Consider the following 57,671-nt stretch of genomic DNA (forward strand, 5'->3'; position numbering starts at 1 on the left):
CCTATGCGGTCACCCAGGCGATGATCGATGCGGGCGCGGATATCGTGAACACCGCCACTTTCGACGCGGCCGAGGTGACGCCGCTGTCGGATGACGCGACGACCACGATCAGCCGCACGCCCTCGTTTACCATCGTTAAGGACGTGGACCTGGCGAGCCTCTCGGCCCCCGGCACGCTGACCTATACGATCACGGTGACCAATACCGGCAATGTGACGCTGACGGGCGGGGCGATCACCGACGATCTGCCGGTCGATTTCGGCGGCGCGGCGGTGAGCGGTCTGTCGATCCCGGTGGGCGGCTCGGTCACCCGGACGGCGACCTATGCGGTCACCCAGGCGATGATCGATGCGGGCGCGGATATCGTGAACACCGCGACCTTTGTTGCCGAAGGCCAGGAGCCGGAAAGCGATGACGCGGTGACCACGCTGAACGGCACGCGCAGCTTTACCATCACCAAGACGGTGGATCAGGCAGAGCTGACGGCGCCGGGCACGCTGACCTATACGATCACCGTGGTTAATACCGGCACGCGGTCGCTGACCAATCCGGTCATGACCGACGATCTGCCGGTGACCATCACCGTGCCGCCCACCGATACGGGCGCGGCGGGGGTGCTGGATGCGGGCGAGACCTGGGTCTGGACCGCGACGCTGGATGTGACGCAGGCGATGATCGACCAGGGCGATGATGTGGTGAATACCGCCACCTTCACCGCCGACGGGGTGGAACCGGGCACCGCCACGGCCACCACGACGCTGGCCGGCACGCTGTCCTATACCTTCGTCAAGACGGTGGACGTCACCAGCCTCTCGGCGCCGGGCACGCTGACCTATACGCTGACGGCGACCAATACCGGCACGCGGGCGCTGACCAACCCGGTCCTGACCGAAACGCTGCCGGTGACCTTTACCCAGCAGCCCGACGATACCGGCACCAAAGGCGTGCTGGATGCGGGCGAGACCTGGGTCTGGGTGGCCACGCTGGAGGTGACGCAGGCGATGATCGACGCGGGTGAGCCGATCGCGAATGCGGCGACCTTCTCGACCGACGACACGCCGCCGACCACCGACAAGGTGACGACGGAGGTCGATTACAAACCCTCCTTCACCATCGTGAAGGATGCCGACAAGGACAAGGTGGATGAGGCCGGGCAGGTGATCAACTACACGATCACCGTGACCAATACCGGCAATGTGTCGCTGACCGATGTGAAGCTGACCGATCGTCTGACCCAGGGCAGCAGCGACGGGCGGGTGGCGCTTGACTTCACCAAGGCGCCGGCGCTGGCCTCGGGCGATGCCGATGGCGATGACGTTCTGGATGTGGACGAGGTCTGGGTCTATGAGGCCAGCACCACGGTGAAGACCGAGATGCTGCAACAGGGCCGCCGCGATATCCGCAACCTGGCGACCATCGACACGGCAGAGCTGGATCCGCAATCGGATGACGCGCTGACCTCGGTCGTGATCGACACCACGAACCCGGATGAGGAGCCCGAGTTCAAGATCGAGAAGACCGCCCTGCGGACCCATGTCAAACAGGGCGAGCTGGTGACCTGGCAGATCGACGTGACCAACGAGAACGAGTTCACCGACCGCACGCTGGCCGTGGTGGATCGCCTGCCCGCGGGCTTTGTGTTCCGCGAAGGCTCGGCCACGCTGGACGGGCGCAAGGTGACCCCGGATGAGCAGGGCTCGCGGCTGGTGTTCCGCAAGGTGCGCGTGGCGGCGGGGCAGACCGTGCAGATCCGGCTCAGCACGCTGGTGACGGGCGGGGTGAAACCGGGCGTCTATACCAACTATGCCAATATCGTGCGGCCCTTCCTTGAAGCCTCGGCCTCGGTCACGGTGGATGCGGAGCCGGTCTTCGATTGCGGCACGGTCATCGGCAAGGTGTTCCATGACAAGAACCGCGACGGGTATCAGAACCCGGGCGAGGGCGGCATTGCCGGGGCGCGGGTCGTCACGGTGCGGGGCCAGCTGATCACCACGGACGAACATGGCCGGTTCCATGTCGCCTGTGCCGATCTGCCGCGCGATATCGGGTCGAACTTCGCGATGAAGCTGGACACGCGGTCGCTGCCGAAAGGGCACCGCGTTACCACCGAAAACCCGCGCGTCGTGCGGCTGACCGCCGGCAAGATGACCGAGGTGAACTTCGGCGTCGCGGTGACCCGTGTGGCCCGGATCGAGGTCGCGGCCAATGCCTTCCAGGCGGGCACGACCAAGCCGAAGGACGAATTCGTGATGGCGCTGCGCCGGACGGTGACGCGCATAAAAGACACACCCGTGACCATCCGTATCAGCTACCAGCTAGCCGGAGAGTCGCGTGCTGTGGCACAATCGCGGATGAGAGCCGTTGAGGCGGTGTTGCGCACCTACTGGCCGGGGAATGGCGCGTTCCGTCTCGTGATTGAAAAGACGATAAAGCAATAAAACACAGGCGTATTGAGCATCGGGGAGGTTCGCATGTCGAACTGGGTTCGGAAAGGTGATCGGGTTCACCCTGCGCGGGGTCGCGCATCGGTGGCGGTGTTGATGGCAAGTGTGGCGGTGGTGGCGCTGATGCCCTGGCATCTGGAGGCGCAGGTCACCCCGGTCGAAGGGTGTCAGCTGGTCGATGGGCGCCTGCCCGAAGGCTGCGTGCATTCCGATGCGAATACCGTCGTGACGATGCCGGTTGCCGAAAGTGCCAAGGAGGATGTCGCGATCAGCCCGCTGGGCGAGACCGGCTATTCCATCATCATCGACGGTGTGGAGCCCGGTGCCGCGCCGCAGGTGGTGGAAGGCACCAGGGTCAAGGTGCAGGATCTGCGCCAGGTCGATCAGCAACTGACCGCCGCCGGCGTGGAGGTGAAGTTCGACCGGCTCGGTGCCCGCACCCGGCTCGCGGTTTCGACCGACGATCTGCGCCGCAGCTATGCGGCGGGCGATCAGGTGACCTTCCGCGCCTCGTCGAACTACCCGGCCTATATCGCCAAATCCGAGGTGCGCATCCTTGATCGGCAGCAGCCCGGCCGCGTGGTCGCGGTGCTGCCGGTGCGCCCCAACGGCACGGTGAACTGGGTGATGCCCGCCGAGGGCAGCGAGGACATGGTCTATGCGCTGCGCGTCTATGACAGCGCCGGCCGCTATGACGAAACCCGCACCCTGCCGATTTCACGCTCGGCCGTGCGCTTTGCCGATCCGGTGCTGGACGGGCCGATCACCGCCGCGGGCGAGGGCGAGGACATGACGCGCCGCCGCTCCATCCCGGTGGCGGGCGGTTCGGTTCTGGTCACCTCGGATCAGGCCACGCCCGGCACCAGCGTCATGGTGATGGGCGAGGCGGTGCCGGTCGATCCTTCGGGGCGTTTCGTGGTGGAACGCATCCTGCCGCCCGGCATGCAGGACGTGCGCGTGGGCGTCGGCGGGCGCGAGATCTCGCGCAAGGTCGAGATCCCGAAAGAGGACTGGTTCTATTTCGGCATGGTCGATCTGACCGTGCAGGATGAGGGCGGCGATACGACGACGCTGGGCCGCGTGGCGGGCTATGCCAAGGGCACACTGGCCAATGGCGTGACGATCACCGGCTCCATCGACACGCGCGAGGATGAGCTGGACCGCATCTTCAACGATCTGGGCGCCAAGGAGGCCGACCACGTCCTGCGCCGCATCCGCGACGAGGATGTCTATCCGACCTTCGGCGACGATTCGACCTCGTTCGAGGATGCGCCGACCTCGGGCAAGCTGTATCTCAAGGTCCAGAAAGACAATTCCTACGTCATGTGGGGCGATTTCCAGACCGCCGAGGATGGGCCTCAGCTGGTGCGCAGCGACCGCACGCTTTATGGTCTGAACGCCGTGCATGAAAGCGCGCAGCAGACCAGCCATGGCGAACCGCGTCTGCGCTTTTCGGCCTATGCGGCGCAGCCCGACCGGCTGGCACAGCGCGATGTGCTGCGCGGCACCGGCGGCAGTACCTATTTCCTGAAACGTCAGGATATCCTGACCGGCACCGCCACGGTCTATGTGCAATGGCGCGATCCGGTCACCGGGCTGGTGGTGCGTCAGCAGCGCCTGATCGAGGGCGAGGATTACGAGGTCAATTATTTCCAGGGGCTGATCCTGCTCAAGCGGCCCTTGCCGGAATCGGGTGCGGGTGGCGGTCTGGTGGTGGACCGTCCGCTGGGCCAGTATGACGTCAATCTGGTGGCGCAATACGAATATGTGCCGACCACCGGCAATGTCGATGGCATGTCCACCGGCGCCCGGGTCGAAGCCTGGGTGACCGACAATCTGCGCATCGGCGCCAGCGCGCTGCGTGAAACCACGGGCCTGGCCGAGAATGATCTGGTCGGCATCGACATGCTGCTGCGCCATAGCGAACGCACCTATCTGTCGGCCGAATATGCCCGCAGCGAGGGGCCGGGCTTCGGCTCGTCGCTGTCGCTCAATGGCGGGCTCGATTTCGGCGATGAGCTGACCGTGGGCGCCAAGGGCCGCCCGGCGGAATCGATCCGGCTGGAGGCGCAAGGCGATCTGGCCGAATTGTCGAATGGCCGGATGCAGGGCACGGTCTCGGCCTATTACGACAAGAAGGAGGCGGGCTTTGTCTCCTCCGACTACGATATCGACATCGGGCAAGAGGCCTATGGCCTGGCGGGCGATGTGAAGCTCAGCGCGCGCAGTTCGTTGACCTTTGGCTATGAAAAGCTCAAGCGCGACAATGGCGAACGGCGCGAGGATGCGCGGATCGGCACGGTCTATCAGATCGACGACCGCTGGAAGGCCGAGGCCGAAATCGCCCATACCGACCGCTTTGACCCGACTGCGGTCGCGGCGCGCAACGGCACCCGCACCGATGCCGCGGTGCGCCTGACCTGGACCCGCGACGCGGATCTGAGCGCCTGGTTCTTTGGCCAGTCCACCCTGCATCGCAGCGGCGGCCTGCCGCGCAATGACCGGGTCGGCATCGGCGCCAAGGCCCGCGTGTCGGAGAAACTGTCCTTCGAGGCCGAGATCTCCGACGGGTCGCTGGGCAGCGCCGGGCATGCGATGGCGATCTATGAACCGAATGCCGGCAGCCAGTTCACCGTCGGCTATCGCCTTGATCCGATGCGGCAATATGATGAGGCCGGCTTCTCGGGCACCGATGGCGGGGTCTGGGTCGTAGGGGCGCAAAGCCGCATCTCCGACGCGCTGACCATGCGCGCCGAAAACACCTATGACCGGCTGGGCGACCGGCCGTCGCTGTCCAGTTCCTACGGCGTGACCTATACGCCGAATGACCAATGGGCGATCGACGGCGCGATCATCTATGGCACTTCTGAGGATCCGACCTCCGGCACGCTCAAGCGGCGCGGCATCTCCATGGGGGTGCGCTATGCCGAGGGTGAGCGTCTGCAAGCCGGCCTCTCGGGCGAGTTCCGCCGCGAAGACGGGTCGGACAACCGGCGCGACCGTAAGACCTGGGGCATCTCGGGCTATGCCCGCTATCGCATCAACGAGGATCTGCGGCTGCTGGCCAATATCGACGCGCTGGTGTCGGAATCCGATCAGTCCTCGTTGCGCGACGGTAAATATGTCGAGGCCAATCTGGGCCTGGCCTACCGCCCGGTCAACCACGACCGCTTCAACGCGCTGCTGCGCTACACCTATCTTTATGACCTTCCGGGGCCGGATCAGGTGAATTTCGAGGGCAATCTGAATGGCCCGCGGCAGAAATCGCATATCTTCAGCGCCGATGTGAATTACGATATCACGCAAGAGGTGACGGTCGGGGCCAAGCTCGGCTATCGCAAATCCAAGGTCGAGGATCGCGGCAGCACCGTCTTTACCGACAGCACCGCCACCCTGGGCATCCTGCGCTTTGACTACCATGTGACCCATAGCTGGGACATCATGGCCGAAGCCCGCGCGATGAAGTTCAAGGAAACCGGCGTGACCGAAACCGGCGCGGTGCTGGGGGTCTGGCGGCACTTCGGCAACAACCTGAAGGCCGGGATCGGCTATCAGTGGGGCGATGTGTCCAGCGATCTGCGCGAGATCGAGGGCCGCAAGGAAGGCGCGTTCTTCAACATCGTCGCCACATTCTGAATGTGAAAACCGCCGTAATCCCAATGGATTGCGGCGGTTTTTTCATGTCTTGCGCTAAGATCAGATGATGTCGATGGCGTCCAGGATGCCTGCGGCGCTGTGATGCCCCGTCAGGGTGATGCTGTCGCCGCTGTCAAAGCTGATCACACTGCGCCCGGCGCGGATGGTCAGATCCAGCCCCTCCAGCCCGGCATCGCCCAGAAGATCGGCGCTGATCGCCAGCCGGTCGCTGCCCTCGCGGAAGCCGAAGATGGTGTCGCGGCCGTCGCCTGAGGCAAACAGAAAGGTATCGGCGCCGGCACCGCCATACAGCCGGTCATCGCCCGCGCCGCCATTCAGCGTGTCGCTCCCGGCGCCGCCGATCAGCGTATCGGCGCCACCCGCACCGCGCAGCAGGTCATCGCCGGCATTGCCGATCAGCTTGTTGCGGAAATCATTGCCGGTCAGGCTGTCATCGGCGGCCGAGCCCTTGATATTCTCGATCCCTTGCAGACGGTCGCCGGCGGCATCGCCGAACCGCCCGCGCCCGGCGGTCAGGTTGACGCGCACGCCATCCTCCGACCCGGAATAATCCGCCAGATCGCGCCCGCGGCCGCCCAGCAGCCGATCCGCACCGGCGCCGCCCGTCAGCCGGTCATCGCCGGCGCCGCCCGACAATTCGTTGCGCCCGGCATTGCCGGTCAGCCGGTTGTCGCGCTGATTGCCGGCCAGATCGAGGTGATCGACCCCCAGCAAGGTGCCATGACGCAGGCCGCTGATCAGTTTCAGATCGGTCGAGGCCGCGACCTCGGACGTGCCGATGAAGTCGAGCTTCACATTCTCGTCGCTCAGCGTCAGTTGCAGCCGGGCGAAATGCGTGCCCAGCGTGGCGCGGACGGTGATCTGGCCGCCATCGTCCAGGGCCAGCGCATAGCCGCCCGCGCTGGCGCTGGCGGTATGCTGCCCCTCGGCGCGGATCGTGACGCCGCCGCGGCCTTCGCCGACGGAATAGAAATCATCGCCGTCGCGATCGCGATAGGCGACGCCGGTGATAAAGACCTTGTTGCCGTTATAGGCGTAATCCTGCGTCACCAGCGAGGCGCTGTAGCCATCGAAATTGCCGGTCACCTGACCCACGCCCACCTCGCGCGAGGCGCTGCGATACATGTTCAGCCGGTGCAGCGGGCTTTCCAGCAGGCTTTCATGCTGTTTCAGGATCGCTTCCTCGCGGTCGAGGCTGCCGCTGGAGGCGCGAAAGGCGATATTCTCGCTCCAGCTTGAATTGCTGCCCAGATGATAACCGGCGGCGGTGATCCGGTCGCCGGCATCGGATTTGTTGGCGCCGCTATGGCCGACGGTCTCATTCTCCAGCATCCAGCGGCTGTGCCGGTCCGTGGCGGTGCCCAGATCCTCGTTCACCGCAAGGGGCTGATAGGATTGCGTGGTGATGCGCCGCCCCGACAGGCCATCGTTCAACTCGATCCCGATCCGCGCCGCCTCGCCCGCCGGATCCAGCCGGGCGCGATTGATCAGTTCGATCATCAGTTGTTCATAGGCATTGATGCTCATCGGCTGCTCCGCGGACTGGGCAAGTCCGACTAAAGCAGCCGATCAGTTAGGCCCGGGTAAGGAAGGCCCGTGGCAAGGCTTGGGAAAATAAGGAAAATTCAAGCCAATTTCGCGGCAATTGTGGCGGGGCGCGGCGGTCAGCCGCGCCCGAACAGCCGCCGCACGCCGACAAAGAAGGCCGGCACCATGAAGATGCCGAGGGCGACCGAGGCCAGCATCCCGCCGGAAACCCCGATGCCGATCGCGCGCTGCGCCGCCGCGCCAGCGCCTGTCGCCGTGGCCAGCGGCAGCACGCCCAGCAGGAAGGCGAACGAGGTCATCAGGATCGGGCGCAGGCGCTGCCGCGCGGCCTGCACGGCGGCGTCGATCAGCGTCGCCCCCTGCGCCACAAGGCTTTGGGCGAATTCCACGATCAGGATCGCGTTGCGCGCGGCAAGACCGATCGTGGTCAGCAGGCCGACCTTGAAATAGACATCGTTGGACTGGCCGAAGGCCAGCGCCGCCACCATCGCCCCCAGCACGCCCACCGGCACCGAAAGCATGACGGCAAAGGGCACCGTCCAGCTTTCGTAAAGCGCGGCAAGGCACAGGAATACCACCAGTGCCGACAGCGCGAACAGCATCGGCGCCTGATTGCCCGACAGCCTTTCCTGATAGGAAATGCCGGTCCAGGCCAGGCCATAGCCGCCGGGCAGGGCGCTGACCTGGGCCTCCATCTCGTCCATGGCGGCGCCGGTGGTCACGCCCTCCAGCGGCGCGCCGGAAATTTCCTGCGCGCGCGACCCGGCATAGCGGTCAAGCGAGGGCGAGGCCTCGTCCCAGCTCTGGGTGATGAAGGCCGCAAAGGGCACCATTTCGCCCGATTTGTTGCGCGCGAACCAGCCGTCGATATCGGCGGGCTGCATGCGATATTCGGCGGCGCCCTGCACGATCACCGGCTTCAATTCGGTGCCCAGCGGGAAATCGTTGACCTCACGCCCCGAGAAGATCACCGACAACATGCCGTTCACCTCGGAAAGGGTCAGGCCCATGGCGCGGGCCTTCTGCTGGTCGATATCCAGCCGCAGCGCCGGGCGGAAGGTCGTCTCATGTCCGCGGAATGACCCGGTCTTGCCCGCGCCTTCAGCCGCCGCGACCAGATCGACCGCCGCCTGTTGCAGTGCGGCAGGCCCATTGCCGGCCTGATCCAGCAGGTAGAAGCTGAAGCCCGAAGAATTGCCGAGGCCCTGGATGGCGGGCGGCTGGTTGAACACGATCCGCCCGGCGCGATGACCGGAAAACCGGCGCGAGGCCTCTTGCGCAAAGGCGGCGGCGCTGGTGTCGGGGCGGTCGGCAAAGGGTTTCAGCTTGATGAACAGCATGGCGGTATTCTGCCCGCCGCCGCCAAAGGAAAAGCCAAGCGCCCCATAGGTGCTTTCGACCACGGCGCCGCGCTCTTGCAACAGCCAGTGTTCCACCTCCTCCAGCACGGCTTCGGTCTGGGCGGTGGTCGATCCTTCGGACAGGCGCACCTGCGCCATCAGCACGCCCTGATCCTCTTGCGGCAGAAAGGACGAGGGCAGGTGGTCATAGAGCCAGAACGCCCCGCCGCTGAGGGCGGCCAGCAGCACCGCCATGCGCAGCGGCCGCCGCGCCGTCCAGCCCGAGGCGCCGGCATAGCCGCGGGTGGTGCGGTCGAGGCCGCGGTTGAACCAGCGCGCCGGGGCGATGCCGCCATCATGGCGGCGGGGCCGCAACAGGCTTGCGCACATCGCTGGCGTCAGGATCAGCGCGACCGCCAGCGACAGCATCATGGCCGAGATGATGGTGACGCTGAACTGCCGGTAGATCACGCCGGTCGAACCCGACATGAAAGCCATGGGCAGGAATACCGCCGACAGCACCAGCGCGATGCCGACCAGCGCGGGGGTGATCTGGCGCATGGATTTCGAGGTGGCGGCATGGGCCTCCAGCCCTTCTTCCTCCATCACGCGCTCCACGTTTTCCACCACCACGATGGCGTCATCGACCAGCAGGCCGATGGCCAGCACCAGCGCGAACATGGTCAGCGTGTTGATGGTCAGCCCCGCCGCCGCCAGGATGCCAAAGGTGCCCAGCAGCACGACCGGCACCGCGATGGTGGGGATGATCGTCGCGCGCCAGCTTTGCAGGAAGACGAGGATGACAAGGAAGACCAGCGCCACCGCCTCGGCCAGGGTGTGATAGACGCGCTCGATGGAATCCTCGACAAAGGGCGAGGTGTCATAGGGATATTCGATGCTGACGCCCTGGGGCAGGGCGGCGGCGACGCGGGCGAGGGTGGCGCGCACGGCCTCGGCCGTGTCCACCGCATTGGCGCCGGTCGCAAGGTTGATGCCAAAGCCCGCCGCCGGCTTGCCGTTGAAGCGCGAGGCGGCGCCATAGCTTTCCTGGCCGATCTCCACCTTGGCGACATCGCCCAGAAACACGGTCGATCCGTCCGGGTCGGTGCGCAGGATGATCCGCTCGAACGCCTCGACCGAGGCAAGCTGCGTCTGGGCCGACAGTGCCACCGACAGCTGCTGGCCCGGCACCACGGGCTGCGCGCCCAGGCTGCCCACCGTGACGGTTGTATTCTGCTCCGACACGGCCGAGGTGATGTCGGCCGTCGTCACCTGATATTGCGCCATCTTCAGCGGATCGAGCCAGATGCGCATCGCATAGCCCGAGCCAAAGCTGTTGATCGACCCGACGCCGGGGGTGCGCAGCACCGGGCCCTCGACGATGCGGCCCATCAGATCGCCCAGTTGCAACGAATTATAGGCCCCGTCCTCGGAGACCAGCGCCCCCACCATCAGGATCGACGAGGTGGAGCGCGTGACGCTGACCCCGCGCTGCTGCACGGTTTCGGGCAGGCCCGACTGGATCAGTTGCAATTTGTTCTGCACCTGGATCTGCGCCATGTCGGGGTCCACGCTGTCATCAAAGACCAGCGTGACCGATGCCCGCCCCGTCGCCGAGGAGGAGGACGACATATAGAGCAAGCCATCCAGCCCGGTCAGCCCGTCCTCGATCACCGTGGTCACCGAATTCTCGGTCGTCTCGGCCGAGGCGCCGGGATAGCTGGTGGAGATGCGGATCGTGGTCGGCGCGATGTCGGGATATTGCGAGATGGGCAGCGTGGTCAGGCCCCAGGCGCCGGCCAGCATGGTGATCAGCGCCAGCACCCAGGCAAAGACCGGGCGGTGAATGAAAAACTCTGCCATGGGTCAGTTCCCGGCCGGGGCGGTGTCGCGCACCACGCCGGTCTCGTCGATGGTGACGGGCACCGTCTCCACCTGGGCGCCGTCGCGCAGGTTGGTCAGCCCGTCCACGATCAGCAGCGCGCCCGGCTCCAGACCTTCGGTGATGAGCCAGTCATTGCCGTCGCTGCCGGCCGCGCTGACCTGCACCCTGGCGGCCTTGCCGTCGCGGGCCAGAAACAGCGACAGCACCCCGTTCTGCCCGATGGTGGCCGCGCGTTGCGGCACGCGGATCGCCTGCATCCGGCCCAGCACCACCTCGCCGCGCAGGAACATGCCGGGCAGGATCAGCCGGTCGGGATTGTCAAAACGAAAGCGCACATCCTGCGTGCCGGTGGTGGTGGAGACGCTGATCGAGGGCGCCACCAATTGCCCGGTGCCGGCATGGACCTGACCGTTTTCCAGCGTCAGCCGCACCTCCAGCTTTTCTTCGGGCGTCAGCGCCCCCCGCGCGATCTGGTCGCGGATCGACAGGATGCGCGCGGCGGGTTCGTAAAGATCGACATAGATCGGATCCAGCGTCGTCACCGTTGCCAGCGCGTCGCCCTGGCCATTGGTCACCAGATCGCCCACCGAAACGGCGGGAAAGCCCGCAATGCCGCGGATCGGGCTGGTGATTTCGGTCCAGCCAAGCTGCTGTTCGGCCACGCGCAGCGCGGCCTCGGCGCTTTGCACGGCGGCGCGGGCGCGGGCGGCCTCGGCCTCGGCGCTTTCGACCGTGACCCGGGTGGAGCCCGACCCCTCCAGCGCGCGGGCGCGCTGCGCCGCCGCCTCGGCCAGGTTGCGCGCGGCCTCGGCCTGGGCGACGGTGGCGCGGGCGCTTTCGACCTCGGCCTCGTAGCTCGCCTTGTCGAGCCGGAACATCGGCGCGCCGCTCTCGATCGGCTGGCCGGGAGTATAGAGGATATCGGTCACCATGCCGGTGACGCGGGGGCGGATATTGGCCTCCTGAAAGGCGACGGCGCGCCCCGGCAGGGTGGACCGGCGTGGCACCGCCAGACGCGCCAGTTCCATCACGCCAACCTTGGTCGGCCCCCGCGCCGCGCCCCCGGGCGGGCCGGATTGCGCCCAGGCCATCGGCGCGGCCACAAGGCAAAGGGCAAGAACAAGCAGGCGGGGGGCAAAGGTCATGGGGTCTTCCTGTTCCGGCGAAAATCCGTCCCTTGCGCGCAGGCTAGACCGGCGGGCGGGGGCGGACAACCGCAGTTGCGCCGGGATGATACGCCGTGCGCCCGCGCTTCCGTCGCTCAGAACCCCAGAAGGCTGCGAATATCTTGCGGCGTCGCCCCCTCGGCGCGGTATTTCGCCAGTGCGCGCGCATCGTCACGCTTGGCCAGCCGCTTGCCCTGATCGTCGCGGATCAGGCGGTGATGGTGATAGGCCGGGGTCGGCAGGCCCAGCAGGCGTTGCAGCAGGACATGGATCGCCGTCGCCGCGAACAGATCTTCGCCGCGCGTCACCTCGGTCACGCCCTGCGCGGCATCGTCAATGACGACCGAAAGGTGATAAGAGGTGCCGAAATCGCGCCGTGACAGCACGATATCGCCAACGGTTTCAATCATTTCCGCCGCTCTCCTCAGGTGGGTTCCGCCGTGGCGCGGCCCGGTCTCGTCAAAGCGGAGCGGGCCGGTGCGCGCCATGGCCGCGCGCATGTCCAACCGGATCGCGGCCTGTGCGGGATCATGGCCCCGGCCGCGACAGGTGCCGGGATAGACCGGCCCATCCGGCCCGATCGCCGGATCACCCTCTTGTGGCGCCGACAGGGCAGCCCGTATATCGCCCCGGGTGCAGACACAGGCATAGGCGAGGCCAGATTCTAACAATTTATCAGTGGCTTGTGCGTAGATGTTCAGGCGATCAGACTGACGCAATACCGGCTCTGGCCAGCGCAGGCCCAGCCAATGCAGGTCGTCGCGGATCGCCTGCTCATATTCCGCCCGACAGCGCGCGCGGTCGATATCCTCGATCCGCAAGAGAAAACGGCCATCGCCGGCGCGTTGCTGCGCCACCAGCGCGGCATAGGCATGGCCCAGATGCAGGGGCCCGGTCGGCGATGGGGCAAAGCGGGTTACTGCGCCGCCAGCCATTGCGTGAACGCATCCTTGGCGCGGTCGGTATAGGCCTTGTAGCGATCCTTGCGGCCACGACGGCCGCCCTTGGCGTCGATCGGCGGGAACAGCCCGAAATTGACATTCATCGGCTGAAAGGTCTTGGCCTCGGCCCCGCCGGTGATATGGGTCACCAGCGCGCCCATGGCGGTTTCGGGCGGCGGCGGCGGCAGGGTTTCGCCCTTGATTTCCGCCGCGGCCATGCGACCCGCGAGCAGGCCCATGGCCGCACTTTCGACATAGCCTTCAACCCCGGTGACCTGCCCGGCAAAGCGGATATTGGGCCGCGATTTCAGCCGCATCTGCGCGTCCAGCAGGCTGGGCGAATGGATGAAGGTGTTACGGTGAATGCCGCCCAAACGGGCGAAACTGGCGTTCTCCAGCCCCGGAATCATTTTGAAAACAGCGGTTTGCGCGCCGTATTTCATCTTGGTCTGGAAGCCCACGATATTATAGAGCGTGCCGAGCTTGTTGTCGCGGCGCAGCTGCACCACGGCATAGGCCTTTTCCTCGGGCTTGTGCGCATTGGTCAGGCCCACCGGCTTCATCGGGCCGTGGCGGAGCGTTTCGCGCCCGCGTTCGGCCATCACCTCGATCGGCAGGCAGCCGTCGAAATAACCGGCGGTTTCGCCGGCATGGAACTCGGTCTTGTCGGCGGCCAGCAGCGCGTCGATGAAGGCCTCGTATTGCGGCTTGGTCATCGGGCAGTTGATATAGGCCGTGCGTTCAGCCTCGGTTTCGCCCTTGTCATAGCGGCTTTGCAGCCAGGCCACGGACATGTCGATGCTTTCGGCATAGACGATCGGCGCGATGGCGTCGAAAAAGGCGAGACTGTCGGCCCCGGTCTCGGCCCGGATGCTTTCGGCCAGGGCGCCGCTGGTCAGCGGGCCGGTCGCGATGATCCACTGACCGTCGCGCGGCAATTCGGTGATCTCGCCCGCGGTTACGGTGATCAGCGGATGCTCCTTGATCCGGGCGGTCACGGCCTCGGCAAAGGGATCGCGGTCCACTGCCAGCGCGCCGCCGGCCGGCAGACGATGCGCCCGTGCCATTTCCATGATCAGCCCGTTGGCCGCCCCCATTTCCCAATGCAGCAGACCGACCGCATTGCGTTCGTCATCGTCCGAACGGAAGGAGTTGGAGCAGACCATCTCTGCCAGGCTGCCGGTCCGGTGGGCAAAGGTGCCGATGGCGGGCCGCATTTCGTGCAGAACGACCGGAACCCCGGCCTGAGCCGCCTGCCAGGCCGCCTCGGACCCGGCCATCCCGCCGCCTATGATGTGAAGTGTCTCGCGCATGGGCCGTGGGATAGACCCATGCGCGGTTCAGATCAAGGCAATGCGTTCCCGCTGCGCCGGATCGGGATAGGGACGGTATAGCCCCACCTCTACCTGGGCGATCATCTGGTGCATCTGGTCATAGAGCCGGCTGGCGCGGTCATCCCCGGCGCCCAATGTGGTAAAGGCGGCGTCGAGGCTGGCGAGATCGGCAAGGTCGATCTCCAGCAGGAAATCGGGATGGGCGCCGGCGGCCAGCCCGAACTTGCGCCGCATCAGGCGCCAGCCCTGCACCAGACCCAGGCCTTGCATATGCGCCATCCAGGCCTGCACCGCACTGGCAAAGGCCAGGGCGCGGGCTTCGGATTTCAGTTCGATCAGGCAGTGATAGAGGTTCATCGCGGCTCTCCCTTTCGGGTAGCAGAGCGCGATTCGCCTTGCCAAAAGATAAAGGCCGGGGCGCAACCCCGGCCTTTTTCAGCATTTCCTAGGCAATCAGGCCGCGTCGCCCTCATCGCCCTGATCGGCGACACGGGCCACCGACACGACCTCTTCGTCGCCGCCGGTGTTGAAGACCTTGACCCCGCCGGCTGAGCGCGAGCGGAAGCTGATCTGATCGACCGGCACGCGGATCGACTGCCCGGTCGAGGTCGCCAGCATGATCTGATCGGCCATATCCACCGGGAAGGAGGCAACCAGCGGCCCGCCGCGCATGGATTTTTCAAAGGCGGTGACGCCCTGGCCGCCCCGCCCGCGCACAGGATAATCGTGGCTGGATGACAGCTTGCCCAGACCTTTTGAGGTAATCGTCAGGATCAGATCCTCGGCCGCCGACATCTCGGCATAACGCTCGGGCGAGAGCTGGCCCTCGGCCACCACTTCCTCGTCATCGACTTCGGATTCGTCCTCAAGATTGCCGGCCATCAGCCTGCGCTGCTTGAGATAAGCCGCGCGTTCGGCGGGGTCGGCCTCGAAATGGCGGATGATCGACATCGACACGACGCGATCGCCCTCGGCCAGACGCACGCCACGCACCCCGGTCGAGCCACGCGACTTGAACACCCGGATCTCCGTGGTGGAGAAGCGGATCGCCCGGCCGCCGGCGGTCACCAGCATCACGTCGTCATTCTCGTCCGCGATGGCGGCATTCACCAGCGAGACGCCTTCGGGCAGGTTCATCGCGATCTTGCCGTTGCGCTTCACATTGGTGAAATCGCTCAGGTCGTTCTGCCTCACGTCGCCATCCGAGGTGGCAAAGACGATTTGCAGGCTGTCCCATTCGGGCTCTGGCACATCGACCGGCATCAGGGCGGCGATGGACACGCCCGCCTCGATCGGCAGGATATTGACGATGGCCTTGCCGCGCGAGGTGCGACCGGCCAGCGGCAGGCGCCAGCACTTCAGCTTGTAAACCATTCCATCCGTTGTGAAAAACAGCAGATGCGTATGGGTGTTCGCCACGAAAAGCGTGGTGACGACATCGTCTTCCTTGGTGGCCATGGAAGCCAGACCCTTGCCGCCGCGATTCTGGCTGCGGAATTCGGCCAGCGGCGTGCGCTTGATATAGCCGCCCGAGGTGATGGTGACGACCATATCCTCGCGCTCGATCAGATCCTCGTCATCCATGTCGCCGGCCCAATCGACGATCTCGGTGCGGCGGGGAATGGCGAACAGTTCCTTCACCTCGGTCAGTTCGGCCGAGATGATGCCCATGATCCTTTCGCGCGATGACAGGATTTCCAAGTAATCCTTGATCTTTGCGGCCAGTTCTTCAAGTTCGTCCGTCACTTCCTTGACGCCAAGCGCTGTCAGGCGTTGCAGGCGCAGGTCCAGAATGGCGCGGGCCTGGATTTCGGACAGGTTATAGGTGCCGTCCGCGTTGATCGTATGGGTCGGATCGTCGATCAGGCGGATATAGGCGGCAATGTCATGCGCGGGCCAACGGCGGGTCATCAGCTTTTCCCGCGCTTCGGCCGGGTCGGCAGAGGAACGGATGGTCGCGACCACCTCATCCACATTCGACACGGCCACGGCCAGACCACAGAGGATATGGCTACGCTCGCGTGCCTTGCGCAGTTCAAACGCCGTGCGTCGCGCCACAACTTCTTCGCGGAAGGTGATGAAATGGCTGATGAAATCGCGCAGCGCCAGGGTTTCGGGCCGGCCCCCGTTCAGCGCCAGCATGTTGCAGCCGAACGAGGTTTGCAGCGGCGAGAAGCGGAAGAGCTGGTTCAGCACCACATCCGGCGTCGCGTCGCGCTTCAGTTCGATCACCACCCGCACGCCGACGCGATCGGATTCGTCGGCGATATTGGCGATGCCTTCCAACCTTTTCTCGCGCACGAGGTCGGCGATCTTTTCGATCATCGCCGCCTTGTTCACCTGATAGGGGATTTCATCGACGACGATGGCCCAGCGATCCTTGCGCAGCTCCTCGATCCGGGTCTTGGCCCGCATGATGACCGAGCCGCGCCCCTCCAGATAGGCCTTGCGGATGCCGCCGCGGCCGAGGATCTGCCCGCCGGTCGGGAAATCCGGGCCGGGGATGATCTCCATCAGCCGCTCCGAGGACAGGTCGGGGTTCTCGATCATGGCCAGGCAGCCGTCGATCACCTCGCCCAGATTGTGCGGCGGGATATTGGTCGCCATGCCGACGGCGATGCCGCCCGCGCCATTGACCAGCATGTTGGGAAAGCGTGCGGGCAGGACGGTCGGCTCGCGGTCCTTGCCGTCATAATTGTCCTGGAAATCGACGGTATCCTTGTCGATATCGGCCAGCAGAAAAGCGGCGGGCTTGTCCATCCGCACTTCGGTATAGCGCATGGCGGCGGCGTTATCGCCATCCATGGAGCCGAAATTCCCTTGGCCATCAAGCAGTTTCAGCGACATGCTGAAGGGCTGCGCCATCCGCACCAGCGCGTCATAGATCGCGCTGTCGCCATGGGGGTGGTATTTCCCCATCACGTCGCCGACCGGACGCGCCGATTTGCGATAGGCCTTGTCATGGGTATTGCCGGTTTCGTGCATCGCATAAAGAATGCGCCGATGCACAGGTTTCAGGCCGTCGCGCAGATCGGGGATGGCACGGCTCACGATCACGCTCATCGCGTAATCGAGATAGGCCGTCTTCATCTCCTGCTCGATGGCGACCTGCGGCCCATGTGCGGGGCTGCGCGGAATTTCTTCCATGTTTTCCGTATCTTCCGGCTGATCGCTCACCCCGGCCCGCCTTTTCTGCTGCGAGGGCGCGCGCCCTCAAGATTTAGTTGGGCGCAGTATAGACCATCGCGGATATGGGGTGCAACCGCGCATCTGCCCGCAGGCGCGCCACGCGGGCAGCAATCTGTTTTCATTGAAAAAACACGATTCTGGCGCATGCTGGACTGGCTGACGTAACGCAAGAGGTCTGGTATGGATCATCAGGAGACGGAGCTGATGCTGCGCGGCTATGGGCTGACGACGGCAGAGCTTTATTACCGGATGCCGGATTTCCGGCATGTGCTGAACAGCTTCATCTGGCAGGATTACGATCTGGCGCCCGATTACCCGCGGCTGTTCCGCTTCATCGAGTTCTGGCAGGAAAAGATCGACGGCCCGCTGCATTCGGTGCGCTTCACCCATCGCAAGCTGATCGGGCCGGGGGAATGGCGCAATGTGGTGGCGGAACTGCCGCTGCCGCCGACGCGCCACTAGATCCGCGCGACAAAGGCCCGGGCCAGTGTCAGGCCGATCGCATCGGCCTCCGCCCCCTCGCGCGCTGCCCGCAGCGGGTGTTCCGCCTGCCAGCCGGGGCGCATCGCCTCGGTCAGATCGGGGAAGGTGCGGCTCCAGTCCGCCACCACGGCGCGGTTCGCCTCGAAATGGAACTGCGTGCCATAGGTCGCGCGGCCCAGCCGAAAGGCCTGATGCGCCACGCCGGGCGCCGTGGCCAGATGCACCGCGCCTTCGGGCAGGTCGAATGTGTCGGAATGCCACTGGAAGACCGGAAATTCCGCCGGCAATGCGGCAAAGACCGGATCCGCCGCCGCCGCAACGGTGGGCCGCACGCCACACCAGCCGAATTCCGGGTGCTGGCCGATATGGTTCGCCGCGCCAAAGCCGCGGGCAAGGATCTGGCTGCCCAGGCAGATGCCCAGCACCGCGCGATCTGCCTCGGAAAACGCCCGCATTCGCGTGGCCAGTTCCGCCAGATAGGGGTGGCGCGCATCGTCAAGCGCGTTCTGCTCGCCGCCAAACACCACCAGCGCGTCATGATCGGCCAGATCGGGCAGGCCGCCATCGGCAAAAGGGCGGAACTGGGTGATCCGCGCGCCGGCCTCGTGCAGCGCGACGCCGACCTGCCCGTGATGGGTGATGGCGGTGTTTTCCACGATGGCAACGCGCATGAAACCTCTCTCGCTCCGGCGTCTGCATCCTGCATGGGCCAGGCCGCGCCGCAAGCCCGGGCGTGACCCGACCTTGCCGCCTTTCTTCTTTTTCCAACTATCCGCAGGCGGGAAGCCTGCGCCGCAAGAGGGGGGGCAGACCGCCCCCCGGCGCCTGTCGAGGCGGCGATTCCGCTTGCACTCCGCGCCGCCCCGTGAAAAGGGGAACCGCCAAACGATCCCATCCCATGACCCGTGCAGGAGGCTCCCATGGAGATTCGCGAGGCGCTCACCTTTGACGATGTTCTGCTGGTTCCGGCGGCAAGCAATGTGCTGCCCTCCGATGCCGATACCTCGACCTTCGTGACGAAGGCGATCCGCATGAACATTCCGCTGCTCTCCTCGGCGATGGATACGGTGACCGAGGGGCGGATGGCGATCGCCATGGCGCAATCGGGCGGGATCGGGGTGATCCACCGCAATCTCGATATCGAGGCGCAGGCGCGTGAGGTGCGGCGCGTCAAGCGGTTCGAATCCGGTGTGGTCTACGCGCCGATCACCCTGCGCGCCGATCAGACCATGGCCGATGCCCGCGAATTGCAGGAACGCTACAATGTGACCGGCTTTCCGGTGGTCGATGCCGAGGGCCGCGTCGTCGGCATCGTGACCAATCGCGACATGCGTTTCGCCACCGATGACAAGACGCCGGTTTCGGTCATGATGACCTCTGACAATCTGGCGATTCTGCGCGAGCCGGTGGACCGTGATCAGGCGATCAGCCTGATGAAGGCGCGGCGGATCGAAAAGCTGCTGGTGACCGATGGCGCGGGCAAGCTGACCGGGCTTCTGACCCTGAAGGATACCGAGAAATCGGTCCTCAACCCCCATGCCTGCAAGGATGATCTGGGCCGGCTGCGCGTGGCCGCAGCCTCCACCGTGGGCGATGCCGGGTTTGAACGCAGCCAGGCGCTGATCGAGGCGGGCGTGGATCTGGTGGTGATCGACACCGCGCATGGCCATTCCGAAGGCGTGGCCCGCGCGGTAGAGCGGATCAAGAGATTGTCGAATACCGTGCAGGTCATCGCCGGCAACGTCGCCACCGCCGAGGCCACGCGCGCCCTGATCGGCGCGGGGGCGGATGCGGTGAAGGTGGGCATCGGCCCGGGCTCGATCTGCACCACGCGGATCGTGGCGGGGGTGGGCGTGCCGCAACTGACCGCGATCATGGACAGCGCCGGCGCGGCCGGGGACATCCCGGTGATCGCCGATGGCGGCATCAAGTTCTCGGGCGATTTCGCCAAGGCCATTGCGGGCGGCGCCTCTTGCGCCATGGTCGGCTCTGCCATTGCCGGCACCGATGAAAGCCCGGGCGAGGTGATCCTGTGGAACGGCCGCAGCTACAAATCCTATCGCGGCATGGGCAGCCTGGGCGCCATGGCGCGCGGCAGTGCGGACCGCTATTTCCAGAAGGACGCCGCCTCGGACAAGCTGGTGCCGGAAGGGATCGAGGGGCAGGTGCCCTACAAGGGGCCGGTTTCCACCGTCATTCACCAGATGGTCGGCGGTCTGCGTGCCGCCATGGGCTATACCGGCAATCGCACCGTGGCCGAGATGCGGCAGGGCTGCAATTTCGTGCGCATCACCGGGGCGGGTCTGAAGGAAAGCCATGTCCATGATGTGCAGATCACCCGCGAAAGCCCGAATTACCGGGTGGGCTGAGGCCCGCGCAGGAGGCTCCGCATGACCCCCGCCGCGCGACTTTCGGCCGCGATGACGATCCTTGACCGGGTTCTGGCCGGTATCCCGGCGGAACAGGCGCTGGTGAACTGGGCGCGCGCCAGCCGCTTTGCCGGTTCGGGTGATCGGCACGCGATCCGCGATCTGGTCTTTGACGCGCTGCGCTGCCGGCGCAGTTTCGCGGCACTCGGCGGGGCCGAGACGGGCAGGGGTCTGGTGCTGGGCGGCTTGCGGGCCGCCGGGATCGACCCCGCGCCGCTGTTCACGGGCGAAGGGCACGCCCCCGCGCCCCTGACCCCGGCCGATGACGGCGCGCCGCCCCAGGGGTTTGCCGCGCAGGATCTGCCCGATTGGCTCGGGCCCCGGTTGGCCGATGATCTAGGCGCCGATTTCGCCGCCGTGGCCGAGGTCTTGCGCCATCGCGCGCCGGTCTTTCTGCGGGTCAATCTGGCGCGCGGAACCTTGGCCGATGCCCAGGGCGCGCTGGCGGCCGAGGGCATCGCGACTGAGCCGCATCCGCTTTCGCCGACGGCCTTGCAGGTGACCGAGGGCGCGCGCAAGATCGCGGCCTCGGGCGTCTATGCCGATGGCCGGGTGGAGTTGCAGGATGCCGCCTCGCAGGCGGTGGTCGATCTTCTGCCGCTCAACGAGGGCGCGCGCGTGCTGGATTACTGCGCCGGCGGCGGGGGCAAGGTGCTGGCCATGGCGGCGCGGGCGCGGATCCGGGCCGAGGCGCATGACGCCAACCCCGCGCGGATGCGCGACCTGCCTGCCCGCGCCGCCCGTGCCGGGGTCAAGGTGACGCTGAGCGCCGCGCCGAAGGGGCCTTATGATATGGTGCTGACCGATGTGCCATGTTCGGGGTCTGGCAGTTGGCGCCGGGCGCCCGAGGGCAAGTGGCTGCTGACGCCCGAGCGTCTGGCGGGTCTTTGCGCGACCCAGGCCGGGATCCTCGATCAGGTCGTGCCGCTGGTGGCGCCGGGCGGGCATCTGGCTTATGCGACCTGTTCGCTGCTGGAGGCCGAGAATGGCGCGCAGGTCGCGGCCTTTCTCGACCGCCATCCCGGCTGGCAGCTGCGGCAGGCGCGGCGCTTCACCCCGCTGGAAGGGGGCGACGGTTTCTATGTCGCGGTTCTGCGCAATTCGCCTAAAGGTTGAAATCTCCGCGACCTTCGGCGCATGATGCGGTTAAGGGCGAGTTAACCTTTTGCGTGCCGAATGAACCCTGTGATTCTCGGAGGCGGAAATGGCGGGCGACCCCGTGGCAGGGCAATCGGGCAAAGGGCCGGACTGGGCGGCGCTTGTCGGCGCGGCACGCGGGCTCAGCCGCAATGTGTGGTTGCTGCTGGTCGCGGCGATTGCCTGCGCCATCGGGGTTCTGCTGGCGCCCGAGGCGGCGATCCGTGAAACGGCGGGCACGATCGGCATCACGCTGTGCATGGTGGTGCTGGTGGTGCGCGGCATCGTGTTTCTCGATGGTTTCGCCGGAAGGCGACAGGAACGCAGCCTTCTGCGGCTCATGGGTCATGACAGCGCGCCCTGTTTCGCCACCGATGGCAGCGGGCTGATCGGCTTTCAGAACGCTGCCGCCTGCGCGCGTTTCGGCGATCATGACGGCGCGACGCTGATCGCGGCGCTGCAAGATCATTTCGCCAGCCCCGCCTCGGTGCTGTATCGCCTGCAAAGCCGCGCCATGGCGCAGGGCTTCGCGCGCGAGGATGTCGTGACGCGCCGTGGCCATACCAGGCTGTCGGTCCATCGCATCGCCGCCACCCGTTTCCTCTGGCGGCTGGAGGAGTTTCTGGACAGATCCGGGGCAGGGCGCGGCGCCGATGCGCTCAGCCTGCCGATGCTGGTGTCGAACAAGTCGGGCGTGGTGCTTTTCTCGAATGAATCAATGCGCCGGCTCCTGGGGGTGCGGCCCAAGCGGCTCGACCGCGTTTTCGCGGCGCAGACCCTGCGCTCGGGCGAGGAGGTGGAGGTCAGCGCCGCTACCGGCCCCGTGCGCGCCATCCTGGCCGAGATCGAGGGGCCGGGTGAGCGGCGCGAGATTTACCTGCTGCCGGTGCCGGCCAGCACGGTGCAGCCCGCGCCCGCCGATTTTGACGCCTTTCCGGTGGCCTTGTTGAAATTCGCCCCCGACGGCACGCTGCGCGCCGCGAACCGCGCCGCACGCGAGGCGCTGCATCTGGCGGCGACCGATAGCCCGGCCTTCCATGACCTTTTCGAGGGGCTGGGGCGCCCGGTCTCCGACTGGCTTGCCGATATCGCGGCCGAACGCATCCCCCCGGGGGCCGAGGTGCTGCGGCTGTGTCACGCCGAGTCTGACAGTTTCTTTCAGGTGGCGCTGCGCCGCTTTGTCGAGCAGGGGCGCCCGCAGGTTCTGGCCATGCTCAGCGACGCGACCGCGCTCAAGACGCTGGAGGCGCAGTTCGCGCAAAGCCAGAAGATGCAGGCAATCGGTCAGCTGGCAGGCGGAATCGCGCATGATTTCAACAACCTGCTGACCGCGATTTCGGGCCATTGCGATCTCTTGCTCTTGCGGCATGATGCCAGTGACCCGGAATATGCCGATCTGGTGCAGATCCACCAGAACGCCAATCGCGCGGCCAGTCTGGTCGGGCAGTTGCTGGCCTTCTCGCGCAAGCAGACGCTGAAACCGGCCCGGATCGACCTGCAAGAGGTGCTGTCGGATCTGACGCATCTGCTCAATCGGCTGGTGGGGGAAAAGGTCTCGCTCCGGCTGACCCATGCGCCGCTTGTCGGCCCGATCCGGGCCGACAAGCGGCAGTTGGAACAGGTGGTGATGAACCTTGTGGTGAATGCGCGCGATGCGATGCCCCAGGGCGGCACGATCCGCATCGAGACCGAGGCGCTGACGCTGCTCGATGATTTGCGGCGCGACCGGGCGGTGGTGCCGGCGGGGGATTATGCGGTGATCCGGGTGATCGACAGCGGATGCGGCATTCCGCCGGAGCGGCTGCAAAAGGTGTTCGAGCCCTTCTTCACCACCAAGCGCGTGGGGGAGGGCACGGGGCTGGGTCTGTCAACCGCTTACGGGATCGTGAAACAGTCGGGCGGCTTCATCTTCATCGACAGTGAGGTCGGGCAGGGCACGATCTTTCACCTCTATTTCCCGATCAATGACAGCCCCGACCAACCCGTCGCCGACCAGGCCGCGCGCCAGGCGCGCAACGCCGCCGCGCCGCGCAAGGATGGCGGGGTGGTGCTGCTGGTCGAGGACGAGGCGCCGGTGCGCGCCTTTGCCTCGCGGGCACTGCGGCTGCGCGGCTTTACCGTGCTGGAGGCCGATTGCGCCGAAACCGCGCTGGAAACCCTCCAGGACGCGCGGCTGGAGGTCGATGTCTTCGTGACCGACGTCGTCATGCCGGGGATGGACGGGCCGAGCTGGGTGCGCGAGGCGCTGCAAAGCCGCCCCAATGTGCGCACGATCTTCATGTCGGGGTATGCCGAGGACGGGCTGTCGGAAACCCAGGCGCGGATTCCCAACTCCGTCTTTTTGCCGAAGCCCTTTTCGCTTTCAGCCCTGACCGAGGCGGTGCAGGATCAGCTGCACTGACCCCGCTCAGCCGCCCTGCTGGCACAACCGGTCATACAGCGCGAAATCGGCTGCGGCGAACTGGCGCAGCCGCCGTTCCGTCGCCGGCTCAAGATCGGTCGGCACCTGGGGCGAGACATTGAGCCGGGGCAGGGTGATCTCGCAATCCAGCCGGTCTTCGAGAAATTCGATCAGATCCTCGATCCGCTCATATCTAAACAGCCGGTCCAGCCCGCGCTCGCCCTTGGCTTGCAGGAACTGCGCCTGCGATCCGACCGCGACGGCGGGGGGCGGCGCGTCGGAACAATAGAGCCGGACGAATTCGTCAAAGCTCATCCCCGTGGTGCTTTTGCGCGCGTCGCCCATCTCCTCGCGCTGGCGATAGCGATACCAGCTGCCCAGCCAGTCCAGCGGTTCGCGCATGGTGGCGATCAGGGTAAAGGGCTTGCCCGCCGCACTTTCAAGCCAAGGCCCGATGAAACGGTGATATTTGCGCACCGAGGCATGCTTGAGCGCCGGCGGTCGCTGGATCACCACATGGGCCATGGATTCGAGCGCGGATTCGATCGCCGTGGTGCCGGTCTTTGGGGTGGCCAGCATGGTAAGCTGCTGGTGCCAGAATACGAGCATGTCTGCCTCTTGCTGCGCCGCGCGCCGTTTTCGACGCCGGTTCCTGCCTTTGCGGGCCGATTTTTTTCAGGGGGGCCCGGCTGCGTAAACTAACTATTAACCCGGATCGGAAAAAGCTGAATCTACAGAAAATCCAGTTGATTTGTTCTCTGTTTGATCTCATAAGTGGGAACAATGCAGGAACGCTGGCGGGGCCGGGCAGAAATGCGCGGCATTGCTACGGATCGGCGGCTATGGGATAAGGACCGCAACATATGGCGACGGCAACCCTCTTCGAGCTGAACGGAAAGCGCGACATGGACAAGCAGAAGGCGCTGGAAAGCGCGCTGGCACAAATCGAACGGCAGTTCGGCAAGGGCTCGATCATGAAGCTGGGGTCGGAAAACCCGGCGATGGAGATCGAGGCGACCTCGACCGGCTCGCTGGGGCTGGATATCGCGCTTGGCATCGGCGGCCTGCCGAAAGGCCGGATCGTGGAGATTTACGGGCCCGAAAGCTCGGGCAAGACCACGCTGACGCTGCATGTCGTGGCGGAGGAGCAGAAGAAAGGCGGTGTCTGCGCCTTTGTCGATGCCGAACACGCGCTCGACCCGATGTATGCCAAGAAACTGGGCGTCAATCTGGATGAATTGCTGATCAGCCAGCCCGATACCGGCGAACAGGCGCTGGAGATCGTTGATACGCTGGTGCGGTCGGGGGCGGTCAGCCTGGTCGTGGTCGACTCGGTCGCGGCGCTGACGCCCAAGGCGGAGATCGAGGGCGACATGGGCGATGCGACCGTCGGCGCCCAGGCCCGCCTGATGAGCCAGGCGATGCGCAAGCTGACGGCCTCGATCGGGCGGTCCAATTGCATGGTGATCTTCATCAACCAGATCCGCATGAAGATCGGCGTGATGTTCGGCAACCCCGAAACCACGACCGGCGGTCATGCGCTGAAATTCTATGCCAGCGTCCGCCTTGATATCCGCCGCACCGGCGCGATCAAGGACCGCGACGAGGTGGTGGGCAACACCACCCGGGTGAAGGTGGTGAAGAACAAGGTCGCGCCGCCCTTCAAGCAGGTCGAATTTGACATCATGTATGGCGAGGGCATCTCCAAGACCGGCGAGCTGATCGACATCGGCGTGAAGGCCGGCGTGGTGGAGAAATCGGGCTCGTGGTATTCCTATGGCGATGAACGCATCGGCCAGGGCCGCGAGAACGCCAAGACCTTTCTCAAGGCCAATCCCGCCGTCGCGCTGGAGATCGAGGACAAGATCCGCGCGGCCAACGGGCTGGATTTCCACATCGCCGAGGGCGGGCAGGAAGACGATCTCGTGGATATGTGATCAAATTCCGATGCAAGGCACGGAAATCAGGGCGCTTTCAGGCGCCCTTTTTCATGGCGGCCGCGCGGGGGTGGTGGACAGCACCCGCCCGCATCGCTAAACGGATTTCGACATATGCCCCAGGCACAGGAGCCGCCTTCCCATGCCGTCGTTGAACGACATCCGGTCCACCTTCCTCGATTACTTCCAGCGCAATGGTCATACCGTGGTGGACAGCAGCCCGCTGGTGCCGCGCAACGACCCGACGCTGATGTTCACCAATTCGGGCATGGTGCAGTTCAAGAACTGCTTCACCGGGGTGGAGCGGCGCGATTACGTCCGCGCGACCACCGCGCAGAAATGCGTGCGCGCCGGCGGCAAGCATAACGACCTCGACAATGTGGGCTATACCGCGCGGCACCATACCTTCTTTGAAATGCTGGGCAATTTCAGCTTTGGCGACTATTTCAAGGAAGGCGCGATCAATTTCGCCTGGGAATTGCTGACCAAGGACTTCGGCCTGCCGAAAGACAAGCTGCTGGTCACCGTCTATCACACCGATGATGAGGCGGCGGAGATCTGGAAGAAGGTGACCGGCTTTGCCGATCACAAGATCATCCGCATCCCGACCAAGGACAATTTCTGGCAGATGGGCCCGACCGGCCCCTGCGGCCCCTGCACCGAGATCTTCTACGATCACGGCGAACACATCTGGGGCGGCCCGCCCGGCAGCGCCGATGAGGATGGCGACCGCTTCATCGAGATCTGGAACAACGTCTTCATGCAGAACGAGCAGTTCGAGGACGGCTCGATGGTCGAACTGGAGATGCAGTCGATCGACACCGGCATGGGGCTGGAACGGATCGGCGCGCTGTTGCAGGGCAAGCACGACAATTACGACACCGACCTGATGCGCGCGCTGATCGAGGCTTCGGCGCATCTGACCTCGACCGACCCGGACGGGCCGGGCAAGGTGCATCACCGCGTTGTGGCCGATCACCTGCGCTCCACCTCGTTCCTGATCGCGGACGGGGTCATGCCGTCGAATGACGGGCGCGGCTATGTGCTGCGGCGGATCCTGCGCCGGGCGATGCGGCATCTCAACATGCTGGGGATGCGCGATGTCAGCATGTTCAAGCTGGTGCCGGCGCTGGTGCGGCAGATGGGCACCGCCTATCCCGAGCTGAACCGGGCGCAGAACCTCATCGAGGAGACGCTGCGGCTGGAGGAGACCAAGTTCCGCACCACGCTGGATCGCGGGCTGAAGCTGCTGGATGAGGAATTGTCGGGCCTGCCCGAAGGCGCCGATCTGCCGGGGCCGACCGCGTTCAAGCTCTATGATACCTATGGTTTCCCGCTGGACCTGACGCAGGATGCGCTGCGCGAAAAGGGCCGTGCGGTGGATGTCGCGGGGTTTGATGCCGCGATGGACGAACAGCGCGCCAAGGCCCGTGCCTCCTGGGCGGGGTCGGGCGAGGCGGCGGACGCGAAGATCTGGTTCGAACTGGCCGATCAGCATGGCGCGACCGAATTCCTGGGCTATGACGGCGAGGCGGCCGAGGGGCAGATCCTTGCCATCGTCAAGGATGGCGCCGCCATCGGTTCGACCGACGAGGCCAAGGGGCAGGTGGTGACCATCGTGGTGAACCAGACGCCGTTCTATGCCGAAAGCGGCGGTCAGGTCGGCGATCAGGGCTATATCCGCACCGATACGGGCCTTGCCCGCGTGACCGATACCCGCAAGGTGGCCGGTGTCTTCCAGCATGTCGCCGAGATTCTGGAGGGCGCGATTGCCAAGGGCCAGCCCGCGCGGCTGGAACTGGATCACGCGCGACGCCAGTCGATCCGTGCCAACCACTCGGCCACGCACCTGTTGAACGAGGCGCTGCGCAATGTGCTGGGCGATCATGTCGCGCAGCGCGGCTCGCTGAATGCGGCGGATCGGCTGCGTTTCGACTTTGCCCATTCCAAGGCGATGACGGCGGGTGAACTGGCGGCGGTCGAGACCGAGGTGAACCACTACATCCGGCAGAACGGCGCGGTGGAGACCCGGCTGATGTCGCCCGATGACGCGCGCGGCCTGGGCGCGCAGGCGCTGTTCGGCGAGAAATACGGCGAAGAGGTGCGCGTCGTGTCGATGGGCCGTCTGAGCGGTTCGGGCAAGGGGATGGATGGCCACACCTACTCGATCGAGCTTTGTGGCGGCACCCATGTGCGGCAACTGGGCGAAATCGGGGCCTTTGTGCTGCTGTCGGACAGCGCGTCGTCTTCGGGCGTGCGGCGGATCGAGGCGCTGACCGGCGCCGAGGCGCTGGCCCATATGGCGCGGCAGGCGCAGATGCTGGCCGATGTCGCGGCGGTGCTGAAGACGCCGGCGGCAGAACTGGCCGACCGGGCAAAGGCGCTGCTGGATGAACGCAAGAAGCTGGAAAACGAGGTGGCGCAGCTGCGCCGCGAGCTGGCCATGGGCGGCAAGTCCGGCGGGCCGGAGGCGAAAGAGGTGAATGGCGTCAAGTTCATCGCCCAGGTGCTGAGCGGTGTTTCCGGCAAGGATCTGCCCGGCCTGATCGACGAGATGAAGGCGCGGCTTGGCTCTGGCGCGGTGCTGCTGATCGCCGATACCGGCGCGAAGCCGGCGGTGGCGGCGGGCGTCACGGCCGATCTGACCGCGCGGCTTTCGGCGGTGACGCTGGTCAAGGCCGCGGCCGAGGCGCTTGGCGGCAAGGGGGGCGGTGGTCGCCCCGACATGGCGCAGGCAGGTGGCGCCGATATTGCCCAGGCTGAGGCCGCGATTGCCGCCGCCGAAGCCGTGATCGGAGGATAAGCCATGCCCACGGCCCTGTGGATTGCCCATGTCGAAGTGACCGACCCCGAGGCCTATGGCCGCTATGCCGCCGGGGCAACCGGCGCGATTGCGGCGCATGGCGGGGTGTTCCTTGCCCGTGGCGGCCGCCATGTCCAGCTTGAGGGCAATGACCGCGCCCGCAATGTCGTGGCGCGCTTCCCCTCGCTGGAGGCGGCGGTGGCCTGCTACAACAGCGCCGATTACCAGGCGGCACTTGCCCATGCCAAGGGCGCCAGCATCCGCGACCTTGTGGTTGTCGAAGAAGCGAACTGAGCAGAAGCCGCCCCTTGGGGCGGCTTTTTCACAGCGGCAGCGCGGTGGTTTCCTTGGTTTCCTCCATCACGAAACTGGCGGAAACATCGTGCAGATCGACCCGCGCGATCAGATCCTTGTAAAGCCGGTCATAGGCCTTCACATCGGCGACGCGGGCGCGGATCAGGTAATCCAGATCGCCGGTCATGCGATAGGCGCCAAGGATTTCGGGCATGTCGCGGGTGGCGCGGGTAAAGCGCTCCAGCCAGTCGGGCGTGTGGCGATCCGACTTGATCATCATGAAGACAGTCAGACCCAGCCCCAGCTTTTCGGGATCGAGCAGCGCGACCCGGGCACGGATCAGCCCGGCCTCCTCATAGGCCTTTACCCGGCGCCAGACGGCGTTGCGCGACAGCCCGATCCGTTCGCCCAATTCCTCGAGCGAGAGGCCCGCATCGCGTTGCAGGATGGCCAGAAGCCGGCGGTCCAGATGATCGAGTTTCACCATGAACCGCAGAATTGCGGGAAATTATCCCGATTGCAATCGCTTTCGCCGCGCGAAGCCAGCTTCTTATTTGCGCAACATCCTGTAGAATGGAATGCAAGAAACGCAAGCAAGGCAGGCAGGCGACATGTGGGATGATTGTGCGGATTTGACCGCGAGGGGGCGCTGATGTGCCGTTGGGCCGCCTATATCGGCGCACCGATCTATCTTGAGGATATCGTCAGCCGCCCGCAACATTCGCTGATCCATCAGAGCCATTGCGCCACCGAATGCCGCACCACGATCAATGCCGACGGATTCGGCATCGCCTGGTATGGCGAGCGCGAGGAGCCGGGTCTCTATCGTGATGTCATGCCGGCCTGGAGCGACCCCAATCTGCGCAGTCTGGTGGCAACGGTGAAATCCGGCCTGTTTCTCGCCCATGTGAGGGCCTCCACCGGCACGGCCACCAGCCGCAACAATTGTCACCCCTTCACCTGGGGCCGCTGGAGCTTCATGCATAATGGTCAGGTCGGGGGCTATGACCATTTTCGCCGCTATGCCGACATGCTGATCCCCGACGCGCTCTATCCCTATCGCAAGGGCGCGACCGACAGCGAGGCGCTGTTTCTGGCTGCCATCGCCGAGGGGCTGGACAATGACCCGCGCGGCGCCATGGAGCGCGCTGCGGCGGCCTTCATCCGGCTGGCCCGCGACAAGGGCGAGGCGCCGCATCTGCGCCTGACAGTGGCCATGTCCGACGGCACCCGGCTTTATGCCATGCGCTATGCGACCGATGATCTGGCGCCGAGCCTCTATCACCGCTGGTCACAGACCCGCCAGGGCCGCGCGGTCGTGTCGGAGCCGCTGGAAACCAGCGAAGGCGACTGGCTGGAAATCCCGCCCAACAGCTTTTGCACCTTTGAGGGCGATAGCGTCCGGGTCGAGGATTTCCTGCCCTGCCGCCTCGCTGCGGCGGCCTGACGCAAAAAAAGGGGGCTGCCGCCCCCTCGGCTGCGCCTCACCCCCGCGAGTATTTCGGCAAGGAGCAAGACAGACTGCGATCTGCCTTTGCTTCTTGTGCAAATACTCCGGGGGGGGGCGCCGCAGGCGCGGGGGCAGCGCCCCCGGACCCGGTCAGATCACTCGGCGCGCGACTGGCGCTTGCGCTCATGCGGGTCCAGCTCGCGCTTGCGCAGGCGGACGATCTTGGGCGTCACCTCGACCAGTTCGTCGTCGTCGATATAGGCGATGGCTTCCTCGAGCGACATGCGCACCGGCGGCGTCAGGCGCACGGCCTCGTCGGTGCCAGAGGCGCGGACGTTGGTCAGCTTCTTGCCCTTGAGCGGGTTCACCTCAAGGTCATTGTCGCGCGAATGTTCGCCGATGATCATGCCGCCATAGACCGCTTCCTGCGCGCCGATGAACATGCGGCCGCGTTCCTCCAGGTTCCACAGCGCATAGGCGACCGAGGTGCCGTTCTCCATCGAGATCAGCACGCCCTGACGGCGGCCCTGGATCGGGCCCTTGTGCGGCGCCCAGTCGTGGAAGATGCGGTTCAGCACGCCCGAGCCGCGCGTATCGGTCAGGAACTGACCGTGATAGCCGATCAGCCCGCGCGAGGGGACATGCGCCACGATCCGGGTCTTGCCGACGCCGGCGGGTTTCATTTCCACCAGATCGCCCTTGCGTTCGCCGGTCAGCTTGTCGATCACCGCGCCGGAATATTCGTCATCGACATCGACGATGACTTCTTCGATCGGCTCCATCCGCTGCCCGCCTTCCTCGCGGAAGATCACGCGCGGGCGCGAGATCGACAGTTCGAACCCTTCGCGGCGCATGTTCTCGATCAGCACGCCCATCTGCAATTCGCCCCGGCCCGAGACGATGAAGGCCTCGCCGCCGGGGGTATCCTCGACGCGGATGGCGACATTGGTCTCGGCCTCTTTCAGCAGGCGTTCGCGGATGACGCGGCTTTGCACCTTGCTGCCGTCGCGGCCGGCCAGCGGGCTGTCATTGATGCCGAAGGTCACGCTGATCGTCGGCGGGTCGATCGGCTGGGCGGGAAGGGCGGTGTCGATCGACAGATCGCAGAGCGTATCGGCCACGGTCGCCTTGGTCATGCCGGCGATGGTGACGATATCGCCCGCCACGGCCTCGTCGATGGGCTGTTGCGACAGCCCGCGAAAGGCGAGGATCTTGGTCACGCGAAACTGTTCGATCCGCTCGCCCGTGCGGGTCAGCGCCTTGAGCGAGGTGCCGACCTTGAGCGTGCCGGCCTCGACCCGGCCGGTCAGGATGCGCCCGATGAACGGGTCGGCCGACAGGGTGGTGGCCAGCATCTGGAAGGGTTCGGACTGGCGGGCGAGCTGTTTCGGCGCGGGCACATGGCGCACCACAAGTTCGAACAGCGCCGTCAGATCCTTGCGCGGGCCATCGAGGCTGTCATCGGCCCAGCCGGCACGGCCCGAGGCATAGAGATGCGGGAAGTCGAGCTGTTCGTCATTGGCACCCAGATTGGCGAACAGATCGAACACCTCGTTCAGGGCGCGGTCGGGTTCGGCATCGGGCTTGTCCACCTTGTTCAGCACAACGATGGGGCGCAGGCCCAGGGCGAGCGCCTTGGAGGTCACGAATTTCGTCTGCGGCATCGGGCCTTCGGCGGCATCGACCAGCAGCACCACGCCATCGACCATGTTGAGGATACGCTCCACCTCGCCGCCGAAATCGGCGTGGCCGGGGGTATCGACGATATTGATCCGCGTGCCGTTCCATTCGACCGAGGTCGCCTTGGCCAGGATGGTGATCCCGCGTTCGCGTTCGATATCGTTGCTGTCCATGGCGCGTTCGCTGACGGCCTGATTTTCGCGGAAGGCGCCGGACTGTTTCAGCAGTTCGTCCACGAGGGTCGTCTTGCCATGGTCAACGTGCGCAATGATCGCGATGTTGCGAAGCTCCATCGGAGGGGTCTCTTTCACAGAATGGGTTTGGGGGCGCCTTACAGGAGCCCAAGCGGAAAGACCAGTGAAACCTGTGCGAAACGCGCGTCAGGTCACCACATACCAGTCGCGGCGATGGTTCATGGCGATGATGGCGTTCAGGATCAGCGCGCCAAGCGCCGACCACAGCACCCGGTCCGGGGGCAGGATGAGCAGCGCCACCGCAAACAGCGTGAGGTCAAAGCCCAGTTGCACCCAGCCCGCGCGCAGCCCGGTGCGGTCTTGCACGATCAGCGCGACGATGGACACGCCGCCCAGGCTGGAGGCATGGCGAAACAGCCCCAGCAGCCCCACGCCGCAGACCACGCCGAACAGGATCGCCGCTGCCGCCGGATGGATGCCGCCGACCGGCACGAAGGGGGCCATGGCCTCGGCCAGAAAGGACACCGCGCTGACCGAGAGAAAGCTCTTGAGCGCAAAGCCCGGCCCCTTGCGCGCCCAGGCAAAGGCATAGAAGGGCAGGTTGACCAGAAAGAACACGAGGCCAAAGCTCCAGCCGCTGCCATAGGCGATCAGCAGCGCCATGCCCGCCGTGCCGCCGGTGATCAGACCGGCCGAGCGCAGCAGGTGGATGCCGAGCGCCGCCTCGGTCGTGGCGACGAGCAGCCCTTGCGCGTCTTCGGGGGCGGAGTAGCGGGGGGATGAAAGGTCAGTGTTCATGACCTTATTTTGCCGCATGGCAGCGCTGCGGTCGCCTGCCAATCCGTCATGGCAGGGTTGCGGGGCGCGAATGGCTCAGGTCGCGATATAGCGGTCGCGGCGGTGGTTGAGACCGATCACCAGGTTCAGCACCACGGCGCCCAGAAAAGACCAGGCCACCGTGGGCAGGTCGCGCAGCGTCAGCGCCAGGGCAAAGACCCCCACATCGAACAGAAGCTGCGTCCAGCCGGCGCGGAACCCGGTCTTGTCTTGCAGCCACAGCGCCACGATGCCGACGCCGCCAAGGCTCGCGCCATGGCGAAACAGCGCGAGCAGCGCCGAGCCGGAGATGAAGCCCACCAGCACCGCGCCAAGCGCCGGGCGCAGGCTGGCAAAGCTGACATAGCGCGGCAGCACCTGCGCCAACACCGAAAGCGCGGCGACCGCGACGAAGGTCTTGATCACGAAACCCGCGCCAAAGCGGCGATAGCCCAGCCAGTAGAAGGGCAGGTTGATCAAGAAGAAAACCGGGCCAAAGCCCCAGCCCGTCGCGTAAGAGATCAGCACGGCAAGGCCGGCGGTCTGGCCGGTGACAAAGCCGAGATGGGTCAGGATGACGATGCCGAAGGCGGCCATGGTCGCGCCATAGGCCAGGCCCTGCGCATCGTCGATCAGGCTGTGGCGGGTCGGGTTGGCGTCGGGGGCGTCGCTCATGTCGGCATTTCTGCTTGGGTGCGGTGTGATCGGGCGGCAACGATTGCAGGGCCCGGGCAAGCGGGTCGCACAAAGAATTTGCCGGGGCAAGCGCCTTCTGACATGACCTCGTGATCCGGCAATCACAGACAGGAGGGCGGATCATGTCTCATGCACGTTGCGCCCGGCTTGCCGGCGGGCAGAATTATGGCACCGGGCGCCTGTTTGGCACCCGAACTTCACGCCGCTGATTTCTGCCGCCGTCGCCCCCAGGGGCGACAAAATGTCTGACCCCCGACCGGATCACCGATAATCCCCGCCGCGCGGCATTGCGCGCGCCCGGGCCGTTCTCCGGTCATTTTCAACCCCGAACAGAGGCCGGATCCTGCCATGCGCAGCCCGGGAATGACATGACACATGATCTTGTGATGGCCCCTCTGGGCCAAACCCTGCAACAGCTTGTCGCCGCCTTTGGCTGGCGTCGGGTCTTTGTGACGACGCTGACCGCCGGCCTGCGGATGCGGCGCGACAGGCGGGTGGAAGGCCGGCTGGAGGCGCTGGACGAGCATATTCGGCGGGATATGGGCCTGCCGCCCAAAGCGGCGCCCCCGGTGCCGCCGCCGCCATTGCGGGGGCTGTGGTAAAATGGAAGGGGCGGCCCGAAGGCCGCCCCTTTTTCGATTTTTCGGCGAAAAATCGTGGCCCCTTGCTCAGGCGAGGGCCTTGTTGAGATATTCGTCCACCTTTTCCAGGTAGCCCATGGTGGTCAGCCATTTCTGATCCGGGCCGACCAGCAGCGCCAGATCCTTGGTCATCCAGCCGTCTTCGACGGTCTGCACGCAGACCTTTTCCAGCGTCTCGGCAAAGCGCGCCAGTTCGGCATTGCCGTCCAGTTTCGCGCGATGCTTCAGGCCGCCGGTCCAGGCAAAGATCGACGCGATGGAGTTGGTCGAGGTTTCCTTGCCGGCCTGGTGCTGGCGATAGTGGCGGGTCACGGTGCCATGCGCGGCCTCGGCCTCCACGGTCTTGCCATCGGGCGTCATCAGCACAGAGGTCATCAGGCCCAGCGAGCCGAAGCCCTGCGCCACGGTATCCGACTGCACGTCGCCGTCATAGTTCTTGCAGGCCCAGATATAGCCGCCCGACCATTTCAGCGCCGAAGCCACCATGTCGTCGATCAGGCGGTGTTCGTAATGGATGCCGGCGGCCTTGAACTTGTCTTCGAATTCCTCGGCATAGACCTTGGCGAACAGATCCTTGAAGCGGCCGTCATAGGCCTTGAGGATGGTGTTCTTGGTGGACAGGTAAACCGGCCAGCCCTTCATGAGACCGTAATTCATCGACGAACGGGCGAAGTCGATGATCGACTGGTCGAGGTTATACATGCCCATGGCCACGCCGGCGGCGGGGGCGTCGAACACGTCACGCTCGATCACGGTGCCATCTTCGCCCACGAATTTCATCGTGAGCTTGCCCTTGCCGGGGAACAGGAAGTCGGTGGCGCGATACTGGTCGCCAAAGGCGTGACGGCCGACGACGATCGGCTGGGTCCAGCCGGGCACCAGACGCGGCACGTTCTTGCAGATGATCGGCTCGCGGAAAATCACGCCGCCGAGGATGTTGCGGATGGTGCCGTTGGGCGATTTCCACATCTGCTTCAGGCCGAATTCCTCGACCCGCTGTTCATCGGGGGTGATGGTGGCGCATTTCACCGCCACGCCGACTTCCTTGGTCTTCAGCGCGGAATCGATGGTGATCTGGTCATTGGTGCGGTCACGCTCCTCGATGCCGAGATCGTAATAGAGCAGGTCAACATCCAGATAGGGCAGGATCAGCTTCTTCTTGATGAAATCCCAGATGATCCGGGTCATTTCATCGCCGTCCATCTCCACGATGGGGTTCGCCACCTTGATCTTGGTCATGCGCCTGGCCTTTTTCAGGTTGAGGATTCGGATGCAGGCTGCATAACGGAAAAGCGGGGCCAAGGGAAGCCCGGTATGCAATTGCATACCAAATTCCGCCCATGGTTTCGGAGGGGTGCGGTGCGGCTGGCAGGTGTCACGCTTGTTCTGATCGGTGTCATGGCGGTGCAGGCCGCGGCGCAGGGCTTGCCCACGCGGCGGGGCATGGCGCAGGCGGCGCCGGGATTGTGGATCGACGCCGCCGCAACCGGGGCAGAGATCGCGGCCATCCGCGACCGCATCGCGGCCGCCTCGGTCAAGGTGGCGGGGCGGCTGGGGGCGGCGCAGCCGGTCGAATGGTGGATCTGCACCACCAGGGCCTGCGACAGCGCCAATGGCATGAAGGCGCGCGGCATCACCTATGGCGCGAGCCTCATCACGCTCAATGCCAATGCCGGGCGCGATCCGGGCGTCTATGTGCATGAGCTGACCCATGCCACGCTGCATGGCGCCTTGCCGCTGGGCGGGCTGTTTTCCACCGCGCTGCCGCTCTGGTTTGACGAAGGCGTGGCGGTGATCCTGTCGGGCGAGCCGCCGGCGGCCGCGAAAAAGGCTGCCTGTGCCAAGCCGCAAAAGGGGCGCCTGCCGCAAAACGCGCGGGAATTCAACAGAATGGCGCCCAATGCGAAGAAGGCGTTGCCGGTCTATACCCGTTCGGCCTGCGCGGTGCGCGACTGGATGGCCGAGGGCAACCGGCTGCGCGATCTGCTGCCCATGCTACGCGCGGGGCGGCGCTTGCCCTGAGCGTCAGGCGCGATCAAAGAATGGCGCGGCGCGGGTGTTGACCCAATCCCAGACGCCGGGGGCGCCACGAGCGATCTTGCTGCCGACGCGGCTGACCAGCTGGTCATAGGTCACCGCATAGGTGATCCAGGTGCCACCGCCCGACATGAGGTTGGCCAGCACCGGCTGCACGCGATCGAGGCTTTTGGCAAAGAGGGCGTCGGGGCTTTCGGCGGCTTCGAATTCCTCCCATGTTGCACGAAGATCGTCGCGCAGCGCATTGGGAAGCAATCCGAAAATTCGATCTGCCGCGCGGGCTTCGGCGGCCTGGGTGGCGGCGCTGCCATGGGCGGTGCCATTGGCGGAATGGATCGGCACATCGCCCACGTCGATTTCCACCAGATCATGCAGCAACAGCATGCGGATCACCCGCGCCACATCGACCCCGGGCGCGGCGTGATCGGCCAGGATCAGCGCATAAAGCGCCAGATGCCAGCTATGTTCGCCCGAATTTTCGGGGCGCGAGCCATCGACCAGCGTCGTGGCGCGGTCAACCGATTTCAGCCGGTCGGCCTCGGCCAGAAAGGCCAGTCGCGCGGCGAGGTCCGCAGGCGCGGCGCCCGCATCGCCCGCAAGCAGAGCCGAGGCAAGCGCATGAATCTCGGGCCACTCGGTGCGGAAACGGGCCGCGCGGCCGGTGGCAAGATTATCGCGCACCACCTCAACATGATCTGCCAAGGGTTTGTTTGCAAAAAGAACCTGAAAGATCGGCTGCGCATGGTCATAGCGCTTTGCCAGCCGTGCCTCGGGCGTTTCGGCCGCCTCGAATTCCTGCCAGAGCGCCAGGCATCGCCCGGCCAGATCGGCGGGCAAGAGGCCAAAGAGACGCCGCGCCGCCGCCAGTTCGGCCGCCGCCACCGCCGCCCCATCATGCGCCAGATGGATCGGATGATCGCCGCAGTCGATTTCGGGCAGGTCATGCAGCAGGAGCATGGCGATGACCCGATCCAGATCGACGCCCGCCGGCGCGCCCATCACCAAGGCCCACAGCGCCAGATGCCAGCTGTGTTCGGCCACATTTTCGGGCCGGCTGCCATCCATCAGCACATTGGCGCGGGTCACCGATTTCAGCCGGTCCGCCTCGTTCAGAAAGGCGAACTGGCGGGTCAGCCGCTCACTCACCCGTCTTGGCCTTGCGAAAGGCGCCCAGGCGACGGTTGAGCAATTCTCGCGCGCGGCGCTCGGCCAGCCGCACGCGCATCGCCGTCATGAACCCGTCCTCCATCGAGGGAGAGAGCGAGGCGAGCATCTTGCCGATTTCCATGTAGAAGCGTTCCTCGCCCATCTCGTCCATCGCGGAGAGAACATCGCGGGCCAGCGCATCGGCCAGATCCTCGGTGACGCTCATCAGCGGGTTCCTTCGCCCAGACGCCGTTTCACATAGGTCGAAACCGTGTCGAGCATCGGCTTCATGTGCTGTTCCTCATTGGTGAAGAAGTGATCGGCCCCCTCCACCTGTTCATGGGTGATGGTGATGCCCTTCTGCTCGTGCAGCTTGTTCACCAGGCTCAGCGTATCCTTGGGCGGCGCGATCCGGTCGGCGGTGCCGTTGATGATCAGGCCCGAAGACGGGCAGGGCGCGAGAAAGCTGAAATCATAGCGCGAGGCATCGGGCGCGACCGAGACAAAGCCGGTGATTTCAGGCCGGCGCATCAGAAGCTGCATGCCGACCCAGGCCCCGAAGGAAAAGCCCGCGACCCAGCAATGCTTGGAGTTCTGGTTCATGCTTTGCAGATAATCGAGCGCCGAGGCCGCATCCGACAATTCGCCGATGCCCTGATCGTATTCGCCCTGGCTGCGCCCCACACCCCGGAAATTGAAGCGCAGCACGGTGAAGCCCAGATTGTAGAAGGTGTAGTGCAGGTTATAGACGACCTTCTGGTTCATCGTGCCGCCGAATTGCGGATGCGGGTGCAGCACGATGGCGATCGGGGCGTCGCGATCCTTTTGCGGGTGGTAACGGCCTTCGAGGCGGCCTTCGGGGCCGGCAAAGATCACTTCGGGCATGCTGTCGCCTTTTTCCTTGTCCCGCCCAAGGAGATTGCGCAATCCGGGCGGTTGTTCTAATCCCTGCGGCGATGCCGCGGGCACGGGGTTGAGTTAAGCGCCCCTGCCGTTGGCGTCAATGGATTTGGGGAGGGCTGCCCGTGAAACTCTCGACGAAAGGCCGCTATGCCATGGTCGCGCTGGCCGATCTTGCCTTGGCCGGCCCCGAGGATCTGGTTTCGCTGGCCGAGATTTCCAAGCGGCAGGATATTTCGCTGCCCTATCTGGAACAGCTTTTCGTCAAGCTGCGCCGCGCCGGTCTGGTCGAGGCGGTGCGCGGCCCGGGTGGCGGCTATCGTCTGGCGCGCAGCCCTTCGGATATCCGCGTGTCGGAGGTGATGGAGGCGGTCGAGGAAACCGTGAACGCGATGCATACCGGGGCCGGGGCCTCGGGCGGGGTGTCGGGGTCGCGGGCGCAATCGCTGACCAACCGGCTGTGGGAGGGGCTGTCGGCCCATGTCTATGTCTTCCTGCACCAGACCCGGCTCAGCGATGTGATCCGCAACGAAATGCGGCCATGCCCGGCCGTGCCCGCGCTGTTCCGCGTGGTGGATGACGAGTGACGGAAGGCCAGGCTGATGCGTGAAAGACTCTATCTGTTCGACACCACCCTGCGGGATGGCCAGCAGACCCAGGGCGTGCAGTTCTCCATGCCGGAAAAGGTGCAGATTGCCCGCGCGCTCGACGCGCTCGGCGTGGATTATATCGAGGGCGGCTGGCCGGGTGCCAACCCGACCGACAGCGATTTCTTTCGCGACCGCCCGCAGACCCGCGCGACCTTTACCGCCTTTGGCATGACCAAGCGCGCCGGGCGGTCGGCGGAAAATGACGATGTGCTGGCGGCGGTGCTGGATGCCGGCACGCCGGCGGTCTGCCTTGTGGGCAAGACGCATGATTTTCATGTGACCACCGCGCTTGGCATCACCCTGCCGGAAAATCTGGAGAATATCCGCGCCTCCATCGCCCATGTCGTCGCCAGGGGGCGCGAGGCGATGCTGGATGCCGAACATTTCTTTGACGGCTACAAGGCCAACCCGGATTATGCGCTGCAATGCCTGATCGCCGCCCGCGATGCCGGCGCGCGCTGGATCGTGTTGTGCGATACCAATGGCGGCACCCTGCCCGAAGATGTGGGTCGGATCACCGCCGAAGTGATCGCGGCCGGCATTCCGGGCGACCGGCTGGGCATCCATTGCCATGACGATACCGGCAATGCGGTGGCCAATTCGCTGGCCGCGGTGCGGGCCGGGGCGCGGCAGGTGCAGGGCACGCTGAACGGCCTGGGCGAACGCTGCGGCAATGCCAATCTGACGACACTGATCCCGACGCTTCTGCTGAAAGAGCCGTTCCGTTCGGATTGCGAGACGGGCATTTCCGATGCCGCGCTGGCGGGGCTTTTGAAGACCTCGCGCATGCTCGACGATATCCTGAACCGGGTGCCGCTGCGTTCGGCGCCCTATGTCGGGGCCTCGGCCTTTGCCCATAAGGCGGGGCTGCATGCCAGCGCGATCCTCAAGGATCCGACGACCTATGAACATGTCGATCCGGCGGTGATCGGCAATGAGCGGCTGATCCCGATGTCGAACCAGGCCGGGCAGTCGAATCTGCGCGCCCGGCTGGCGGCGGCGGGGATCGAGGTCGCGCCCGGCGATGCGCGGCTGTCGGCCATTCTCGACACGATCAAGACGCGCGAGGATGAGGGCTATGCGTATGACGGCGCGCAGGCGAGTTTCGAGCTGCTGGCGCGGCGCGAACTGGGCCTGTGCCCGAGCTTTTTCGAGGTGAAGCGCTACCGGGTGAACATCGAACGCCGCAAGAACAAGTATGACCGAATGGTCAGCCTGTCCGAGGCGGTGGTGGTGGTCAAGATCGGCGGGCAAAAGGTGATGTCGGTCTCGGACAGCATGGATGAGGCGGCCTCGGATCGCGGCCCGGTCAATGCGCTCTACAAGGCACTGGTCAAGGATCTCGGGCCCTATCAGACTTGTATCGACGACATGAAACTGGTCGATTTCAAGGTCCGCATCACCCAGGGCGGGACCGAGGCCGTGACCCGGGTCATCATCGACAGCGAGGATGGTCAGGGCCGGCGCTGGTCCACCGTGGGGGTCAGCCCCAATATCGTGGATGCCAGTTTCGAGGCGCTGCTGGAGGCGATCCAGTGGAAGCTGATCCGCGATGCGGTGGTGCCCGCCGAATGACCGAAGCCTGCGCCGAGATCGTGCAACGCGCCGACCCGGAGCGTTTCGCCGCGCTGATGGCCGCGCCGGTGGCGGATCGGCCGGCGCTGGCGGTGATCTATGCCTTCAATGCCGAACTCGCCCGCGCGCCCTGGGCCAGCCAGGAGCCGATGATCGCCGAGATGCGCCTGCAATGGTGGCATGACGGCATCGAGGCCGAGGCCGCCGGACCATCATCCCCGCACGAGGTGTTGACGCCGCTGGGAAAACTGATCCGCACCAAAGCCTTGCCGCTTGATCTTCTGACGGGAATGGTGGCGGCGCGGCAATGGGATATCTACCGCGATCCGCATGCGGATGAGGCCGCGCTCTGGGCCTATCTGACGGCGACGGGCGGCGGGGTGATGGCGCTGGCCAGCCTTGCCACCGGCGCGCCCGGCGCGGTCCGCCTGGCAGCGCTGGCGCTTGGCGCGGCGCAGGGGCTTGCCAATTACCTGCGTGCGGTGCCACGGCTTGAGGAACTGGGGCGCATCCCGCTGGTCGATGGGCGCCCCGAGGCGGTGGCGGCGCTGGCGCGGCAGGGGCTTGGGCTGCTCGACAAGGCGGCCGGCGTGCCGCGCGGCGCGGCGCTGGCGGCCTCGGCCACGCGGCCCTTGCTGCGCCAGGCGGCGGCCGAGCCGGGCCGCGTGGCGGAGGGCAGGCTGGAAATCTCAGAGTTCCAGCGCCGGAAACGTCTGCTTTGGCAAAGCCTTACGGGGCGTTTCTGACCTAGGGGCGCGGCGCCCGGACCCACGGGAAGACGCCTCCGGCGGGAGTATTCTTTCAAGAAGCAAATGCCAAGGTCTTGCTCCTTGTCCAAATACTCATCTTTCAGCCGGGCAGCTTGTCCTTGAGGAAGGACAGCGCGACTTGCAGACCGTCGGGCGCGATGCCATGGCCGGTGCCTTTCATGACATGGCCATAGACCTCGAACCCGGCAGTGACCAGCGCGTCGCCGGCGCGGCTCATGTCGGCGAAGGGCACGACCTCATCGGCGTCGCCATGGACCAGCAGCACCGGCGGTTTCACCCGGGTCTCGGCGGCAAGGGTTTCGGGCTGCAACAGGCGGCCCGAAAAGCCGACGACGCCGGCCATGGCCGTATCGCGACGCGGCGCGAGGTGGAGGCTCATCATCGTGCCTTGCGAAAACCCAACCAGGGCAAGGGCTTCGATGCCGATCTTCTCATCCGCCAGTTTGGCGTCGATAAAGGCATTGAGCTTGTCGAGCGAAACCGCCATCGAGGCGCGCGCGGCCTCTTCGGAGGAGCCGTCGAGCCAGGGGATCGGGAACCATTGATAGCCGAAGGGACTGCCCACGCAGCGTTCCGGGGCATTCGGGCTGTAGAAGACCGTATCCGGCAGATGCGGCGCGAGCGGATCGGCCAGCCCCAGCAGATCGGCCCCGTCGGCGCCGTAGCCATGCACGAAGATGACCATCGAGCGCGTCTTGCCCGATTTCGGTGCCTTGCGTTGCGATTCCAGCATCATCTGACCCCTTCACGATCCTTTGCCACCCGGTAGTAGGCCCAGAGCAGCCGCGCCGCAACCGATCTCCAGGGCGACCAGGCGGCGGCAATCTCGCGCATGCCGCGTTCGTTGGGGCGACTGTCGAGGCCGAACAGCAGGCGCGCGGCCTCTTGCAGGGCCAGATCGTTATGCGCAAAGACATCGGCGCGCCCAAGGCTGAACATGGCGTAGATCTCGGCTGTCCAGGCGCCGATCCCTGGCAATTCAACCAGTTGCGCGATGACCTTCGCGTCGGGCAACTCGGTCAGGGCATCAAAGTCGAGACCGGATTCCACCAATGCCCTTGCATAGCGCAGTTTCGGACGCGACAGGCCGCAGGCGCGCAGCGCCTCGTCCGGGGATGCGCGGATGGCGGCGGGCGTGGTCAGGCCGGCGGCTTCGACCCGCGCCCAGATCGCCCGGGCCGAGGCGGTGGAGACCTGCTGGCTGACAATGGCCGAAAGCAGTTCGGCAAAGCCCTCCGGGCGGCGGCGCAGTGGCAATTCGCCTGTCAGGGCATAGGCTTGCGCAAATCTGTTGTCATGGCGTGACAGCCAGTCCATCCCCTCGGCCAGGTCTTCCGGCCCTTCGATGATCCGCCCGATCATGTTTCCCCCGCGCTTTGCCGCAGGCTATCCCCTTGTAACTTGGCGCGGCAAGCGGTTACCTCGCGCCATGACAGAGCCCAACGATACCCTGGCCCGCCGCAACATGTGGGTGCTGATCGCCGCGCAGGCGGTGCTTGGCGCGCAGATGCCGATCATCTTTACCATTGGCGGTCTGGCGGGCAGCCGGCTGGCATCGAACCCCTGTTGGGCGACGCTGCCGATCTCGTTGACCGTGATCGGCTCGATGCTGTGGGCGCAGCCGCTTTCGGCGGTGATGCAGCGGCGCGGGCGGCGCACGGGATTCGTGATCGGCGCGCTGGCGGGGGCTTCGGGGGCGGCGCTGGCGGCCTGGGGGCTTTACCACGATTCCTTCCTGCTGTTCTGCCTCGCCAGCCTGCTGACCGGCGGCTACATGTCGGCGCAGGGCTTTTACCGTTTTGCCGCCGCCGATCTGGCGAGCGAGTCGTTCCGCCCCAAGGCGATTTCCGGGGTGATGGCGGGGGGGCTGGCCTCGGCGGTGTTCGGGCCGCAACTGGTGAACCTGACGGCGCAGGCCATGGTGGTGCCGTTTCTGGCCAGCTATCTGACAGTGATCGCGCTCAATCTCGGGGGGATGGGGCTGTTTGCGGCGCTGCACAGCCCGCCGCCGGCGCCGCGCAGGGCCAATGCGCCGCGCGGCCGAAGCCGGATGGAGTTGTTGCGCGAGCCGGCCATCGCGGTGGCGGTGGTCTGCGGCACGGTCAGCTATGCGCTGATGAACCTGGTGATGACCTCGTCGCCGCTGGCGGTGGTGGGCTGCGGGTTCGAGACCTCGGACGCCGCCAATATCGTTTCGGCGCATGTGCTGGCGATGTATGCGCCCAGCTTTGTCACCGGCCATGTCATCGCCCGCATCGGTGTTGAAAAGGTCATCGCGCTTGGCCTGACCATCCTGGCCGCCTCGGGGGCGGTGGCGATGTCGGGTGTCAATCTGGAGAATTTCTTTGTCGCGCTGGTGCTGCTGGGGATCGGCTGGAATTTCGGCTTTATCGGCGCGACCACGATGATCGCCGCGCATCACCGCCCCGAGGAACGCGGCACGATGCAGGGGCTGAACGATGCGCTGGTCTTTGGCGGCGTGTCGCTGGCCAGCCTGTCTTCGGGCGGGTTGATGAACTGTTCGGGCGGCACGCCGCAGGATGGCTGGTCGGCAGTGAACATGGCGATGCTGCCTTTCCTGATCCTGGCGGGGGGCGCGCTGATCTGGTTCGCATTGCGCCCGAAAGAGACGCGCTGACCCCGCGCGCCTGCCTGCGCCTTCATCAGAGTTTTACCAAGCGACGCCATGCTGTTCCGCGACAGCATGGGGCTTGTCAGCCTCGGGACACGATATATAGTCAAGGTGTCGGGGCGGGCTCCCCGCCCCGCAGGCCGCAAGGCGCGGGACAAAGGCGGAGTCACAGATGGACGGCGATTTCAGGTCGAATTTCGTGCGCGAACCGGCGGGGATGCGGCATTACCCGGCGCTGGTGCTGAACGCGGATTACCGGCCCTTGTCCTATTACCCGCTCAGCCTCTGGCCCTGGCAGGAGACGATCAAGGCGGTCTGCCTCGACCGGGTGCAGATCCTCGCGCAATATGAGGCGGTGGTGCGCAGCCAGAGGTCGGAGTTCCGCATACCCTCGGTCGTGGTGCTGAAAGATTTCGTCAAACCCCAGAAGCGCGTGGCCTTCACGCGCTTCAATCTTTTTCTGCGGGACGAATTCTGTTGCCAGTATTGCGGCAGCCGGGGCGACCTGACCTTTGACCATGTGGTGCCGCGATCCAAGGGGGGCATCACCAGCTGGGAAAACGTCGTGGCGGCGTGCAGTCCCTGCAACCTGAAAAAGGCCAACAAGACGCTGCGTCAGGTCGGCATGCGCCTGCAGCGGCCCCCGCGCCAGCCCACGCCCGAGGAGATGATGGCGCATGGCCGGCGCTTCCCGCCGAACCACCTGCATGACAGCTGGCTTGACTATCTCTATTGGGATGCCGAACTGGATGCGTGACGCGGGCGTTACAAAACTGTCGTAAAATCGTGACATTGGCGCCGCGGGGCGGCTATCCTGACGCTTCGTGCCGAAGGAGAAGCCGATGATCGTCAGTCTTGCCACTGCCACCCTGAACATGTCCGTCGCCCTGGGCTGCGGCGCCCTGATCGGGATGGAGCGGCAGATGCGGCAGCGCAAGGCCGGCTTGCGCACCAATGCCCTGGTGGCGCTTGGCGCGGCGGCCTTCGTGCTGTTTTCGCTGACCCATGATCAGGATACCAGCCCCACGCGGATGGCGGCGCAGGTGGTGTCGGGGATCGGTTTCCTGGGGGCGGGAATCATCTTTCGCGACGGGCTGAACGTGCATGGCCTGACCACCGCCGCGACCATGTGGTGTGCGGCCGCGGTCGGGGTGCTGGCGGGGGGCGGTTACTGGGCGCATGCGCTGGTGACGACGGCGCTGGTGGTCTTTGTCAATCTGGGCCTGCGGCCGCTGGTGCAATGGATGAAGCGCAAGGCCCGGGCCGGCGCGCCCGGCCTGCGCCATTACGCCGTGGCCGTCGCCTGCGCGCCCGAGCGTGAGGGCGATGCCCGCAGCCTGATCCTGCGCACGCTGGGGGTGGCGGGCTGGCAGGTGGCCGAGCTTTCGCTGACGCGCGAGGGCGATTCCATCCTTCTGACCGCGGATGTTTCGGCCGAGGCCAAGACCGAGCATGATCTGGATCAGGCCGTGGCGCGCATTGCCGCCGAGCCGGGCCTGAAATCCGTGCGCTGGCATGTGATGGACGAGGCGTGACGCGCGCAGACGTTTTCCTGCCCTGAAAGCGATGCTAGACTTTTGCCGAGGCAGCGGCTAGAACCGCTTTCGTTAGCGCTAACAATCCAGCGCCAGACAGCGAGGAGAGCCATGGTTTCGCGCGTCATTCCGGTTGAGGTCTTTGACCTTGTGATCTTCGGTGCCACGGGCGATCTGGCCCGGCGCAAAATCCTTCCCGGTCTGTATCGGCGCTATCTGGCGGGGCAGGTCCCCGGCGAAAGCCGCATCATCGGCGCCGCGCGCACCGAACTGGACAGCGCGGGGTTTCGGGATCTGGTCGCGCAGGCCATCGCCGAATTCATGCCCTCTGCGCCGCGGGGCGATGATCTGGCGGCGTTTCTGGCGTTGCTCGATTATGTCTCGATCGACGCGGCCAAGGGCGAAGATGGCTGGCGCACATTGGCGGGGCTGATGCGCGACGGGGTGGTGCGCGCCTTCTATTTCTCGGTCGCGCCGTCGCTGTTTGGCGAACTGGCCGAAAAGCTGCATACCCATGGCATCGCCAATGCCGAGTCGCGCATCGTGGTGGAAAAGCCCTTTGGCCGCGATCTGGCCACCGCGCGGGCGCTGAATGCGACGCTGGCCAGCCATTTCGAGGAAAGCCAGATCTACCGGATCGACCATTATCTCGGCAAGGAAACCGTGCAGAACCTGATGGCGGTGCGCTTTGCCAATATCCTGTTCGAGCCGCTGTGGAACAGCCAGTTCATCGACCATGTGCAGATCACCGTCGCGGAGACCGTGGGGGTTGAGGGGCGCGGCTCGTATTATGACAAGTCGGGCGCGATGCGCGACATGGTGCAGAACCACCTGATGCAACTGCTGTGCCTGATTGCGATGGAGCCGCCCTTCCATTTCGACCCGAATGCGGTTCGGGACGAAAAGCTGAAGGTTATCCGTGCCTTGCAGCCCGTTCCTGCGGATGACATCGTGCGCGGCCAATATCATGCGACCAAGACCGCGCCGGGCTATCTGCAAGATTCCGAAAACCCGGAATCGCGCACCGAAAGCTATATCGCACTGAAGGTGCATGTCGCGAACTGGCGGTGGAAGGGCACGCCCTTTTATCTGCGCACCGGCAAGAAGCTGCGCGCGCGGGCGTCGGAAATCGCCATCGTCTTCAAGGAACCGCCGCATTCGATCTTTGACGATGCCGAGGGCTGGCGCGAAAATGTGCTGGTGATCCGGCTGCAACCGAATGAGGGCATGAACCTCTCGGTCATGATCAAGGAGCCCGGGCCGGGCGGGATGCGGCTGATGCAGGTGCCGCTCGACATGTCCTTCGCCGATGCGCTTGGCGAAGAAGCGGCTGATATTCCAGATGCTTACGAGCGTTTGATCATGGATGTGATCCGGGGCAACCAGACCCTGTTCATGCGTGGCGACGAGCTGGAGGCCGCCTGGGCCTGGACCGACCCGATCATCCAGGGCTGGGAGGCGCGCGGTGACCGGCCGCGCGGCTACGATCAGGGGTCGTCCGGGCCGGAAGACGCGCTGATGCTGATGCATCGCGACGGGCGCCGCTGGCGGGAGATTCGCGAATGAACCTGATCGAATACCCGGATCGCGAATTGCTCATGCTGTCGCTGGCCGACCGGATCGCGGGCGAGCTGGCCGATTTCCTGCGGCGCGAGGGGCGCGCCTCGCTCTGCGTGCCCGGCGGCACCACGCCGGGGCCGATCTTCGACACGCTGTCAGGGGTCGATCTGGACTGGGCGCAGGTCAGCGTCTTTCTGAACGATGAACGCTGGGTGGGCGAGGACAATCCGCGTTCCAACACCCGGCTGTTGCGGGAAAGATTGTTGCGGGGCAAGGCCTTGGCGGCCAATCTTGTGCCACTTTATCACCCCGCCGAAACACCCGAAACCGTGCTGGACGGGCTGGCCGAGGGGCTGCGCCCGCATCTGCCGATCTCGGTCCTGCTGCTGGGCATGGGGGCCGACATGCACACGGCCAGCCTGTTTCCCGGCGCCGACCGCTTGGCCGAGGGGCTGGCGCCCGACGCGCCCATCCTGTTGCCGATGCGGGCCGCAGCGGCGGGCGAGCCGCGCATCACGCTGACCGCGCCGTATCTGGCGGATGCGATGAATATCCATGTGCTGATCACCGGCGCCGAAAAGCGCGCCGCCATCGAACGCGCCGCGCATCTGCCGCCTGAACAGGCGCCGATTGCGGCGGTACTGAAGAATGCCACGGTCCATTGGGCCGAATGAACCACGTTCAGGAGCTTGATCCATGACCACCCGTTTCGACGCGCTGCGCGGGCATTGGGCGAAAATCGCCGGAACCACCATCGCGGAGGCCTTTGCGCAGCCGGGCCGGGCCGAGGCGTTTTCGTCGCGGCACGGGGCGATGTTGTTCGATTTCTCCAAGACGAACATCGACGCGCAGGCGCTTGATCTGCTTGTGAAACTTGCCGAAGACACCGGCGTGGCCGCCAAGCGCGAGGCGATGTTTTCCGGCGCGAAGATCAATGAAACCGAAGGTCGTGCCGTGCTGCATACCGCGCTGCGCAATCTGGAGGCGTCGGTCATCGTCGATGGTCAGGATGTCATGCCCGAGGTGCGGGCGACGCTGGCGCGCTGTGAGGGCTTTGCCCGCGATGTGCGCGCGGGGCGGTTCACCGGCCAGGGCGGGCGCATCACCGATGTGGTGAATATCGGCATCGGTGGCTCTGACCTCGGGCCGGCCATGGCCTGCCTGGCGCTGGCGCCCTTTGCCGATGGGCCGCGCTGCCATTTCGTGTCCAATGTCGATGGGGCGCATATCGCCGATACGCTGAAGGGGCTGAACCCCGAAACCACGCTGGTGATCGTGGCCTCCAAGACCTTTACCACGATCGAGACGATGACCAATGCCGACAGCGCGAAACGCTGGATGGCGGAAAAGGTCAGCGATCCTGCCGCGCAATTCGCCGCCGTGTCAACCGCGGCTGACAAGACTGCCGCCTATGGCATTGATCCGGCGCGCGTTTTCGGTTTCGAGGATTGGGTCGGCGGGCGCTATTCCATGTGGGGGCCGATCGGGCTTTCGCTGATGATCGCCATTGGGCCCGAGGCTTTTTCCGAATTCCTGCGCGGCGGTGCCGACATGGACACGCATTTCCGCACCGCGCCGTTCCGGCAGAACCTGCCGGTGCTGCTGGCACTGGTGGGGCTCTGGCACAATCAGGTGCAGGGCCATGCCACGCGCGCGGTGCTGCCCTATGATCAACGCCTGTCGCGGCTGCCGGCCTATCTGCAACAGCTGGAGATGGAATCGAACGGCAAGCGGGTCAGCATGGATGGTGTCGATCTGCCCTATGAATCCGGCCCCGTGGTCTGGGGCGAGCCCGGCACCAATGGCCAGCACGCCTTTTACCAGTTGATCCATCAGGGCACGCGGATCGTTCCCTGCGAATTCCTCGTCGCGCGCGAGGGGCACGAACCCGATCTGCGCCACCAGCATCTGCTGCTGGTCGCCAATTGTCTGGCGCAATCAGAGGCGCTGATGCGTGGCCGCAGCCTGGAGGAGGCGCGCGCCATCATGGCGAAGAAGGGCCTGACCGGCGCGGAGCTGGAACGCCAGGCGCGGCACCGTGTCTTTCCGGGCAACCGCCCCTCGACCACGCTCGCCTATCCGAAGCTCACGCCCTTTGTGCTGGGCCAGATCATCGCGCTTTATGAACATCGCGTGTTCGTGGAGGGGGTGATCCTCGGCATCAACTCCTATGACCAATGGGGGGTGGAACTGGGCAAGGAACTGGCGCTGGCGCTGCAACCCATTCTGGAAGGCCGGGCCGATGCCTCGGGCAAGGATGGGTCCACCCAGCAGCTTGTGGCCTATCTGCGCGGCTGATCCGCGAAAGGCGCCGCCCGGGCGGGGCGGCGCCGTCAGTCTTATTTCAGCGCTGCCGTCACGATGACCTCGACCAGATAGCCGGGTGCGGCCAGCTTGGCCTCGCCGGTGGCGCGGGCGGGCGTATGGCCCTGCGGCACCCAGGCATCCCAGACGCCATTCATCTCGGCGAAATCGGCCATGTCGGCCAGCCAGATCTGGGTGGAGAGGATGCGCGTCTTGTCGGTGCCGATCTCGGCCAGGATGCGGTCCACCTCGGCCAGGCAGGTGCGGGTCTGATCGGCCACGCTCTCGCCGGGATTGCCCACCTGACCGGCCAGCCAGGCGATGCCGTTATAGCAGACCGCCTCGCTCATGCGGGCGCCGGTGCCGATGCGTTTGATGTCGCTGTTCATGCGAACCTCCTTTTCACTGTTGCCGTGCTAGCGCGGCGGCGGCGGAAAAGAAAGGCTGAGGCGGCAGCCACGGTGCGAATCACGCGCTATCACGAAATCGGCATTTCCCTGTCAAGCGCGAAACATTTGGTGATCTGGGCAGGGCGCGGCTTTCTGCCGGTGGGGGAACACGGTCTGGCGGGTTTGCGCGCAGCGATTTTCAGGCGGGTTGCCTGCGGGGAACCCGTCATGCCACAGCAGCATCGCTGACCCATCTGACCGGATCTTCCATGCTGCGCCTTTCGTTCTGCTCTGCCGCCCTTGCCCTTGGACTGATCGCCGCCGCGCCGGTGGCCCATGCCAATCAAGGCCATACCGGCGCCACCGAGCAGGCGATGAAACCCGGCCAGCGCAAGGCGCTGCGCAAGGCTCTGGCCGAGGCCGAGGCACAGCGCGGTGAGCTGAAGGCCGCCGTCGCCCATGCCGAGGCCACGCTGAAACCGCGCAAGGGCCGGCTCTGGTGCGTGCCCTTTGCCCGCGCGGTGAGCGGGGTGGAGATCCGGGGCAATGCCGTCACCTGGTGGGCGCAGGCTGCCGCGCGCTATGCCCGCGGGTCCGAGCCCAAGATCGGCGCCGTGATGAATTTCCGCGGCACCCGCAAGATGCCGATGGGCCATGTCGCCGTGGTGTCGAACATCCTCGATTCTCGCCGCATCCAGATCGACCACGCCAACTGGATCCGCAACCGCATCACCAAGGATCAGGTCGTGGTCGATGTCTCCAGCGCGAATGACTGGTCGCAGGTGCGGGTGGTGAATGCCGATGGCAGCATGGGCCGCGTGAACCCGGTCTTCGGTTTCATCTACAACTGACCGTCAGAAGATCAGCGGCAGCATCCCGCTGACAAGGCCGATACCCAGACCGAAAAGCACGAAGGGCAGGGGCTGCGCGGTGTTGGCGCTGCGGGTCCGGGGCAGGGTTGCGGGCATCGTCCATCTCCTTCTTGGCCTTTCATGCCGGATCAACGTCGCAAGCCGCAGGCGGTTCCCTGCGGCGGCTCAGTTGCATCATTATCGGCAAATCTGGCGGGGAGATTGGAGCGGGTGAAGGGAATCGAACCCTCGTCATCAGCTTGGGAAGCTGCGGCTCTACCATTGAGCTACACCCGCGTGGCCCCTGACTTAAGCGAAGGTCGGGGCAAGGTCAAGCACCTGACGCGCCTGACCTTGCCGGCTTTTTTCCCGTCCGTCAGGGGGCGACGGCAAGTTCGGTGCGCTCACCGGGTTTCACGGTGAAGGGCACCTCCGAGGCTTTGCCCTCGGCCTCGGCCTTGACGATATAGTCGCCGGCGGCGATGGCGGTCTGCCAGGCGGGGCCATAGCCATAGGCGATCGACTTGCGTTCGCCGTTGATATCCTTCGTGGCCGAGAGGATTTCGATATAGACGCCGTCTGCACCGGTAAAGGCGGCGACGCCGGCCTCCAGCACCAGCCGCAATTCGGCGCGCTGCCCGGTTTCCACCTTCAGCGGCGCCTCGGCCTTTGCGGCACCCAGCGAGGATACCACCACATAATCGCCGGGCGGCAGGTCAAAGGCGGCGGCGGGGCCATAGGCATAGGCGACCGATTTGCGGTTGCCCTCGATATCCTTCGCGGCCTCGAAAACCTCGACATACTGGCCATCCTCGACCGTCATTTCGCCAGTATAGAAGGTGTCGATGACCGCATGGCCCACGCCCAGCACCACGTCGAGATCGGTTTCCCGGCCCGGTTCGATCACCACGCTGCGCTGTGTCTCGGCCACGCCCAGCTTGGCCATCAGCGCATGTTCCCCGGCGGGAAAGACGCGCCGCGCCTTGGCATAGCCGGTTTCATAGAGATCGTCGGCGCCGCGCAATTCCCAGAAGGCCTCCGGGTCGGGCTCGGCGCCGGGGCTGGCGCGCAGTGTCAGGTTCAGCACGCCTGCCTCAAGTGTCACGGCGGGCAGCGACGTTTCGGATTGCGGCCCGATCTCCACCGCCGTTTCGGCCACGGCCTTGTGAAGCGTCGCGCGCATTACATAGCGGCCGGGCGGCAAGGCACCCTTGGCGGTGCCGTAAATGGTTTGCCCGTCGCCCTGCGGCTTGCCCTCGGCATCGGCAGCGAAGAATTCAAACACCACGTCCGGTGCCAGATCTTCGGGGATCGCCACATCGCCGGGCGCCAGATAGGCCACCGGATCGACGTTGTTTTCCAGCGCCGGCGGCGCGGGCGGCGGTTCGGGCGCGGGGGCGGGCGCAGGCTCCGCCACGGCGACGGTGGTCTTCAACGCCTCGACCAGCGCGCCGGCATCCTTTGCCTCGATATATTTGCCGCCGGTATTTTCGGCCAGGCAGGCAACCTGGCGCCCCTCATCCTGCGTCAGGCCAAAGCCCACCACATGCGCGGTAAAGTCGATACCCTGCTGTTCCAGCTCGGTCGCCACCGCGCAGGGATCGGCCTCGCAGGTCTCGATCCCGTCGGTGATCAGGATCACCGTCGCCTTTTCCTCGGTCGCGCGCAGTTCGGCGGCGGCGCGGCGCACCGATTCGCTCAGCGGTGTCTTGCCCAAGAATTTCATCGCATTGGCCGCATTCGCGATTGCGGGGCCACTGCCGGCGGCGGGCGGCACGATCAGTTCGATATCGCCGCAATCGCCCTTTGAACGATGCCCATAGGCCATCAAGCCCAGCTCGGTTTCGGGCGGGATGCTGGCCAGAACCTGCCCCAGGGCCTCGCGCGCGATTTCCAGTTTGGGCCGTCCGTCGATCTGGCCCCACATCGAACCAGACCCATCCAGAACGATGATCGACCGCCCATCGGCCGCTGCCATGCCCGCCGTGCCGGCACAGAGCAGGGCCAGAAAACCCATCCGCATGAATAACTCCATCACAACAAATCTGCCGCGATGGTAGAAGCCCCGCCTGCCTGTTGGCAAGCGGGGCGGGACGGTTCCGACGGATTTGATCCGTGGCTCAGCTTGCCGGCAGCAGCACGGTGTCGATCACATGGATGACGCCGTTCGACTGTTTCACATCGGCAATCGTGACGGTCGCGACATTGCCCTGGCCGTCCTTGATCTGCACCTTGTCGCCATCCATCATCGCGGTGAATTCGCAGCCGCCGACGGTCTTGACCGGGTGCATCCCCTTGTCATCGGCGATCATCTTGACGATGGCATCCGACATCGCATTGGCCGCGACGACATGGCAGGTCAGGATCTTGGTCAGCTGATCCTTGTTTTCCGGCTTCAGCAGGGTTTCGACGGTGCCGGCCGGCAGCTTTTCAAAGGCGGCATTGGTGGGGGCAAAGACGGTGAAGGGGCCTTCGCCCGACAGGGTCTCGACCAGGCCCGCGGCCTGAACGGCGGCGACCAGCGTGGTGTGATCCTTGGAGTTGACGGCATTTTCCACGATGTTCTTGTCCTCGAACATCGGGGCGCCACCGACTTCGGGATTGGCGGCCAGAGCGGCCGAGGCGGTCAGGCCCAGCAGGGCGGCAAGAGCAAAGGCTTTCATCAGGTCTCTCCCTTTTGCATGGCTGGCCATTCCAGCCACAGATGCAAAAGGGTTACGGGCCGTCGCGCCTTCTGGATTTGCCGATCACGCGCAGGTGTTCGCGCGTGATCGGCGCGTCATCAGCGCCGGCGGCGGCGACCTTCGGACCCCGCTCCGGCGGTGTTGAAGCTGACATCGGGCAGGGCGACCAGACCCGCCAGATGCGGGAAGGCATCGACGGCATGGGGGATCGCGTTCGCGTTCACGAAATGCTCCTGGAAACGCGGCTCGATCGCGGTTTCGACCTTGTGGATGTCATGCACCGTGGCCTCGATCGCGTCGCGTGCCGCGCGGTTGCACAGCGCGATGCGTGCGCCCGTGCCGGCGGCATTGCCGGCGCTGGTGACCTTGTCCAGCGCGGCATCGGGGATCATGCCCAGCACCATCGCATGTTTCGGGCTGATATGGGCGCCAAAGGCGCCGGCCAGGGTCACGCGGTCCACATGGTCGATGCCGATTTCATCCATCAACAGCCGCGCCCCGGCATAAAGCGCCGATTTCGCCAGCTGGATCGCGCGGATATCGCCCTGGGTGACACGGATCACCGGCCCCCCTTCGGCGGAACTGTCATGCAGCAGATAGGCATGGGTGCGGCCCTGCGGCAGGCAGCGCGGCGTGCCCACCTGTTCGGCCGACCCGATAAGGCCCGAGGCATCGACGATGCCCGCCATGCGCATCTCGGCCACCGCCTCGATGATGCCCGATCCGCAGATGCCGGTGATGCCGGACCCCTTGATCGCCTCGGCAAAGCCCGGATCGTCGGACCAGAGATCCGACCCGATCACGCGGAAGCGCGGCTCCTTGGTGGCGGGGTCGATCTCCACCCGCTCGATGGCGCCGGGGGCGGCGCGCTGACCGCTGGAGATCTGCGCGCCTTCAAAGGCCGGGCCGGTGGGCGAGGAACAGGCCAGCACCCGGTCCTTGTTGCCCAGCAGCAATTCCGCATTGGTGCCGACATCGACGATCAGCACCATGTCGTCGGATTTCCCCGGCTCCTCGCTCAGGGCCACGGCGGCGCAATCGGCGCCGACATGGCCGGCGATGCAGGGCAGGACATAGACCTGTGCCGCGCGGTTGAGGTTGGTCAGGTCCAGCTCGCGCGCGGGCAGCGACAGGCTGCCCGACAGCGCCAGCGCAAAGGGCGCCTGGCCCAGTTCCACCGGGTCGATCCCCAACAGAAGATGGTGCATGACCGGGTTGCAGACGAAGACCACCTCGAAAATGTCTTCGGCCGAGATATGCGCCTCGGCCGCGATGGAGGCCGCCAGCGCATTGATCGCCTCGCGCACGGCGCGGGTCATCTCCACATCGCCGCCGGGGTTCATCATAGCATAGCTGACGCGGCTCATCAGATCCTCGCCAAAGCGGATCTGGGGGTTCATCAGACCTGACGAGGCCAGCACGCTGCCATCGCGCAGATCGCACAGATGCGCGGCGATGGTGGTAGAGCCGAGGTCGATCGCCAGCCCGTAAAGCCCGCCTTCATGGAAGCCCGGCCAGATTTCCAGGATGCGGTCGTTCGCGTCGTGATTGCCGCGATGGAGCGCGACGGTGATCTTCCATTCGCCCTTGCGCAAGACGGGTTGCAGCCGGCGCAGCACATGCAGATCGGTCTCGACCGAGGTGACCTGCCATTGTTCGGCAAGCGCGCGCTGCACCCGCTCGAAATCGCCCGAGGGTTCGTGCATGTCCGGCTCGGCCACTTCGATGTAAAGCAGCCGCGTGGCCGGATCCATCACGATGTCGCGCTGCGTGGCCGACTTGCGGATGACCTGCTTGTGCACCTGGCTTTCCGGCGGCACGTCGATGACCACATCGCCCATCACCTTGGCCTGGCAGCCCAGACGCCGGCCGTCGAGCATGCCGCGCTTGGATTTGTAGCGCTCTTCGACGCTGTTCCATTCGCTCAGCGCCTCGTCATCGACATGGATGCCGAATTTCGGAAACTCGCCATAGCCGGGGCTGATCTGGCATTTGGAACAGATGCCGCGCCCGCCGCAGACGCTGTCGAGGTCAACCCCCAGCGACCGCGCGGCCTGAAGCACGGGCGTGCCCAGCGGGAAGCGGCCGCGCTTGCCCGAGGGGGTAAAGATCACCAGCGCATCGTCACTCATCTTGGCCTCTTGGGGTCGGGTTGGGGTCGGACCGGAACGTATAGGCGATCTGGTCAAAGGAATCGCGGGCGAAGGTGTAGAACCATTTCAGCGGGGCTGAAACCCGCGGCACCCCATGCAGGGCGCCGCCCGGAATGAACAGCGCGATTCCGGGTGCCAGACGGTGCGGCTGGCCGTCGATCGTCACCTCACCCTCGCCCTCCAGCCCGAAATAGACCTCGGCCTCGGGGTGGGAGTGCAGCGCGAAGAAATCGCCGGGCTCCATCAGGGCAATGCCGCAGACCAGACTGTCGCTTTCGGTCACGCCTTGCGACAGCAAGGTCTTCCAGCGCAGGCTTCCCCGCGCCGGATCATCCCAGCGTTCCTCCGGGCAAGTCCCGGAATCGATGGCGAGTGGCGCGCGCATGTCATCCCCGCATCCTGTTCGACCCTTTCTAGGGCGCGTTGCGGCGGCTGCAATGCCTGTTCGCGGCAGGTTTCGGCGATGAAGCGGCGTCAGAGAAACAGATCGTCCAGAAACACGCTGTTGCCGGGCGACAGCGTCAGCACCGTGCCCTGGGCGGTTTCATGCAGCGCCATGCGGGCGGGCAGGTCACCTAGGTCCAGCACCTTGCCGCCGGCGATCAGCCGGTCTTCGCCGGGGGTGAAGTCATGGATGACCGAACGGTGCCGCCCGACGGCATCGGCGCCGGTAAAGACGAAACTGTCCCGCCCCGCGCCGCCCCAGAGATCATGCCCGCTATCGCCGATGCGGGCGACCAGCGTGTCATTGCCGGCGCCGCCGCGCAGTTGGCTGCGGGCGGTGCCGCTGGTCAGGTGATCGGCGCCCGCGCCGCCCAGCAGCGTATCGGCCCCCGCGCCGCCCAACAGCCGGTCCGCCCCCGCGCCGCCTGACAGCCAGTCGGCCCCATCGCCCCCCAGCAGCCGGTCATTGCCCCGCCCGCCGACCAGCCGGTCGGCGCCGCGATTGCCGGCGATGAGGTCGGCGCCATCGCCGCCCGACAATGTGTCGCGGCCCTCGCCCCCGGTCAGGCTGTCGGCCCCGGCCGCGCCCAGAATCCGGTCGGCCCCGCGCCCGCCCAGCAGCCGGTCATTGCCGCCCGCGCCGGTCAGCAGATCGGCGCCATCGCCGCCGAGCAGCCGGTCGGCCGCACCAGTGCCGCGCAACGTGTCATTGCCGGCGCCCCCCGCGACCTGGCGCAGTGCCGCGCCATAGACCTGACCGTCGATATCCTCGAAACCCGCGACGATCCGGTCGGCCGCCGCCGTGCCATCGACCCGATCCGCCGCGCCCGCCCATAGCAGCGCCGCGCCGCCCAGCTTGCCCCGCGCGTCCAGCAGGGTTGTCGTTGTGCCATCGGCATGGCGGATCACCACGTCATCCACCGCCGCGCCATTGATCGCGGCAAAGCTCAGCCGCGCCTGGACCGAAGCCCAATCGCCATAGCCGCGGCCCAGAAACAGCCGGTCGCCGGCGGCCGCGTCGAAATCGGTGATCAGATCCGACCCGGCCCGGGCATCGAAACGGTCCGCCCCGGCGCCGCCCTCCAGCGTGTCGCCGCCGGTGCCGCCGCGCAGCAGGTCATCGCCGCGCCCGCCAAACAGCAGATCCGCCCCCGCGCCGCCCGACAGGCTGTCGGCGCCCGACTGACCGAACAGGAAATCCTCGGCCCCGGCGCCGGTCGCCCGGTCATGGCCGCGCCCGCCATAGAGAAAATTGTTGGCCCCCGCGCCCCCCAGCAGCGTGTCATCGCCGCCATGGCCAAAGGCAAAGCCGATCTTCGTCACCGGATCGACGCCACCGCCCTCATAGCTTTCATTGCGCAGACGCGCCTCGCGCAGGGTGGCCTGCATCCGTTCGGCCCCAGCATGGGCGGCGGGGGCGTCATCCAGCGAAAAGCCGTTCAACGCGAAGGCAAGGCTGTGCTGATGCAGGTACCAGGCCGGGCGGCCCGGGTCGATCCGCACCAGGCTGGAGGCGCCGGCCTCGGCGCCCGAGAACCAGCCCAGACCGATGCCGCGATTGGCCCAGAACTCCTGC

47 protein-coding genes and 1 tRNA gene (1 of these 48 only partly in view) are annotated in these 57,671 nt (G+C 65.6%); 22 read left to right on the forward strand and 26 right to left on the reverse strand.

What is annotated here, in order from left to right; genetic code table 11:
- Both FOA17_RS13660 and FOA17_RS13665 read left to right on the forward strand, forming a co-directional pair.
- Window positions 1-2,438: DUF7507 domain-containing protein (locus FOA17_RS13660; protein WP_162528262.1), on the forward strand; the 2,438-nt coding region annotated here is incomplete at its 5' end.
- Window positions 2,439-2,540: 102 nt separating this feature from the next.
- Window positions 2,541-6,080, forward strand: a complete 3,540-nt coding sequence (locus FOA17_RS13665) for a porin family protein (RefSeq protein WP_238991823.1) — start codon at window positions 2,541-2,543, stop codon at window positions 6,078-6,080.
- 60 nt (window positions 6,081-6,140) lie between these two features.
- On the opposite strand, the gene FOA17_RS13670 is transcribed toward FOA17_RS13665, so the two are convergent.
- The 7 genes from FOA17_RS13670 to gyrA form a co-directional block, all read right to left on the reverse strand.
- Window positions 6,141-7,628 (reverse strand): CAP domain-containing protein, encoded by a 1,488-nt coding sequence (locus tag FOA17_RS13670; protein ID WP_149142066.1) that lies wholly within the window; start codon window positions 7,626-7,628, stop codon window positions 6,141-6,143.
- A 137-nt stretch (window positions 7,629-7,765) separates the two neighbouring features.
- Complete coding sequence (locus FOA17_RS13675; RefSeq protein ID WP_149142067.1) at window positions 7,766-10,852, reverse strand: efflux RND transporter permease subunit; 3,087 nt, start codon at window positions 10,850-10,852, stop codon at window positions 7,766-7,768.
- Between the two features lie 3 nt (window positions 10,853-10,855).
- Entirely contained in the window at window positions 10,856-12,019 is a 1,164-nt protein-coding gene (locus tag FOA17_RS13680) for an efflux RND transporter periplasmic adaptor subunit (RefSeq protein ID WP_149142068.1), read from the reverse strand.
- A gap of 116 nt (window positions 12,020-12,135) precedes the next feature.
- On the reverse strand, window positions 12,136-12,975 hold the full coding sequence (gene gluQRS / locus FOA17_RS13685; RefSeq protein ID WP_149142069.1) for a tRNA glutamyl-Q(34) synthetase GluQRS: 840 nt from the start codon (window positions 12,973-12,975) through the stop codon (window positions 12,136-12,138).
- A complete protein-coding gene (trmFO, locus tag FOA17_RS13690; protein ID WP_149142070.1) occupies window positions 12,957-14,294 on the reverse strand; it encodes a methylenetetrahydrofolate--tRNA-(uracil(54)-C(5))-methyltransferase (FADH(2)-oxidizing) TrmFO in 1,338 nt (445 codons plus the stop codon). The genes gluQRS and trmFO overlap by 19 nt, the downstream gene beginning before the upstream one ends.
- Window positions 14,295-14,321: 27 nt before the next feature.
- Window positions 14,322-14,672 (reverse strand): DUF6614 family protein, encoded by a 351-nt coding sequence (locus tag FOA17_RS13695; protein WP_149142071.1) that lies wholly within the window; start codon window positions 14,670-14,672, stop codon window positions 14,322-14,324.
- A 96-nt stretch (window positions 14,673-14,768) separates the two neighbouring features.
- The gene (gene gyrA / locus FOA17_RS13700) at window positions 14,769-17,462 is read right to left on the reverse strand and encodes a DNA gyrase subunit A (protein ID WP_149142072.1); all 2,694 of its coding nucleotides are present in this window, start codon (window positions 17,460-17,462) and stop codon (window positions 14,769-14,771) included.
- Window positions 17,463-17,684: 222 nt separating this feature from the next.
- Here gyrA and FOA17_RS13705 point away from each other — a divergent pair, with 222 nt between their 5' ends.
- Window positions 17,685-17,966, forward strand: coding sequence for an usg protein (locus tag FOA17_RS13705; protein ID WP_149142073.1), 282 nt, complete (start codon window positions 17,685-17,687; stop codon window positions 17,964-17,966).
- On the opposite strand, the gene FOA17_RS13710 is transcribed toward FOA17_RS13705, so the two are convergent.
- The gene (locus FOA17_RS13710) at window positions 17,963-18,658 is read right to left on the reverse strand and encodes a type 1 glutamine amidotransferase (protein ID WP_149142074.1); all 696 of its coding nucleotides are present in this window, start codon (window positions 18,656-18,658) and stop codon (window positions 17,963-17,965) included. The genes FOA17_RS13705 and FOA17_RS13710 overlap by 4 nt on opposite strands.
- A gap of 249 nt (window positions 18,659-18,907) precedes the next feature.
- On the opposite strand from FOA17_RS13710, the gene guaB reads away from it, so the two are divergent.
- From guaB to FOA17_RS13725, 3 genes are all read left to right on the forward strand, one after another.
- Window positions 18,908-20,356, forward strand: a complete 1,449-nt coding sequence (gene guaB, locus FOA17_RS13715) for an IMP dehydrogenase (protein WP_149142075.1) — start codon at window positions 18,908-18,910, stop codon at window positions 20,354-20,356.
- A 21-nt stretch (window positions 20,357-20,377) separates the two neighbouring features.
- Entirely contained in the window at window positions 20,378-21,532 is a 1,155-nt protein-coding gene (locus FOA17_RS13720) for an RsmB/NOP family class I SAM-dependent RNA methyltransferase (RefSeq protein WP_149142076.1), read from the forward strand.
- A gap of 88 nt (window positions 21,533-21,620) precedes the next feature.
- Window positions 21,621-23,954, forward strand: coding sequence for a hybrid sensor histidine kinase/response regulator (locus tag FOA17_RS13725; protein WP_149142077.1), 2,334 nt, complete (start codon window positions 21,621-21,623; stop codon window positions 23,952-23,954).
- Between the two features lie 6 nt (window positions 23,955-23,960).
- Here the strand turns inward: FOA17_RS13725 and FOA17_RS13730 are convergent, their stop codons facing one another.
- Complete coding sequence (locus FOA17_RS13730; protein ID WP_149142078.1) at window positions 23,961-24,563, reverse strand: hypothetical protein; 603 nt, start codon at window positions 24,561-24,563, stop codon at window positions 23,961-23,963.
- A gap of 254 nt (window positions 24,564-24,817) precedes the next feature.
- Between FOA17_RS13730 and recA the strand changes: the two genes are divergently transcribed.
- The 3 genes from recA to FOA17_RS13745 all read left to right on the forward strand — a co-directional run bounded on the left by recA (window position 24,818) and on the right by FOA17_RS13745 (window position 28,988).
- Window positions 24,818-25,891, forward strand: a complete 1,074-nt coding sequence (gene recA, locus FOA17_RS13735; RefSeq protein WP_149142079.1) for a recombinase RecA — start codon at window positions 24,818-24,820, stop codon at window positions 25,889-25,891.
- A gap of 142 nt (window positions 25,892-26,033) precedes the next feature.
- The gene (gene alaS, locus FOA17_RS13740) at window positions 26,034-28,694 is read left to right on the forward strand and encodes an alanine--tRNA ligase (protein WP_149142080.1); all 2,661 of its coding nucleotides are present in this window, start codon (window positions 26,034-26,036) and stop codon (window positions 28,692-28,694) included.
- Window positions 28,695-28,697: 3 nt separating this feature from the next.
- A complete protein-coding gene (locus tag FOA17_RS13745; RefSeq protein WP_149142081.1) occupies window positions 28,698-28,988 on the forward strand; it encodes a DUF1330 domain-containing protein in 291 nt (96 codons plus the stop codon).
- A 28-nt stretch (window positions 28,989-29,016) separates the two neighbouring features.
- Here the strand turns inward: FOA17_RS13745 and FOA17_RS13750 are convergent, their stop codons facing one another.
- On the reverse strand, window positions 29,017-29,475 hold the full coding sequence (locus tag FOA17_RS13750; protein WP_149142082.1) for an Lrp/AsnC family transcriptional regulator: 459 nt from the start codon (window positions 29,473-29,475) through the stop codon (window positions 29,017-29,019).
- Between the two features lie 165 nt (window positions 29,476-29,640).
- Here FOA17_RS13750 and FOA17_RS13755 point away from each other — a divergent pair, with 165 nt between their 5' ends.
- A complete protein-coding gene (locus FOA17_RS13755; protein ID WP_149142083.1) occupies window positions 29,641-30,435 on the forward strand; it encodes a class II glutamine amidotransferase in 795 nt (264 codons plus the stop codon).
- A gap of 158 nt (window positions 30,436-30,593) precedes the next feature.
- On the opposite strand, the gene typA is transcribed toward FOA17_RS13755, so the two are convergent.
- From typA to FOA17_RS13770, 3 genes are all read right to left on the reverse strand, one after another.
- Window positions 30,594-32,411 (reverse strand): translational GTPase TypA, encoded by a 1,818-nt coding sequence (gene typA / locus FOA17_RS13760; RefSeq protein WP_149142084.1) that lies wholly within the window; start codon window positions 32,409-32,411, stop codon window positions 30,594-30,596.
- 87 nt (window positions 32,412-32,498) lie between these two features.
- Window positions 32,499-33,110, reverse strand: a complete 612-nt coding sequence (locus FOA17_RS13765) for a YitT family protein (protein ID WP_149142085.1) — start codon at window positions 33,108-33,110, stop codon at window positions 32,499-32,501.
- 75 nt (window positions 33,111-33,185) lie between these two features.
- On the reverse strand, window positions 33,186-33,803 hold the full coding sequence (locus tag FOA17_RS13770) for a YitT family protein (RefSeq protein WP_149142086.1): 618 nt from the start codon (window positions 33,801-33,803) through the stop codon (window positions 33,186-33,188).
- 389 nt (window positions 33,804-34,192) lie between these two features.
- Between FOA17_RS13770 and FOA17_RS13775 the strand changes: the two genes are divergently transcribed.
- Window positions 34,193-34,426 (forward strand): hypothetical protein, encoded by a 234-nt coding sequence (locus tag FOA17_RS13775; protein WP_149142087.1) that lies wholly within the window; start codon window positions 34,193-34,195, stop codon window positions 34,424-34,426.
- 66 nt (window positions 34,427-34,492) lie between these two features.
- Here FOA17_RS13775 and FOA17_RS13780 read toward each other — a convergent pair whose 3' ends face one another.
- A complete protein-coding gene (locus tag FOA17_RS13780) occupies window positions 34,493-35,704 on the reverse strand; it encodes an NADP-dependent isocitrate dehydrogenase (protein ID WP_149142088.1) in 1,212 nt (403 codons plus the stop codon).
- 75 nt (window positions 35,705-35,779) lie between these two features.
- Between FOA17_RS13780 and FOA17_RS13785 the strand changes: the two genes are divergently transcribed.
- Entirely contained in the window at window positions 35,780-36,487 is a 708-nt protein-coding gene (locus FOA17_RS13785; RefSeq protein WP_203232330.1) for a hypothetical protein, read from the forward strand.
- 3 nt (window positions 36,488-36,490) lie between these two features.
- Here FOA17_RS13785 and FOA17_RS13790 read toward each other — a convergent pair whose 3' ends face one another.
- The 3 genes from FOA17_RS13790 to FOA17_RS13800 are packed head-to-tail and all read right to left on the reverse strand — an operon-like array spanning window position 36,491 to window position 38,533.
- A complete protein-coding gene (locus tag FOA17_RS13790; RefSeq protein ID WP_149142090.1) occupies window positions 36,491-37,648 on the reverse strand; it encodes an HD domain-containing protein in 1,158 nt (385 codons plus the stop codon).
- Entirely contained in the window at window positions 37,641-37,874 is a 234-nt protein-coding gene (locus FOA17_RS13795) for a hypothetical protein (protein ID WP_149142091.1), read from the reverse strand. The genes FOA17_RS13790 and FOA17_RS13795 overlap by 8 nt, the downstream gene beginning before the upstream one ends.
- Complete coding sequence (locus FOA17_RS13800) at window positions 37,874-38,533, reverse strand: alpha/beta hydrolase (RefSeq protein ID WP_149142092.1); 660 nt, start codon at window positions 38,531-38,533, stop codon at window positions 37,874-37,876. The genes FOA17_RS13795 and FOA17_RS13800 overlap by 1 nt, the downstream gene beginning before the upstream one ends.
- Window positions 38,534-38,673: 140 nt before the next feature.
- Here FOA17_RS13800 and iscR point away from each other — a divergent pair, with 140 nt between their 5' ends.
- From iscR to FOA17_RS13815, 3 genes are read left to right on the forward strand one after another with little or no spacing between them, the layout of a single operon-like run.
- Complete coding sequence (gene iscR / locus FOA17_RS13805) at window positions 38,674-39,135, forward strand: Fe-S cluster assembly transcriptional regulator IscR (protein ID WP_149142093.1); 462 nt, start codon at window positions 38,674-38,676, stop codon at window positions 39,133-39,135.
- 15 nt (window positions 39,136-39,150) lie between these two features.
- Window positions 39,151-40,773 carry a citramalate synthase gene (gene cimA, locus FOA17_RS13810; RefSeq protein WP_149142094.1) on the forward strand — a complete coding sequence of 541 codons (1,623 nt, stop codon included), beginning with the start codon at window positions 39,151-39,153 and terminating at the stop codon, window positions 40,771-40,773.
- Window positions 40,770-41,519, forward strand: coding sequence for a squalene/phytoene synthase family protein (locus tag FOA17_RS13815; protein ID WP_149142095.1), 750 nt, complete (start codon window positions 40,770-40,772; stop codon window positions 41,517-41,519). Before cimA ends, FOA17_RS13815 begins: the two co-directional genes overlap by 4 nt.
- A 103-nt stretch (window positions 41,520-41,622) precedes the next feature.
- Here FOA17_RS13815 and FOA17_RS13820 read toward each other — a convergent pair whose 3' ends face one another.
- Window positions 41,623-42,279 (reverse strand): alpha/beta hydrolase, encoded by a 657-nt coding sequence (locus FOA17_RS13820; protein WP_149142096.1) that lies wholly within the window; start codon window positions 42,277-42,279, stop codon window positions 41,623-41,625.
- Complete coding sequence (locus FOA17_RS13825) at window positions 42,276-42,905, reverse strand: DNA-3-methyladenine glycosylase family protein (RefSeq protein WP_149142097.1); 630 nt, start codon at window positions 42,903-42,905, stop codon at window positions 42,276-42,278. Before FOA17_RS13825 ends, FOA17_RS13820 begins: the two co-directional genes overlap by 4 nt.
- A gap of 67 nt (window positions 42,906-42,972) precedes the next feature.
- On the opposite strand from FOA17_RS13825, the gene FOA17_RS13830 reads away from it, so the two are divergent.
- From FOA17_RS13830 to pgi, 6 genes are all read left to right on the forward strand, one after another.
- Window positions 42,973-44,181, forward strand: a complete 1,209-nt coding sequence (locus FOA17_RS13830) for an MFS transporter (RefSeq protein ID WP_149142098.1) — start codon at window positions 42,973-42,975, stop codon at window positions 44,179-44,181.
- A gap of 166 nt (window positions 44,182-44,347) precedes the next feature.
- Complete coding sequence (locus FOA17_RS13835) at window positions 44,348-44,932, forward strand: HNH endonuclease (protein ID WP_149142099.1); 585 nt, start codon at window positions 44,348-44,350, stop codon at window positions 44,930-44,932.
- Between the two features lie 85 nt (window positions 44,933-45,017).
- Window positions 45,018-45,710, forward strand: a complete 693-nt coding sequence (locus FOA17_RS13840; protein ID WP_149142100.1) for an MgtC/SapB family protein — start codon at window positions 45,018-45,020, stop codon at window positions 45,708-45,710.
- A 111-nt stretch (window positions 45,711-45,821) separates the two neighbouring features.
- A complete protein-coding gene (zwf, locus tag FOA17_RS13845) occupies window positions 45,822-47,276 on the forward strand; it encodes a glucose-6-phosphate dehydrogenase (protein WP_149142101.1) in 1,455 nt (484 codons plus the stop codon).
- On the forward strand, window positions 47,273-47,944 hold the full coding sequence (gene pgl, locus FOA17_RS13850) for a 6-phosphogluconolactonase (RefSeq protein ID WP_149142102.1): 672 nt from the start codon (window positions 47,273-47,275) through the stop codon (window positions 47,942-47,944). The genes zwf and pgl overlap by 4 nt, the downstream gene beginning before the upstream one ends.
- 22 nt (window positions 47,945-47,966) lie before the next feature.
- The gene (pgi, locus tag FOA17_RS13855; protein WP_149142103.1) at window positions 47,967-49,568 is read left to right on the forward strand and encodes a glucose-6-phosphate isomerase; all 1,602 of its coding nucleotides are present in this window, start codon (window positions 47,967-47,969) and stop codon (window positions 49,566-49,568) included.
- 41 nt (window positions 49,569-49,609) lie between these two features.
- Here the strand turns inward: pgi and FOA17_RS13860 are convergent, their stop codons facing one another.
- Window positions 49,610-49,963, reverse strand: coding sequence for a RidA family protein (locus tag FOA17_RS13860; RefSeq protein ID WP_149142104.1), 354 nt, complete (start codon window positions 49,961-49,963; stop codon window positions 49,610-49,612).
- A gap of 473 nt (window positions 49,964-50,436) precedes the next feature.
- Between FOA17_RS13860 and FOA17_RS20410 the strand changes: the two genes are divergently transcribed.
- Entirely contained in the window at window positions 50,437-50,814 is a 378-nt protein-coding gene (locus tag FOA17_RS20410) for a CHAP domain-containing protein (RefSeq protein WP_420841718.1), read from the forward strand.
- Window positions 50,815-51,037: 223 nt separating this feature from the next.
- Here FOA17_RS20410 and FOA17_RS13870 read toward each other — a convergent pair.
- From FOA17_RS13870 to FOA17_RS13895, 6 genes are all read right to left on the reverse strand, one after another.
- Window positions 51,038-51,111 (reverse strand) — tRNA-Gly (locus tag FOA17_RS13870).
- A gap of 79 nt (window positions 51,112-51,190) precedes the next feature.
- Window positions 51,191-52,837, reverse strand: a complete 1,647-nt coding sequence (locus tag FOA17_RS13875) for a vWA domain-containing protein (protein ID WP_162528264.1) — start codon at window positions 52,835-52,837, stop codon at window positions 51,191-51,193.
- A gap of 97 nt (window positions 52,838-52,934) precedes the next feature.
- On the reverse strand, window positions 52,935-53,477 hold the full coding sequence (locus FOA17_RS13880; protein ID WP_149142106.1) for a fasciclin domain-containing protein: 543 nt from the start codon (window positions 53,475-53,477) through the stop codon (window positions 52,935-52,937).
- Window positions 53,478-53,596: 119 nt separating this feature from the next.
- Window positions 53,597-55,630: an ASKHA domain-containing protein gene (locus FOA17_RS13885; RefSeq protein ID WP_149142107.1), complete on the reverse strand. Its 2,034-nt coding sequence runs from the start codon at window positions 55,628-55,630 to the stop codon at window positions 53,597-53,599.
- Window positions 55,623-56,036: a cupin domain-containing protein gene (locus FOA17_RS13890; protein WP_149142108.1), complete on the reverse strand. Its 414-nt coding sequence runs from the start codon at window positions 56,034-56,036 to the stop codon at window positions 55,623-55,625. The genes FOA17_RS13885 and FOA17_RS13890 overlap by 8 nt, the downstream gene beginning before the upstream one ends.
- An 89-nt stretch (window positions 56,037-56,125) precedes the next feature.
- Window positions 56,126-57,671, reverse strand: the 3' portion of a protein-coding gene (locus tag FOA17_RS13895) for a calcium-binding protein (protein WP_149142109.1). It continues 959 nt past the right edge of the window; the window shows 1,546 of its 2,505 coding nt (coding positions 960-2,505); its start codon lies beyond the right edge, outside the window; the stop codon is at window positions 56,126-56,128.

It is taken from the genome of Gemmobacter caeruleus (assembly GCF_008271655.1).
GTDB classification, from domain to species: domain Bacteria; phylum Pseudomonadota; class Alphaproteobacteria; order Rhodobacterales; family Rhodobacteraceae; genus Gemmobacter; species Gemmobacter caeruleus.

Coding starts and splice junctions, on each gene's coding strand:
- FOA17_RS13780 (WP_149142088.1), bottom strand. CDS start 35,704: ATGACCAAGATCAAGGTGGCGAACCCCATCGTGGAGATGGACGGCGAT.
- pgi (WP_149142103.1), top strand. CDS start 47,967: ATGACCACCCGTTTCGACGCGCTGCGCGGGCATTGGGCGAAAATCGCC.
- typA (WP_149142084.1), bottom strand. CDS start 32,411: ATGGAGCTTCGCAACATCGCGATCATTGCGCACGTTGACCATGGCAAG.
- FOA17_RS13795 (WP_149142091.1), bottom strand. CDS start 37,874: ATGAGCGTCACCGAGGATCTGGCCGATGCGCTGGCCCGCGATGTTCTC.
- FOA17_RS13875 (WP_162528264.1), bottom strand. CDS start 52,837: ATGCGGATGGGTTTTCTGGCCCTGCTCTGTGCCGGCACGGCGGGCATG.
- FOA17_RS13815 (WP_149142095.1), top strand. CDS start 40,770: ATGACCGAAGCCTGCGCCGAGATCGTGCAACGCGCCGACCCGGAGCGT.
- recA (WP_149142079.1), top strand. CDS start 24,818: ATGGCGACGGCAACCCTCTTCGAGCTGAACGGAAAGCGCGACATGGAC.
- gyrA (WP_149142072.1), bottom strand. CDS start 17,462: ATGGAAGAAATTCCGCGCAGCCCCGCACATGGGCCGCAGGTCGCCATC.
- FOA17_RS13825 (WP_149142097.1), bottom strand. CDS start 42,905: ATGATCGGGCGGATCATCGAAGGGCCGGAAGACCTGGCCGAGGGGATG.
- FOA17_RS13725 (WP_149142077.1), top strand. CDS start 21,621: ATGGCGGGCGACCCCGTGGCAGGGCAATCGGGCAAAGGGCCGGACTGG.
- FOA17_RS13745 (WP_149142081.1), top strand. CDS start 28,698: ATGCCCACGGCCCTGTGGATTGCCCATGTCGAAGTGACCGACCCCGAG.
- FOA17_RS13890 (WP_149142108.1), bottom strand. CDS start 56,036: ATGCGCGCGCCACTCGCCATCGATTCCGGGACTTGCCCGGAGGAACGC.
- guaB (WP_149142075.1), top strand. CDS start 18,908: ATGGAGATTCGCGAGGCGCTCACCTTTGACGATGTTCTGCTGGTTCCG.
- FOA17_RS13885 (WP_149142107.1), bottom strand. CDS start 55,630: ATGAGTGACGATGCGCTGGTGATCTTTACCCCCTCGGGCAAGCGCGGC.
- FOA17_RS13840 (WP_149142100.1), top strand. CDS start 45,018: ATGATCGTCAGTCTTGCCACTGCCACCCTGAACATGTCCGTCGCCCTG.
- FOA17_RS13665 (WP_238991823.1), top strand. CDS start 2,541: ATGGCAAGTGTGGCGGTGGTGGCGCTGATGCCCTGGCATCTGGAGGCG.
- FOA17_RS13695 (WP_149142071.1), bottom strand. CDS start 14,672: ATGAACCTCTATCACTGCCTGATCGAACTGAAATCCGAAGCCCGCGCC.
- FOA17_RS13720 (WP_149142076.1), top strand. CDS start 20,378: ATGACCCCCGCCGCGCGACTTTCGGCCGCGATGACGATCCTTGACCGG.
- FOA17_RS13880 (WP_149142106.1), bottom strand. CDS start 53,477: ATGAAAGCCTTTGCTCTTGCCGCCCTGCTGGGCCTGACCGCCTCGGCC.
- FOA17_RS13860 (WP_149142104.1), bottom strand. CDS start 49,963: ATGAACAGCGACATCAAACGCATCGGCACCGGCGCCCGCATGAGCGAG.
- alaS (WP_149142080.1), top strand. CDS start 26,034: ATGCCGTCGTTGAACGACATCCGGTCCACCTTCCTCGATTACTTCCAG.
- FOA17_RS13675 (WP_149142067.1), bottom strand. CDS start 10,852: ATGGCAGAGTTTTTCATTCACCGCCCGGTCTTTGCCTGGGTGCTGGCG.
- FOA17_RS13755 (WP_149142083.1), top strand. CDS start 29,641: ATGTGCCGTTGGGCCGCCTATATCGGCGCACCGATCTATCTTGAGGAT.
- zwf (WP_149142101.1), top strand. CDS start 45,822: ATGGTTTCGCGCGTCATTCCGGTTGAGGTCTTTGACCTTGTGATCTTC.
- FOA17_RS13680 (WP_149142068.1), bottom strand. CDS start 12,019: ATGACCTTTGCCCCCCGCCTGCTTGTTCTTGCCCTTTGCCTTGTGGCC.
- FOA17_RS13670 (WP_149142066.1), bottom strand. CDS start 7,628: ATGAGCATCAATGCCTATGAACAACTGATGATCGAACTGATCAATCGC.
- FOA17_RS13800 (WP_149142092.1), bottom strand. CDS start 38,533: ATGCCCGAAGTGATCTTTGCCGGCCCCGAAGGCCGCCTCGAAGGCCGT.
- FOA17_RS13750 (WP_149142082.1), bottom strand. CDS start 29,475: ATGGTGAAACTCGATCATCTGGACCGCCGGCTTCTGGCCATCCTGCAA.
- FOA17_RS13775 (WP_149142087.1), top strand. CDS start 34,193: ATGACACATGATCTTGTGATGGCCCCTCTGGGCCAAACCCTGCAACAG.
- FOA17_RS13785 (WP_203232330.1), top strand. CDS start 35,780: ATGCAATTGCATACCAAATTCCGCCCATGGTTTCGGAGGGGTGCGGTG.
- cimA (WP_149142094.1), top strand. CDS start 39,151: ATGCGTGAAAGACTCTATCTGTTCGACACCACCCTGCGGGATGGCCAG.
- FOA17_RS13730 (WP_149142078.1), bottom strand. CDS start 24,563: ATGCTCGTATTCTGGCACCAGCAGCTTACCATGCTGGCCACCCCAAAG.
- trmFO (WP_149142070.1), bottom strand. CDS start 14,294: ATGCGCGAGACACTTCACATCATAGGCGGCGGGATGGCCGGGTCCGAG.
- FOA17_RS13830 (WP_149142098.1), top strand. CDS start 42,973: ATGACAGAGCCCAACGATACCCTGGCCCGCCGCAACATGTGGGTGCTG.
- FOA17_RS13705 (WP_149142073.1), top strand. CDS start 17,685: ATGGATCATCAGGAGACGGAGCTGATGCTGCGCGGCTATGGGCTGACG.
- gluQRS (WP_149142069.1), bottom strand. CDS start 12,975: ATGGCTGGCGGCGCAGTAACCCGCTTTGCCCCATCGCCGACCGGGCCC.
- FOA17_RS13765 (WP_149142085.1), bottom strand. CDS start 33,110: ATGAACACTGACCTTTCATCCCCCCGCTACTCCGCCCCCGAAGACGCG.
- FOA17_RS13835 (WP_149142099.1), top strand. CDS start 44,348: ATGGACGGCGATTTCAGGTCGAATTTCGTGCGCGAACCGGCGGGGATG.
- FOA17_RS13710 (WP_149142074.1), bottom strand. CDS start 18,658: ATGCGCGTTGCCATCGTGGAAAACACCGCCATCACCCATCACGGGCAG.
- FOA17_RS13770 (WP_149142086.1), bottom strand. CDS start 33,803: ATGAGCGACGCCCCCGACGCCAACCCGACCCGCCACAGCCTGATCGAC.
- pgl (WP_149142102.1), top strand. CDS start 47,273: ATGAACCTGATCGAATACCCGGATCGCGAATTGCTCATGCTGTCGCTG.
- FOA17_RS13820 (WP_149142096.1), bottom strand. CDS start 42,279: ATGATGCTGGAATCGCAACGCAAGGCACCGAAATCGGGCAAGACGCGC.